Below are 57671 nucleotides of genomic sequence, written 5' to 3'. Positions count from 1 at the left end.
GCGGTAAACGTTCAGACTCAGGCACAATAAATTTAATTCCTAATTCAGCTAAACCTGCGGCAAGTACTTTATGTTGCTCTGCGTGACGTTTCCATGCATTTTCAAGACCTTCATTATAAAGGTTTAATAAAGACTCATGCAAAGCATACAAGGAGTTAACAGGCGCTGTATGGTGATAACTACGTTTACCGCCAGCATTGTCGGCCCAGTAATCCATCACTAATGTTTGGTCTAAAAACCAACTTTGCACTTTGGTTTTTCTCGACTTTATTTTTGCTACTGCAGCAGGACTAAAACTCACCGGAGAAAGTCCAGGAACGCAAGACAAACACTTTTGGCTGCCAGAATAAATTGCATCAATTTGCCAGTCGTCCACGCGTAATTCAACACCACCTAAAGAGGTAACTGCATCAACAATGGTTAAACAATCGTGTTGCTTGGCGATAGCACATAATGTTTTTGCATCTGACAATGCACCCGTTGACGTTTCTGCATGAACAAAGGCAACAAATTTGGCTTCAGGATGTGCTTTTAAACAAGTTTCAAGTTGAACTGGGTCAACTGCTCGTCCCCATTCACCATCAACCACAACTGCAGTCGCGCCTAAACGCTCAACATTTTCTTTCATGCGCATACCAAATACACCATTAATACAAACGATAACGGTCTCACCTGGTTCAACCAAATTAACAAAACAAGTTTCCATACCAGCAGAACCCGGCGCGGAAACCGCCAACGTAATTTCATTTTTGGTTTGAAATGCATACTGCATTAATGACTTTAACTCATCCATCATGCCAATAAATAAAGGATCTAAATGGCCGATAGTTGGTTTAGATAAAGCTGCTAATACTTGCGGAGAAATATCTGAAGGTCCAGGACCCATTAAGGTACGACGTGGCGGATTAAATGATGAATGAGTCATAGTTCTCTCTTTTAATTACAAGTTTTTATAAAGTGCTTTCATTAACACCCAGTGCTTGCAGCATAACAAGAAAAAACCAAGCGGAGAATAACCATACATGATGTTTATTATCACCTTAGGTTATAAAGGTAATGTTTTTATAATGCTGAATTTTACTATCGCTACTTTGTTTAAATTCACCTAATAATAAAAGATATAATAGTATCCAAATTATCAATTTAAGTGCTAAAATAGATACAGTCGTGTCTACTATGGTTTTATTATGAATAAGATGTCTCTATTTTCAGCTACGGATGTTCAAACATCACTGCAAGAATGGTTAATCGCACAAAGAAAAGCCCAGAAGTTATCTAGAGATAGATTGGCTGAAATAAGCACAGTGCCGTCATCAACAATTAAAAAATTTGAAACCACAGGTCAAATATCGTTTAGGCAATTTTTATTGTTATGGCAAAGTGTTGATGATTTACAACGGTTACAATCATTAACAGAAGTTTCATCTATTAAAACCGACAAACCAATGTCCATTGAAGAGGTACTTAAAGGATGAGTTATCTACAGGTAAAAAAATTAGACGTTGAACGTAGATTGTCAGATGGTACTTCCGTTTTTGTTGGTGAGTTAGCGCAAAATAAACAAGGCGTATATTTTCAGTACGATGATAATTACTTAACCAATTTTAATAATTTATCGCCATTTAATCTTAACTTTGACGCGTCACTTCAATTAGCACCTACTGCTCCTCATAATGGTTTACATGGTGCATTTTCTGATTCCTTGCCGGATGGTTGGGGATTGTTGTTGATGGATAGAATATTCAGACAAGCTGATATTTTACCGTCGCAAATAACTGCAATGGATAGACTTTCGTTTGTCGGTAATGGTGCAATGGGCGCGTTATCTTTTTCACCAACTTCCGAATTAAAACAGCAAAGTGACACTGATCAAATTTCAATTGCTGAGTTAGGTATCCAAGCCCAAGCTATTTTTGATGGACAAACCTCAGACGTATTACAAGCATTGGTTAATGCCGGAAGCTCTGGTGGCGCAAGACCCAAAGCTCAACTGTATTTAAATGACAGCGACGATAATTACTGCAGTACAAGTTCAAGTGAAAACAATCAAGCGTATTTAGTTAAATTCACCTCTTCTCAGCTTTCTTTAGGGCATGAAGAAGGTATTTGTGAAGCGGCATATTTACAGTTAGCCAAAACTGCGGGAATTGATGTACCACAATGGAAATTATTGGATGCGCCAGAAAAGTCAGGCGCTGAAAAATGGTTAGCGGTAAAACGTTTCGATACTATTAAAAACCGAGCCGGAACCGAAGGTCGACTGCATTTACATAGTGCATGTGGCTTGTTGGATGCAGACTTTAGAATGCCAAGTTTAGATTATGAAGATTTAATAAAGGCCAGCAGCTTATTATGTAAAAGTCCTGCAGCAGGACAAGCTATGTTTCGTCGTATGATCTTTAACTTGTTTGGGTTAAATCAAGATGATCACAGTAAGAACTGGGCGTTTTTACAAGATGATATTGGCAAATGGCAGTTAGCCCCATTTTACGACATTACCTACAGCCCAACACCATTTAATGAACATTCAACTGCGTTTTCAGGATTCGGTAAAACACCAAGTTTACAGGTTATGAAAAAACTAGCAGCGCACGCTAATTTTTCTAATTGGAAAGAAGCCCAGTTGGTTATTCAAGAAGTTGTGGATGCAATAAATAACTTTGCTAATGTTGCTCAAACGCTAAATGTAAAAACAAGTACCATTAAGCTAATTAGCAAACAATTGGATAATGTTTATAACGAAAACAAAATATTATTAACGGTTTAATAACCGTTAATCGTATTTTTTAATAGCATTTATAAACTCGACAATACTTTTTCAGTCATCTGCTTTATATAATCATTTACCTTCCAGCTTTTTGGGTTCCAACCTAACAAAAACCGATAAAAGTCAGCCCATGCTACAGGATATAAATCTTGGTACTCTTTGCTTAGTTCCGCAAAATCTATAATGGAATGAGTATCAGCTAACGCTTGTTTTAACGCGTTTAAATAAAAGGGCAGTATAAGCTCACCAAACTCTTCAAGGCCAGACTGGTCAAGTGCGCTACCTGCTAAATAGGCTAAATCAACAACGCCAACACCACGGCCTACGTATTGAAAATCCACCGCAGCAACAGAGTTGCCATCGGCATGAAAACACAAGTTTTCAAACTTTGCGTCACCATGTATTAAGGTTTGATATTTCGCTTCTTTCAAACGTTTATCTAGCAATGCAGCATGTTGTTTTAAATTGGACTCTGGCATCGCAGCCAATTCATCTTGCCGAGTGTCCAAGTGCCAATAACCACCTTGTGCCCATAAATTGTCAGCATTATTCAACATAAATTTGTTAAACATAAATTTACTATGAAAACTGGCTAACCAAGTTATGGCTATTTTAAGCTTTTGCCAATCGTTTTTATCTGCGATTAGGCTAAAACCACTTGCATGTAAGTCTTCCATCACTAACAAGTAACCGTCAGCTAATTCTATGACTTCATATAAGGTCGGGACTTTGCTGTTTTGTTTATGTTCTTGGCTGCTCTTTTGATTATTCTCTTGGCTACACTCTTTATTACAGAAAGCGGCATAGTCACGGTAAAAGTGAGTTTCTACTTGGTAAGATTTTATTTTTCGCTGGTGGCTGTTATCGCTATTCCAACCTCTAGGGTGTTCAGTGAGAGGCGTTGAAGTTTGAATATGCTTAACAATATAACTCTGATCTTTGCTTCTACTGTAACAACGTACAATACTGCCATACCCACTCCATAGCTCTTGCAACGTATGTTGAATATCAACACTATCATCTTTGAGCGAGTGCCTAATTAAAGATGTAAATTCAGAAGTGTTTTTGATTGTAGGGTTTGCAGGCATTATATTGTAATTTCTCTCTTAAACTTATTTCTAACTGGCTTTTTTAACCGCTTTCAAACAAGTTTTTTATGGATTCTGCTTTGTATACTAACTTACTGCCCATAAATAGGCTAAAATCGCAGATTATTGTTTTAGCCTTGAGCCCTTTATAAAATGACCTCTACTCCAACTGCAACCAACTTCAAAGAACTTGGTTTAATAACACCTCTGTTAGACCGCCTAACTGAATTGGGTTATCAGCAACCAACCCCAATTCAAGCACAAGCAATTCCAACGATATTAGCAGGGCGTGACTTAATTGCAGGGGCAAATACAGGGTCAGGTAAAACAGCCACGTTTGCATTACCGCTTCTGCAGAGCATTCATAAAAAAAAGCTCGGCTCCAACAAAACAAACATAAAATCCGGCAATTATGTTTCTAGTCTTATTTTGGTACCAACTCGTGAGTTAGCCAAACAAGTTGCAGACAGTATTAAATCTTATGCTCAACACTTTAACGGTGAAATTAAAACGGTTGCTGTGTTTGGTGGTGTGTCCGTTAATACGCAAATGTTAGCACTGCGTGGCGGCACCGACATTTTAGTCGCAACACCAGGACGACTTTTAGATTTAATCTCAAGCAACGCTATTAAACTAGACTTAGTTAACACCTTAATTCTAGATGAAGCCGACCGCATGTTAAGCCTTGGTTTTACTGAAGAGTTAACAAAGTTGTTGGACTTAACACCAAAGAAAAAACAAACGCTGTTGTTCTCAGCCACCTTCCCAGAACAAGTACAAAATTTAACTAAAACCTTGTTGAACCAAGCGGTTGAAATACAACTACAAAGTGAAGATGCCAGTACCTTAGTACAACGTGTATTTACCGTTAACAAAGGCGAGAAAACCGCCGTATTAGCGCATTTAATTAATCAACATCAATGGCAACAAGCCTTGATATTTGTGAATGCCAAAAAAAGCTGTACACACTTAGCAAGCAAATTACTTAAACGTGGCATAACCGCAGAAGTATTCCACGGCGACAAAGGCCAAGGCGCGCGTACTCGTGTACTTGACGCATTTAAAGCAGGCGAAATCCAAGTGTTAATCGCCACAGACATTGCAGCACGCGGATTAGACATAGACAAATTACCCGTCGTGATCAACTTTGACTTACCAAGAAGCCCGTCAGACTACATGCACCGCATCGGCAGAAGTGGCCGTGCCGGAGAAGTTGGCTTAGCGTTATCCTTGATTGATCACGAAGACTTCCATCACTTCAAAATAATAGAAAAGAAAAACAAAATTCGCCTAGAACGTGAATTAGTAGAAGGCTTCCCAGTTACCGACATTCCGGACCAAGCCGTGTTAGACGCAGAAAAAACACAAGGCGTAGGAATGGCAAAACCAGAAGGCACAGGTAAGAGAAAGCATAAAAACAAATCACCAATAAATGCAGCAGACGTTTGGGCAGGACACGCAAGCTCTGACGATTAAAGCAGAGACGATTAAAGCAGTGATGGTTAAAGCACGAATGACCAAGCTTGTATAATCTTCAAACTTTAGTTGGAAAACCATTCACTCGGTAGACTGTTACCGATTAAAAGTACTTCGTGTATTATAATCGGTAGTTTAACTCCGTTTTTATCTTGTTTTTATTAAAATTCGGTAGAAGTCTACCGTTATAGTGTTATTTTAATACCAATAACGGTAATAAACTACTGGAATGCCGTAACCCTTAATTGCCCTGAAGAAATTTTAAATTTCCCAGCAATTGGTTTTCACAATATAAAAAATAAATTAGTAGAGATGAGGGTTCATAATGCTTAGAGCTAAATCAAAAGGACATAACTTAACTACAGAGCACTTTACTAGAGAACACAGAAGAGAAGTTGTAGCTAAGTTAGAAAGTGACCTCGCTAATAACGAGATCACAATTGGTGAAGTCGTCAAAACAATAAGAACAGAACTGTACGGTATGACCCAAACTCAATACGCCAAATTCATAAAAATATCGGACAAAACATTACGAGATATTGAAAAAGGCAATACAGACCCACGCTTATCTGTTATCAGTAAAGTACTTGCCCCTGGTGGTTTTCAAATAAGCGCGAAATTTGTTCCCAGAGTCGTAGAGTAAAATGAAAGGTAAACAGCCCCTAATAAAAAAGAGTGATGCATGAAAAAGTTAATAAGCCGTAAAAGGAAGTATTCTTTTAAAAAGAAAATGCAGAGCTTTAAACAAGCCTTAGCACAGGAAAAACAAGAAACCATTGAGATGCTGAGCATCTATAAAAAGTTTACCAAACGTACAGCCAACAAAGCTGAAATGAAAATTGCCCATACGCAGTTTTTCGACCTGCTAAAAGGCTGTGGATTAGGTGTTTTTGCTTTATTGCCGTTAGCGCCAATCACCATTCCTATTCTTTTAAAAGTTGGAAAAATGATAGGTGTGGATTTAATGCCAACCTCTTTCAATGAGAAAACACCAGTTAAAAACCCAGCACAGGATAAATAGCGGCAAAGCTAATTTTTAAAGCTAAGCCGCAAAGCCAATCCAGAAAGCTAGTTATAAAAGCTAAGTTATAAAAAGCCTTAAACCGCTAATCTTAAGCGGCAAAGATCAAGCCTAATAAAACCATTTGAGTGATTAACCCAATTAAATAAAAGTAACTACGTGGGCTAGGATTTTCATTAGTAGCAATTTTATAAAACAGCGCCATATGAACAATACGCGCCGTCGCAAATACAGTTGTCACAACATAAAGTGTATTAGCATCAACTCCGGCAAACATCGCCAACAAAGCCGTAACCACAAACAACGGCACATTTTCCAAAGAATTCATAAATGTACGATTAGTACGAAATACAAAAGAATGATGATCCAACTCAGCAGCAACCACACCCGGAATATAATGCTCTTGCTTTCTATGGGCTCTAGCCGCAACCAAAGCTTGAATAACAACCGTTGTGATAATAATAGCGATTACAAAAATACTGTCAGCATATTGTGTCATTGTGTTTTTCCTGTGTGATTATAGTTTGCATGCAAAGTAATTTAACAAAGAGGTTTGTAACTGTCAATAACTTTGTGTGCAAAGTAAATGTTAAGTATTCAAGTTCTATTCTGATTGGTGGTTATGGATGGTTTCAATGAAACTAAGAAGCGCTAATTATTTAGAAGTTGACTGAATAGATTCCTAGTTACGGATGCGAATGTTAAAATCATGAAACAAGACGCTTTTAATGTTTAATCTATTTTTTAAAAGAAGGGCAATTTAATATGAAACTAGGGCGAAATGATCCTTGCTCATGTGGTAGCGGTAAAAAATTTAAACGCTGCTGTATGGATAACGTCTCAAAAAAACAAGCAGAAGCGCTTGATGATTTTTCTAACATCTTAGCCATGAACCCAAATCTAACGGAAGATGAGTTAAATATTGCGATAGAGCATAAAATGGATGAGCGCAATAACAAGCCCGATGCGGCTTTTTGTGGTCTTTCTCCCACACAAATGTTCAATTGGTTATATGCACCGTTCAATGAATTGACTGACATTACCATCAATACACCAGATGACTTATCAAGCTGCCCTGTGATTTGTTATTTGGAGGTTATATTAAATGAAGCGATGCAAAGTGATGGTTCATTTAAATCAACAAAAACAGGTAACTTGCCTGTAAAAATAGTCAAACAAGCAAATGCCTTATTACCCCAATTTGCCGTTGCTAAATTTAATACCCCAGAAAGTATTAGCCACTACGCCGGAATAAATGAAGATAAGTTTGATGCTTTACATTACACACGAATTTTAGCAGAAATAGCGGGATTAATTTATCGTCGAAGTGGCAGTTACCATATTAAAAAATCAGTACAAAAAACATATCAAAAAGAAGGTGTTCAAGCTTTTTTCAAACCAATGTTGGAAGCCGCAACCAGCAAATACAATTGGGGATATTTTGATGGTTGGGATCAAGATATCGACTTAAAAACCTTCTGGGTATTTATGCTTTGGCGTTTACAAAAACACGCTTGTGTTAATCAATTGCTTAAAGATGTAAGTATCGCATTTCCAGATTTATTGTCTGAGTTACCATCTTATGGTTATTTTACCGGAGAACAATTACTTAGTCTTTTGATTAAAACACGCTTTATAGACCGTTTTTTACAATTTTGGGGATTTGTACTCATGGATCCAAAACAAAGTTTTAACAGAGAAAACACACCACAAAAAGTAGAAGTACAGCCATTATTAACACAAACATTTAAGTTTAGTGTTTGAGTTTTATAGCGGGGTGTTAATCTCATTATACACGGTAATTTTAGATGTATGTGTGATGTATCCCGCTCCACTTCGTAGTTAGCCATGGCTAATACATGTTAACGGCCAAAGTTATTAACGGAATATAAAAAGACAAGGTTGGTATTACTAACAACAACCAACTTTTGATTGACATAAGCAAAGGCTTTAGGCACTTTATCTATATGAAATAAAAAGTAAAAGCACTCAATGGATTTGAAGCTTTTGAAGACTCCGCAGTTTTACAACGACAACGCTAATAAGTTAGCCGAACAATACCTTTCAAAAACGTTTGAACAGGTGCATCAAAGTTGGTCGCAGCTTTTACCATCAATAATAAATAACCCCAACGCTCGTATTTTAGACTTAGGTGCAGGCTCAGGCCGCGACGTTAAATACCTTGCAGAATTAGCCGTTAACACTCACCAAACAAATAATAAAATTTAAATATTTGCCGTTGAGCCAGCACAAGAATTGACTGCTATCGGACAAAATACCACGGACGCTTTAAACGTAAAATGGATCAATGATTCATTACCTGCTTTATCAAAAGTCAGCAAACAAGAAGTCAGTTTTGATTTAATCCTACTCAGTGCGGTTTGGATGCATATGAATGCAGAAGAGCAAAGTGACGCTCTGAATACGTTAAGTAAACTAGTTTCACATGGTGGCTTAATAGTTATCACGCTTAGAATTGGTGAGTTTTCAGATGGCCGTATAGCGCATGAAATTAATGAAACTGATCTCATAGCGCAAGCAAATAGCCTTAATCTTGATGTTATCCTAAATGAAAGCTCGGCTGACGCACTGGATCGCTCAGTCGTTACTTGGAAAACATTAGTCTTTAAATGGAAGTCCTAATATGACAGTTCAGTTTTATATCAATAAGTTTCAAGCTCTAAAACCGGATAAATCCAGTGGGCATGCAAAGCCACATAAAGTATGTTTATTGTTAGCTGTCATCGAACCGATTGAGCAAGGCTTTATTACAACGAATAAAGTAATTTATAACGATAGCTTAAAAAGTAGATTCACTTATTACTTTGAACAATTACAGCAAGGTAATGATAAAGACACACCATATCTGCCGTTTTATCATTTACAAACTAGTGGGTTTTGGCATTTAGATGTTAAACCTGAATATCAAGAGGAGTTCAGTGCTTTAAAGGCGGCGAGTAACTCAAATATCAGTCGTTACGTGAATTTTGCGTATTTTGATGAGGAGCTGTTCGACTATCTAAAAAGTCCAATAATGCGACCTGCATTAAAGGATGCGTTAATTCACAATTTAGACAGTTTAGAAGTTCAATATCAGCGCTGGGCATTATCCATTGGTAAGTCTGAAAAGACGGTGAAGAACTACGTTGGTGCGCTTAAAGGTTCAATTTCAAACTGGTTGTATGATGCCGGAATATCCAAAGACAACGTTTTGTCCATAGGCTCGTATGCACAGTATAGCGTGGTAGCGAGTAAAGCTTTGCAAATCGAAGAGTTTAGAGCTAAAAACACTACAGGTAATGGTATGTACAGTGCTGCGCTTAAGTCTTACCAGTCATTTTTAGCTGATGTCACTCAAGTAAATGTCAAAGATGATATTGATAAGATTTTAAACGACGAAAATACAACAGCAACTGAATAATCAACCTTAGTTAATACCAGAATAGGGCAGGGAGCATTTAGAGATAAATTGATCCAATATTGGCAGGGCTGCGCATTAACACGGTATAACAAAATGCAGTTTTTAATTGCCTCACATATCAAGCCTTGGGCAAGCGCTGATGACAAAGAAAGGCTAGACCCGAATAACGGTTTTTTATTGTTGGCTAATATAGATAAAGCGTTCGATTTTGGTTACATAACATTTACAGAAAAAGGCAAGGTAGTCATTTCACCTTACTTAGACGACTACCAAGTTTTAGGCATAAGCAAAAACATGGGAGTAAACTTAAATCAACAACATCAAGAATATTTGGCATATCACAGAGAGGTTGCGTTTAAAAAATAGTCAAACCCACTAATACTTGTTGGTGTTAAACCTTGGTAGTGAACCAATGTTTTGGATCTTTATATAGAAAATACATACAAAAACATTAAAATTCATATGGTTAAATAAATCTTTTGGGCATTAATAATTGATATGCCACCAAATCTGTCACCATTTAAGTTTTGTGATAGTTCATTAATCAGTACTGAAAACTTGGCTTTTTGAAGCATTAACTATAAAACTAACCAAACTAATGACTCAATAGCATAAAAATTGTAAATTGAATTCTCTCATGTGTGCAGCATTTTCAAATGTAAATTCATCAAAAGTAGCTGTGAAGGCATAGTTAACACCTTCAATATATTCACCTTCGGTTTCAACATAACTTTCGTGTTGTGCACAACGAATGCCTTCTATTTGATTTAATTCTTCAATAAATCGAGACATATTACTTTCGACTTTAGATTTAATATCTTCATTGCCCGTTGTCAGTAATGCACAAAAAGAAACAGTATATAAATCGGCATCTTCAATATCATCTGGCGTGATAAAGACTCTTATACTGTCTATCTCTTCTTTTAATTCAGATAGAAAGTTTGAAAACCACTCCCCTGTGGTTCCTAAGTAATCCTTGAATGGGGCATTAAAATTATCAGGAAATGGTTCTCGTCTGTAGGTAAGCAAACGCCAATCAATTAGTCTTTTGTGGTCACTTCCATCAATGCGGTTTTTAACCGTTACTAATCCATCATTGAAAGCTTTTATAAAGAGCTTCTTAGGGATCTTCGTTATTAATGTTTCATCTGCACTAAATATATTTTGATCTACTCGTAGAAGTAGCTCATCGTAATCTTTTCCATCAAACTTATGGATTTGCTTTTCTTGTTGCAATTGATCCATAGTCTTTTGTTTTAATTGAACTAGTTCAATATTTTTAGGCTTACTACCTTTAATACTGCACGATTGGGTTAAAACAACAAAAAGATCTGTAACATTAATTTGTTTAGATTCAAAAAGCCCAAAACGACCATTCGAGATTACATTTTTTAATTCTACGACATCATGATTACCAAAAGAATCTTGACTTGCAAAACCAATAACACTTCCCTGATAAACACCATAATCAATGAGTGACATAAATTCTTTTCTTATGCCATTTTGGCAATGCCAGATGTACGAGTATTGGATTTAAACCTATCCACAGGTACGCTTTCAATTTTGATAAGATTCAGTTTACTCGCTACTTCATTAAAATAAGGAGTCACGCTATCAAACTGACCAACATTAGCCAATAAATGTTGAACTAGAGTCTTTCTTTCAACAAGTATGTTGCGCATTCCTACTTTTATATTTTCTCCGTAAAGCCTTTCTATTTCTGAGGTGAACGTAAACAACTCCTCATAAGGCTGCATATCTTTGATATTTCCGCCTTTACGATGAAGGTCTAAAGAACCTCTTGAAACGGATACTAGCTTAGCGATTTCATGAATTTTTAAACCCATAACTTCAATACACTTCTTAACACAATCTTCTACAGTGAAAGGATCATTCGCGATTTCTAATGGTTTTAAACTACTATGAATGCCAGGAAAAGTGTATTTGCTACCCTCGACAATTATAGATACAGGTAAATAGCTAGGTAAGTTATCTTCATATCTTTCAAATCTAGGCTTTGTGTAGAAATTTGGATCGAATATTTTTCCATCTTCTGAATACATTAAGTCAGCCATACCATTTTCCTTTATTTAGGTAGCCAAATATCGTTACATACTTCTTCATCGATCATATTGTCAAAAGAAGTTTTACTGTGCGCATAAAGCGTTTCAAACGCATCTCTAATTTCTTTTGGCTCTTGAACTAGAGCGCTAGAGTTTGAATAGACAATAGCATATTCGCTTATTCTTTCCTTACTTCCAAATAATCTATCCGAAAAAACAGGCATTTCCAAATTAGAGTCTGGTTCGCCTATTTGACCTGGGATTAGAGGTAGATTTTTTCTTCCTCTATTGGAAAACCATTCAACATTTACCACTAACTTAAGGTTTCCAGGTTTCAATATTCTTGTATAGCTAATAGCGCCTGCTTCGAAAAGATCCGACTCTTCATCACGATAAAATTGAGAACTTGGCAATTTAATAGAAGCAAACATGTCTTCTAGAGAGCCATTTTCAAAATAAAACAAATCAATGTAATGCAGTTCAATTTCTTTAGCAGTATTACTTGTACCTATTTGATTCTCATTACAAATTTCAACTGACTTTACAAATGTATCTAAAAGATGAGAGTGATTAGTATATTGACTTAATCTTAGCTCAATGGTTTTTTCATCAAGGAGTAAACACATACTTCTATCTGCATTAAAATAACCAACTCTATTTATGTTTGAAGGTGAAACAGAAAAGTTTTGATTCTCTGATGTTTGAAATTTATAAGCATTTACACCACTTTTCAAAAAAGATTCAAACCCCATTGGTTTTAGTGCTACCAATAGTGCTTCATACTTATCGTCACCGTGATTTCCTAATCCTTCCATATAATTTAGTTTTGCAACTGTATATATAACAGGAGGATTTTGATAGGTGGTAGACATTTCTTTTAACACTCCACTAGACATTAAATTAGACGTTTTGTTAGACGTATTATGATCCAATAAGTTCATCTAATCAATAAACTATTTGTTACTTATATTAAATTTAGTTAAGAAGTATCATATAGCCATTTCAGGTTCTCGGTTTTTTTTACTTTTATTTTCTACATATTCTATAGCTAATGACGGATAACTATCAGTAGACATTTGCTCTTTTAAGTAACTTATCCTTGATTGATTATCACCTATTTCTTTGTCATTTATAAATAAATGACAATAATTTTTATGTCTTGAGCAAGCTACATATGTGTTAGCCCTATCCATTCCACTCGTATAATACAAAAATACATCACCATCAATAGTTAATCCTTGGCTTGAGTAAACTGTCATTGCATAAGCTTGTGTCATATATAAATGACCATCATCATATACAATATTCCTGGGTACTAATTGTTACCTTATTACCGTTGTCTAATTTAACTTTAAATAGATAGCTGCCATCAATTTTTGCTTGAATATCAATAACATTCCCTAAGTCTCCATTTGATAAGTTTTTAACATAATCATTTTTTGTCAGGCGGATACGCTCACCAATGGCAAACTTATTATTAAAAGTTTTACCACTAACGGAACATTTGATTGATAACTCCTTGCTGTCAATTTTACCTTCAGTTTGCAGTATTGAACGCACCTTATCATTTAGTTGTGTCATGTCTTGCCAACGTTGCGCTAATATTAATGACTTTTTGTTAGGGTTATTAATTCGAAATTGATTCCATTTTTCAATTAACAAACTTTTAGTTTTTTCCGCATCACCTGCAAAGTTTAGCAAACCTTTTTCATCTAACACTTTTAAGGATCTTTCAGCTTTACCATCACGAAAATTAGCAACAACCTCACGTGCCCATGCTTCGCGTTGGCGCTTTATCGTTTCAACCCTTGTAGTACCTAATATTTTAGGCTGTGATAAATATTTTAATGCACCACCATGCTCAATTGCATCAAGTTGTTTGCCTTCACCTACTAAAATTAATTTACTGTTCTTTCTGTTAACAAGGTCAATAATTTTGCGTAAGTCTTTAGTGCTTACCTGTCCTGCCTCATCAACAATGAGTATTGAGTTCTCAGCCAATGCTCTATCTTTTAATAACTTAGCAATAGTAAAGGTTTCAATATCGGCTTCTTCAGCTAAATTATTCGCCGCCGATTTCGCAATGGCACAGCCTATAACTTTATATCCTGAAGATTTATAGGCATTGCCAACGCAGTCCATCGATGCTGATTTACCAGCCCCTGCACTACCTTGAATAATATCAAACGCATTATTTTGACAGGCGGAATAAACCGCTTCTTTTTGCTCTTCAGATAAGGGGAATGATTTAGCCAAAATGGCAGTATCGATAGCATGTTGCTCGATGATAAATTTGTTTTGTTTTCGAAGGTGCTTAGCTCCTGTGATCATAGCTTTTTCATTATCAATAACGGCTTGAGTAGTAAATAAAGCGTTATGCTGAATTTCACTCACGGATAGTTCTTGTTGCTTTACACCTTCTAAGGCGTTTATTACGGACGCATGCGCTTATATAAAAACACTTATATAAATGAGATCACATAAAAGAAGCGTTATAACCTCATTGGAGTAGGGGGAAGTGATAATGTCGCGGTCAACTGATGTTGACCGCTGATTTGTCTTTAATATAATTGGAATAAGCTATTTCTTTTCTCTTTCCTCTTTCCTCTTTCCTCTTTTCTTCTTCTCTTCTCTGAGCCAATTAATACGGGCTAGGATCTTCTGGGTTTTGTTGTGTTTTAAAACGCTTGTGAAGCCATAAATACTGAGCAGGATATTGACGAATAACCGACTCTAACCAAGTGTTATAATTTGCTGCATCTTCTTCTTCAGAGCCTGTGGTAGGTAACGGTTCGTAAAACTCTAATATGTATTCTTGGCTGTAGCCTTTGCGGTGATAACTATAAGGAATAACTTTTGCTTTTCCTGCTTTAGCTAAAAATGTTAAGCCGGTAATTGTGGCTGCGGTTCTTCCAAAAAATGGTGAGAACGTACTGTGTTTTCTACCGTAATCTTGGTCTGGAGCGTACCAGAGTATTTCACCACGGCGCATACAACTGATGAAACCTTTAACATTTTTTTTGTGGTATGCATTTTTAACAAAGCTATAACGGCCACGCATCATTACGGCATTCATTAATTTATTTTTAAGCGGTCGGTAAGTTACATTTAAGTCACATACTAAACTTGTTAATGCTCCGGCGAGATCGAGAGTACTAAAATGTGCACCCGCTAATAATATTCCTGTTCCATTAGCGTTTTCTCTTTCAAGAATGTCTTTGCCGCGGACTTCAATACGACTTTTAAATTTGTTGATATCACGAAACCATGACGTAGCACTGTCGAAATAACCTTGCATGTTTTCATGGAATATAGTTTTGACTAAAGCGGCTTTTTCTTCAGCACTTTGTTCACCAAAACAAATTTCTACATTAACCTCAACAACACGACGACGGCTTTTGACTAAATGAAAAACCAAAAAAGCCAAGGCTCGGCTGACTTGCCATTGCAATTTAAAAGGTAAGTAACTGCATATAAATAACAAGCTAACAAGGAACCAAGTTCCCCAATATTTGGGGTGTAGGTATTCAAATTTAAGCAGCTTTACATCTTCAACTTGCTCTAACGTGGGTTTATTAGTCATAATTTCTCTTAAGGGGAACAATGAAATAAAGTACTATTTTAACAGCCGCAGTACATAGTAACATTGTCTTGTTTATTGCTAGGAATGATTTCGCCTATAGGCTAACAATCGCAGCGAGTAAGTACAATAAAAAAATCACCGCGAATAGCCATTCAAATAAAAGCAATTTAAGCTAAGAATGGAATTTTAATACACTTTTTATTTTTGGATCAATAAAACTTTGCCGCTAAAGCAAATCGCCCATGGCAGGCAGTTGTTCAATTTCTTGCCTTAATTCTACCGCGGCTTCTTTGATTATGTTTGTACATAAATCGATATGCTGAATTTCACTGTCTGACAAATCTTGTTGCTGCGCTTGTTGTTTTGCAATTTCTAACGCGTTTATTACAGAGGTTATGGTTTGCCCCATAACTAACTGTAATCGTGGGAGTGAAATACCAAATTCATTGGCGAAGTCAGCTAACATAAATGCGGTGATTGGGTTGTTAAAATTACCAGCGCTGCCACTTTCGTAGTTGCCAATGGACATTGCATAGTATTGTGAAATACTGTTTGCTCGGCCTTGTGTTTCATCAACTTGCTGTTGCTTAATTTCTCTAATGATGGCTTCTACATTAACTAGGTCATAAAACGGTGTGAGTTCCAATCCTTGTTTTCCAACAAAGAAACTAATGTTTTTGCCATGAGCATCATAATTTTTCACTAGAATATTAAATGTCATCCATCTTATAAGTTGGCTATGATAAGCCTCGTTGTTGACTGTGTTAATTACGAACAATTTAGTGAAAGATACGCCGTCTCTTATATAGATACCGTCGCCTTCATCACCGTATTGGCGTTCATATTTGTATGATGGTGGTAAGTTAGTTGCTTGACAGCCATCTATGACATGACGGCGGAATACTTTGCTTTGATCTGGTGATAGTCGTCTATCAAAACGGTCAATCACATAGGCTCTAACTTCGCCATAACGTCTTAGCTCAACACTTGGTACAGACAAATCAGCTTGTCCAGCAAGTAGCATAGTGAATAGTTCGTTTACTGCAATGAAAGGGGCTTTACCTGTTTCAAACTTTACGATTTTATTTGAACATAAATCGCCTTCACCAAAACCCAGCTTGCCATTAATTTCCAGTAAGTTGAGTTTGTCTTGCACTCCCGCGACTGAAATACGGGTTTTACCATCCCAAAAGGTAATGGACTCACCATGGTTTTTAAAGCGTGTTAATTTATTGTGTAATTCTTGTTCTGTGACTTCACGAAAAGAGCTGACTACGGAGCCTGAATCTGTATTGGTCACTTCTGTTTTAAATGATAATGCGCCAGATGTTTCTGCACCTATTGCTTTGATCAAACCAAACGTATTGTTTTTAGAAATAGTTGTGTTGCTAGTGAGTTCTTCAAGCCCTTTACCTTCCGGTAATAAGTTTTGTAAGAAGTTGAGAGCAGCTCTATGCTCAAAGTCACCCGTTAATGGCAAGTGAGGTGAAATAGCAAAGCCCTCAGTTATCCAACTTGGCTCATAGGTAAGGGATATTTCAGTTTCCGAACCAACAGGGAGTGTAATGGTAGCCACTTTCTTTTGGCCGCCAATATATACATTTAACGTATTGGTATTTTGCTTGGTTGAACTAATACCATTCGTCATCGCTGATCTCTCCAGTATGAGTTGTTGACGGCTTGTCAGAGATAATACTGAATGACAAACCTAAGTATTCCATCACTTTAAGAATATTGCTTAACTTAACATTAGTATCGCCTTTTTCTATTTTCACCAAAGTTGGTTTAGAAATAGATAAAGCCGCGGCAACATCAACCAATGTAAGTTTCATGCCAGTGCGTTTGGCATTAATCGCTTTTGCTAATTGCGCAGGGGAAAAATCACGAGCTAAGTCCGGCATTTCAGTACTTTTTACTACACGACCTAATGTTTGCTTGGTTGATTTTGGATTCATATAAGTTAACTATAATTTACTTTTGTAGTTAATTTAGTTGTGGAATAAGCAAAAGTCAATAATAGTTTACTTTTGGTGTTTAAATCTATGCTTTGTATCTATAAGTCAATTATAGTTAACTTATGTGGCTTACTTTGTAATCTTATTTAAATGCATAAGTGTGATTGTGTATCCAGTTAAGATTACACTTTGGTATTTGTGTAATCCAAATTGGATACAGATTGTTCGAGTATAATTACTCAATATTTTGTTTTTTAATAGGGACTGCTATTGGATTTTAGGTGACTTTCAGCAACGAACATCTTCTTTATCTACCAAAGTCGCTGAGGCATGGGCTAGCGCTTTAAAGCCAACAATTAAACAAACGATTAAATATAATAAAACTAAAATTAACATTTCAAACTCCTAATTCATATGAATAATTTTCACTTCAGTGTCGTTGTTAAGTGGTCAACTGACACGTGGGAGATTATCGATTTAATTACCATTATTGTTATTTCGAATATTTCGAATATAATAGAAGGGTATTATTCACAACAGTGAAAAAGAGAGAGGGATATGAACACAGCTACAAAATTGCCAAGCGCTGAAGAAATTGCACTGGCTAAGCTTGGTAGCCAAGAGCTATCAGCGGTTATTCAAACTAATGGCGAAGCCCAGAAAATAAATGTTGTTGATAAGTCAGGTAAAACTCATGAAGTAACAATTCCTGCAAGCGCATTAAACATGATGATTGAGATGCTTACCCAGCTAGGGCAAGGAAACTCAGTGAGCATTACACCTATTCATGCGGAGCTAACAACGCAAGAGGGGGCCGACATGTTAAATATGTCTCGCCCTACATTTATTAAGCTATTAGATTCTCAAGAAATTCCATTTAGCCGTACAGGTAATAGACGGAAAGTTGCTTTTGCTGACCTCATGGAATACAAAAACAATTTGGAAGAACAACGCTTAGCTTCACTTGCTGAGTTATCTGAATTAGATCAAGAAATGGGTATGGGATATTAATGTCATCATACACGGTAATTTTAGATGCTTGCGTGATGTACCCCGCGCCACTTCGTAGTTACCTAATGTACCTGGCAAATACTGGTTTGTTTAGAGCTCGGTGGACTGATCAAATTCATGATGAATGGACTCGTAATCTTCTGAAAAATAATCCAGATGTAGATCCTACTAAGTTGCAAAGAACTAAAGCACTTATGAATGCCTATGTTCCAGATTGTCTGGTAGAAGGTTATGAATCGTTAATCGAAGGGATTAACTTACCAGATAAAGATGATAGACATGTGGTAGCTGCTGCAATAAAAGGACAAGCAGAGTCTATCATCACGTTTAACTTAAAAGACTTCCCTATACAGACGATGGAAGCGCTGGGCTGTCAGCAATACACCCAGAAGAATTCTTATGCGATATGTTTGAATTGGATAGCAGCGCTTGCGTTAAAGCAGCCCAACAGCAAAGGCGTTCATTGAAAACCCCACCAATGGAGCAAGATGAATTCTTAGCTTGTTTGCAAAGACAGAAGCTCCCAAGTTTTGTGTCAAAGTTAAAGCAATTTAAATTAATGCTGTAGTTTTTAATTGTAGCTAAGTTGATAATTTGGCTTAGTGATTCAATCACTCAGGTAGAATTTTCAGTACAAAATTTACGAGGAAATGTCGATGAATAAAAGGAAAGTTTTTGGAGTATTAGCTCTTATTTTCTTAGCTATAGGTCCACTTGCTTACTTTATTGGGCGTACGTCTAAAGATTGGGGCTGGAAATTTATATTTTTTGAGGAAGCACTACCATACACTTCAACTTTGAGTTCAATATTTATTTTATTTACCTTCAGCTTTTCATGTGCTTTTCTAATTTATCATTATAGAAATGAAATTGATAAAGTATCTAACTTAGAAAAAGTGGGGTTGTTAGGCGCTTTTATGGCCGGTGGGGCAATGGTTATAGCACCTTTTTATCCTTCAATTACATGGTTGCTATTTCCGAGTGTTGGACTTTGTTTTTACAGTTATAGCAAAGGGGCGTTCGATTCGATTTATAATAATATTTTTGGAACGAGCTGGACAAATATAATATTTAGCACTTTCATCATATCTATTCTGCTTTACATAGCCAACGTTCTTATAAATGGCAAGATTAATCAAGTGTTTATAGGAGTGAATCCTAATTTATTGCCAATGACAAGATGGTTAGTGTTAATTACACTAATTTCAGGAGTTATATTCTTTTTGAGTACAATCCTGATTATTATTTCACTGAAAAAACTAATGGCTGATAACGCCAAAATTAATGATTTCAATATTTTTATGATAGCTATTGTTTTGTTTATTGGTAGTTCTGTTTTATCCGCTAGTGATAGTTTCCTTATACGTAAACTCTCTTATTATGTTGACTTTAACTCTGTTAGTATATGTAAAAAAATTCCATCAGATTACTCTGTGATAAATATTGGTCCGAATAATATAATTATCAATAAAGGGCCAAACCATAAATTTGAACTCCAAATTGCTAAATGTACATTGAATTCGACTCCTTTATGACCAAGGTGATTCCAATCTAGTAGATTAATATTCATCGAATTTTTGCCATCTGAGTAGATGTTATTAATTTAAAAGTCTACAAAGTCACTTCCATTTAAAAATAACTTAGGAACGCAAGTGCTTTTAGAACTTAATACCAAAAAAGAAACTCACTGGTTTCTTTAATTAACAACTTCCCATTAACTTAAGATGTTAAGTGTGGGGAGTTGTCTCGTTGGTTAACTTTGTCTTGTATCCATTCGTTGATTTCAGTTTCAACCCAAGCTGACAAGTTTGATGTAATCTTTACTTGTTTAGGGAAGCTTTGGTCTTTCATGTAGTTATAAATGCTTGAGCGTCCTAATCCTGTCATTTGCATAACGTGTCTTAACCTAATTAATTTCATAATGCTCACCTTGATTAACGGTTCCGTTAAATTTCCAATTCAACAAAGTCTTTATCTACATCTTCCTGAGTGATCCCTATATATCTAAGCGTTACCGCTTCAGAGCCATGCCTGAGCATTTTCATTACTCGGGCAAGGTCTTTGGTGCTTTGATATAAATGATAACCACGTGTTTTACGCATGGAGTGCGTACCCAGCCTAATACCAACTTCAACACCAACTTCTGAAAATGCGTGTGACACGGCACGTCTAGTAATGGGCCTGCTAATTGATGACTTAGCTTGTTGGTTTCTGTAAGACTGGAAAACGTAAATATGGTGGGGAAACTCTTGTTTGATTTGAATGAGTAAATCTAACGCCTTTACGTTTAATTTAATGCTGGCGGTTTTGCCTGTTTTAGATTCTGTAATGAACAACCGGTCTTCTTTAATATCCGTAAACTTAATGGATAATAAGTCAGATATCCTTAATGCCAGGTTAAGGCCGATATTCCAAACATCGGCCATTTGTTTACTAAAGCGTTTCTCAAGTAAGTGAGATATTAACTTTACGGTATCTAAGTTTTTCACTGCATGAACTTCTTGCATGTCAGCTTCCTCTTTTGTGATTAAACAGTGTTATGGGAACTTCAAACCTAATAACTACCCCAAGTCCTTATAAACAAAGGGATGGCAACTTCCCATAATGACATTGTGGGAAGCTGGGTTATTTACGCATTTAAAGCTGAGCTTGGTGAAGTGAATTGCTCACTCAAAAGTGACTTGAACGTCAAACACGCCAGATTTGTAATACTCAATAAAGTTATTAATAAATAGCTGAATCAAGTTACCTGCATGCTGTCTGACTGAGCCACCAGCAAATAAACTAAATACTTGTTTAGTGATGAAACAAATATCAATCTCTTTTACTAGTTCAGGGAACGTTCTTCCTTGATATGAAAAGTCAGTGACATAAACAATATTCCATTGATCATTCTCTTTCTTCAGCCTTACTTCTACAGGGTGATAACCTCCAGTTTCAGCCGAGTAGTTTGGATCACTGAAATTAAATGTTATTGCAGTGATAGCTTTGCCAGGAAGAGGTGCATTGATATATTCGTTATTTAATACGTTGTAAAAAGTATTAGGCAAGGCAAAAGCCTGAGCCTTATTAAATTGAAGGTTCATGATGGTATCTCTGCTAGTTATATGAGTTATGTTAGTTATATGAATGATGTAAGTTGGACTTGTTTAGCTACGTTGATCCGCAATTAGATTGCGAGTGTTGCTGGTGGAGTGGGTTAAATAAGACCTTGTTCAGCAAAAGACGTGACATCTTTACCAACAATAAAATGGTCTAATACTCTTACATCTATTAGCTTTAAAGCCTCCACTAACTTGGTGGTTATAGCCTTATCTGACTGGGACGGTAGAGTAATACCAGAAGGGTGATTGTGAGCAAAGATAATAGCGGCTGCATTGCTTTGTAACACCGCTTTTACAACTTCTCTAGGATATACACTAGCGGTATCTATAGTGCCGTAGAATAATTCCTGATACTCAATAAGTTGATGCTGATTATCAAGTAATAAAACAGCAAAAACCTCCCGTTCGTATTGCCCAAGCTTAACTCTTACATACTCTTTAGTTACCTCAACATTGTTAAAACAGTCTTCACGGACAAAACGTCCTGCAAGTATTTCAACAGCACGTTCAAGTATCTGTTCATCATTTAATTGAATGGATTTAGGGTAAGATTTGTTGTGCATAATTAGCCTCCTTGTAATTAATAAATGGCCTATGCACAGTAGTGATATATGTCTGAAATGTTTTTAAATGAACATTTAGTTATGTGATAATTAAAGGGCACTTTGGATCTATTTAGTGCCCTTATTGTATTTAGATATTTATGTTTAGAAGTAAACGCAATTTACTTCTAATCCCCTAAATAATCATCATTATTAGGATTGTGCCCATCAGACCAGTCATCCATATCAGCATCATTGTTGGGGTTGTTAATATCAGACCAAAGGTCTAGTTCATCGTTTGACATGTCATCAGTATTTGGCATGTTAAATTCCTCTTTAATTGGAATTGAAATTCCGGATTAATTATTCAAATAGTTGACCTATTTGTCGGTCTGATTAGACCTATCGATTCCTCGATAATTTGAATACTAGATGCAAGGGGATGTTTGTAACATGAAACTGATTGTCCCCCCTCTTTTTTAATTGTTATTGGGGGAGGGACAAGATATTTCATGGTAGAGTTAATTCCCGAAGGGAATAATTAGGGAAATTAACAAATAAGGAAACGTATGAACGCTATCCCCTCAATTGAATCAATCCTTTTACAGGTTCATCAAAGCCTGGAGTTGCCAGCTTATACAAGTAAGCAAAAGGCTTCATTTGCTCAAATGAAAAGGCCTATGGAAAAGTATTATGAACAGTTTGATGAAATTCTAGATGGTATCTATCGTGCACTTGAAATTCATAAAGATAAGTCAGCGCGTCTAGATTTGAGCACCTATATCTCAAATTTCTCACGATATCAAAAACACCTTGAACTTAATACTTGGACGTTTAATGCAGACCCAGAACAAGTTGTCTGGCAGCTAACTAGTCACTCATATATTTCTTATATTGCACGAGGAATGGCGTTCTGGAATTTACATGATATAACTGACAAGGGCATGCCTGGTGGGAAATTTTGGTATTTACCGACGGAAACAGAAGATCGTTCTAGTGTTATTATGCCTGTAGATCAAGTGTGTACTTGGTTGCTCGATTTACTTGGTATCCCATTAGACCAAATTAGAAACTCAAATTTTAATAATTCAGCTCCTGAAACACTTATTCGAAATATATACTACTGGAAGAGTGGTAAGGTTCCACGACTTGATACTATTAAAAATACTTTTCAGGACTCCAGCGACATAGAGTTCAAAGGTTGCTTATATGTTGACAGCACAGCCTCAATTGGGAGCCAACTAGAAACTGTTACTAAATTTATTCAATTTAAAAATTTATCCTCAGACGATTTATCCCATGAAATACCAATCAGAAACCCAGTTGAAATTGAAAGGATTATTTCAGGCGAAAGTGATTTAAAAAGTGTTCAAAGATTTATTGATTTAATGACTATTAGATATGCACAACCAACGTTTAAATCTATTAGGCAGAGGCTGCATATAGCTAAAGCAGTTCAAGATGGTTACAAGCGTTTACTTAAATATTTGTGCCCAGGTGTATCACTTACAAACCCTAAATTAGGACAGAATAAAATTTTACAACTTTGTCATATTTACAAATACATATATAACTTAACAATTGAAGCATATCAATTAAATCATGGAGAAAAAGCTGAAAATGAATGGTTTGATAATAACTTGCATTACATACATAAAAATAACTTATTTCTATCTGTAGCACCATCCATTGGTAAACACTCGGGCTCTCTTCTAGGAGAACTCCTTACAAAACGATTTAAGATTATGAAGCCAGATGATCCACTAATTGATCTTTTTGATGAAAGCCCTCACGTATCCGAAAAATTATATAAAGGTATAATAAAAGAACAAGAATTATGGGTTAATGAAAATAATTCTATAGTTAAATTGATAAATAAAATTCGAAATAGTTCACCCTGGAAAGCATTTCAAAAAGAAGATGATTATTCGGTTTTAATGCAAGTTACTCAAAGTTTAACAAACAATCCTAAAGCGTTTAACATTGGGCTAAAGCGGCTAAAAGAACTAGCAACTAGCACAATCGAAGACTCAGAAATTATACAACTGGAACTTAATTATTGGAGCGAAATACCTAAAAATAAACGGCCTAAAGAAACTCAAAAAAGAGTTGAATACTTACTTGAGGAAATGGAGCAACATTGTGAGTTTCAAACGTGGAAAGCCCCAACTCTTGCAGCTAAAGCAAAACACTACATAGCTTTAAATGACTTTAAAACTGCAAGTGTTTATTACAAAAAAGCATTAGATGCTTGTTATGAAAGAAGTTATGGTCGACTAAGAGGCTTTATAGCCAAAGATACTTTAGCGACCTTACTACAAATTGAAAAGCTTAACAAAAATAATCATGAACGATATTTACGTGAAATGATGGCCAACGATGTTTTTAAAATTGAAACTGTTGCAGGTGATTTGAATACACATTTTTGGACAGAGCTTTATAAACCCTATCATGGGCTTCAAAAATTAAGTATGGATAGTAACAAATTAGCGCGGTAGGGGAGAGTAACCGAAGAGACACAGCTAAGTAATTAGGTGTTGTGTGTAACACATTGGTACTAGATAAAGCCCTTGTTTTACATGGGCTTATTAATATTTGAAGTAGCCTTTCTAACAAAGGATAGCCTTTATTCATTTGGTATCATTCTCAAAATATCATCTCGTGACTCAGATGCAACACCACCAAAAAACGAACTGTTAGCAGCAGCAACAGAAAACGAAGGGCCAAGGTTAATCTCTTCTAATCTCTTTTTTACTGCATAGGTAGGTTTTACTTTATTGTAGACATCCCGCCACCAAATACTACTATGTTTTTTGATGATTTTTTCTTTTATTTGGTTAAAGCGCTCTATGCTATCTGCACCTTCAAGGTTCACCAAAACGTTTGCCCAAACCATTTTACGGTGTTTAGCCAAAAGCTTAAAATCACGAGAAACTAATTCAGCTTTGGCATCAGGATGCATTAGAAGTGATTGGTTATTAACCATTCGCTTAATCCATAGTCGCTCAGCCAATTCAAAGAGAATTTTTTTATCGGCATCTTCTACTTCTTTTGCTACTTGCCCCCATTGCTCCAAATTGTATGTGGTTGCCAATTCGTCAATAAGTTTAGGGTATTCTTGCTTGATTTTTTCAACTGATTCATAGTATCCCACAATACATTCCTTTGATTTCCCCAATACTTGGAAGTCTTTTATTATACTGATTTATTACTATTTATGAACAAAGCAGCAGTGTCAATTGTTACTGTCCATCTAAATGTTTTTTAAACGAACGCTTAATAACCTTTTAAACGTTAGTAATGTTTATTAGCGTTGTACATTCCATAATTTTCTCATATTCTAGCTATGTTCTCAGATAGAGATTAAATAATGAGTGAAGAAATACTAACGATTCAAGAGCTTGCAGAATACCTAAAGCTTAATGAAAAAACTGCTTACCGATTAGCAGGAGAAGGAAAGCTACCTGGGTTTAAAGTAGGTGGCTCATGGCGCTTTAAGCGTGAAGATTTAGAAGCATGGATAGAAGATAATAAAAAATGACAGATAAAATAACGCTCTCTCAATTAGAACAATACCTCTCAAAAGCGGCATGGATCTTAAAAGGTCCTGTTGATGCATCCGACTTCAAAGTTTATATATTTCCACTACTTTTCTTTAAACGTATTTCAGACGTTTATGACGAAGAATTCCGGGTAGCACTTGAAGAATCAGACGGTGACGAAGAGTACGCAGCATTACCAGAAATGCATCGTTTTGAAATACCTGAAGGTTGTCACTGGCAAGATGTTCGTGAAACCACCACCAATGTAGGTACTGCAATTGAAAACGCCTTACGTGGCATAGAGCAAGCTAACCAAGAATTCCTATATGGAATTTTTGGTGATGCACAGTGGAGCAACAAAAATAAACTTTCTGATGCATTACTGCTTAACCTTATCGAGCACTTTTCTCAATACACATTAGGCAATCAAAAAGTTGATCCTGACATGTTGGGTAATGCCTACGAATATCTAATCAAACACTTTGCCGATTTAACCAATAAAAAAGCCGGTGAATTCTATACTCCCCGCTCAGTTGTGCATTTACTTGGGATGATATTAGACCCACACGAAGGCGAAACAGTTTACGATCCAGCTTGTGGCACAGGCGGTATGTTGCTTGAGTGCGTTGATAACCTAAAACACAATAAAGAAGACTTCCGAACTTTAAAACTATACGGCCAAGAGAAAAACCTAACATCAAGTTCAATCGCTCGTATGAACATGTTCTTACATGGCATCGAAGACTTTGAAATTTTGCGTGGCGATACACTGCGTAACCCAGTTTTTTTTGAAGCCGACGGTCTTAAAACGTTCGATTGTGTCATTGCCAACCCACCGTTCTCATTAAAAGATTGGGGCGCTGAAAATTGGGCCAATGATCCATACGGACGTAACATTGCTGGCGTACCGCCAAAAGGTAATGGTGATATGGCATGGGTGCAACACATGGTTAAGTCCATGAACAGCACTGGCCGTATGACAGTCGTACTACCTCATGGCGCATTATTCAGAAAAGCAGCCGAGGGTAAAATACGTAAGCAACTACTAGAGCAAGATATGCTAGAAGCCGTTATCGGTTTAGGGCCCAATGTATTCTACGGTACGCAATTAGCAGCCTGTGTGATGGTATTTAAGCAAAATAAACCAGCCGATAAAAAAGGCAAAGTATTGTTTATTGATGCCTCGGATCAAATTCGAGTAGGCAGAGCTCAAAACTTCCTAGAACCAAACCACGTTCAACAAATTTACGACTGGTATCAAAACTATCAAGATGTAGAAAACTACGTAAAGGTCGCCTCTAAAGCTGATTTAGAAGAAAACGACTTTAACTTAAACATACCACTCTACGTTGAAAAAATAATTGAAGATAATCTGCCATCAGTAGAAGAAGCTATGGCAGATTTAAAACAAGCATGGCAAGCAAGCCTTGAAGCCGAAGAGAAGTTTAAACAAGTTTTAAAAGGATTTTTATAATGGCGTACTCAAAGCTATCAATTAAGCAGTTAGTAACCGATATCAGTGATAATAAATATTACCTTCCCGCCATACAGCGTAAGTTTGTTTGGGGTGAAGAAAAAATCTGTAATCTATTCGATTCGATTATGCGCGATTATCCCATAGGCACCTTTTTGTTTTGGGATTTACCTGCTGCAAAAGCAGATAAATATACTTTCTATGAATTCCTTAAAAACTATCATCAACGAGATTCAAAAAACGAACTTGTACGTAAGGATTTTACTCAAGAAGTGCGTGGAGTTTTAGACGGCCAGCAACGAATTAGCTCTATGTATATAGCACTTCAAGGGGTATTTTGTACTAAACGAAAATATGCAAAAAAAACCACAACTAATGCTTACCCTGAAAGGCAGTTATACCTAAATATATTTGGTGAAGAAAAAGAATATGAGTTCAAGTTTCTTACAAAAACAGATGCCACAAATAAAAGTGATGAAAATTACTTCTATCTTGTAAGAGATATTCTTAAAGAAGAAAAAGATGTAGATCCTCAAGATATTTTAGAAAAACTGCATGCACAAACCCCTCAAAATAAAGAGTTGTTAAGTAAACATGGCCGGATCGCTAGGAAGAAGTTATTTCTTTTAGCTAAAAAGTTAAACCAAGATGAAATCATTAACTATTTTAAAATTATTGATAAAGACTTAGATGATATTCTCGATATCTTCGTTCGTGTTAATAGCGGAGGAACCATTCTATCAAAATCGGATTTATTATTTTCTACGTTAGTTGCGCACTGGGAAGATGGTCGAGAGCATATTGAAAAGCTTATTGAAGATATGAATGGCGAAGATGGACTATTTAATTTTAATACAGACTTCTTAATGCGTACCTGTTTGTTTTTAATTGATGCTCCAATGAGCTTTAAAGTACAGACCTTTGACCGAGCTAATATCACTAAAATTCGTGATAATTGGGCTGATATATCGAAAGCACTTATCCAAGCATCACAAACGCTTAGAGAGTTTGGTTTTAATAAAGTCAGGCTGTCATCTAATTATGCGGCAACTCCTATGGCGTACTATCTCTATAAAAAAGGTGAAGTAAATAATAAATCGAAAGTAGAGTTACGAAAACTGATCATTCACAGTCTACTAAAGCAGGTTTACAGTGGCCAAGCGGATTCTGCTTTGAGCGGCTTAAGAGAGGGGTTGAGGAATAAAAGCTTGGAAAACTTTCCACTGAAAAATAGTAGCTTTAACTTTGAACAATTCAAAAACACTAAACTATCAGGTGGTAAAAAACTTACAATCGACAGTGATGATATTGAAGACTTTTTAGACCTTAAAAAAGGGGCGTTCTGCTTCCTATTGCTTTCCGTTTTATATCCCGATTTAAAATTAGACCAAATTAGTTTTCATCAAGATCATATGCATCCCCATAGCCGTTTTAATACAGAACGCCTAACTGACTTAGGTTTAGATCAAGACAGCATTAATCAATGGCAAAGTATGAGAGACCAGCTACCAAACTTACAACTGCTAGAGGGAACAGAGAATACCGTTAAGCAAGCCACTCCTTTGATAAAATGGGTAGCTAAAAATCCTACTGATGAAGCGTACTTCCGTCAACGAAACTATGTAGCAGACCAGCAATCATTAGAGTTATCTGATTTCGAACAATTTTTTCAATCTAGACGGCTCTTATTAAAGAAAAAGTTAAGTGAAGAGTTTAATGTAGCTCCTCAACACGCAGATATAAAAGTAACTGAGGCAACCTCAGCATGATGACCCAACCTTTTTTTGATCAAAAAGCTCTAGAAAAATACTTATGGGAAGCTGCTGTAATCCTCCGAGGCACCATAGATGCTGGTGATTACAAACAGTACATATTCCCATTAATGTTCTTTAAGCGTATATCTGATGTTTACGATGAAGAGTTTGAAAATGCCTTAGCGGAAAGTGATGGTGATTTAGATTATGCAGCCTTTGCTGAAAACCATAACTTCATAATCCCTAAAGGTGCACACTGGAATGATGTACGTGAAACTACCACTAATATTGGTCAAGCATTGCAAAGTGCGATGCGTGAAATAGAAAAGGCTAATCCTGATACTTTAGAAGGTATTTTTGGTGATGCTAGTTGGACTAATAAAGAACGCCTTTCTGACGGTATGCTTATCGACCTGATTGAGCATTATTCACAACAAAAGCTTAATTTAAAAAATGTACCTGACGACAAGCTAGGTAACGCTTACGAATATCTTATTAAAGAATTTGCTGATGACAGCGGCCATACCGCAGCAGAGTTTTATACCAACCGTACCGTAGTAAAACTCATGACCATGATCATGGACCCGCAACCGGGTGAGTCAGTGTACGACCCTACCTGTGGCTCAGGAGGGCTATTACTTAACTGTGCCTTGCACCTTAAAGATGAAGGCAAAGAATACCGCACTCTTAAATTATATGGCCAAGAAATTAACCTATTAACCTCAGCCATTGCCCGTATGAACATGTTTATGCATGGCATTGAAGAGTTCGATATTGTCCGTGGTAATACCTTAAGTAATCCAGGCTTGCTTGAAAATGACGAACTGAAAAAATTCAACGTGATCCTTGCTAACCCGCCATATTCAATAAAATCATGGGATCGTAAAGCCTTTGAAAGTGATCCTCATGGCCGTAACCTGTGGGGCACGCCACCGCAAGGTTGTGCCGACTATGCCTTTCAGCAACATATTCAGAAGAGTCTTGATTTAGGTAATGGCCGTTCAATTTCATTATGGCCTCATGGCATTTTGTTCCGTGATTCTGAAGCTGCAATGCGAAGAAAAATGACCGAGCAAGACCAAGTAGAATGTGTCATTGGTCTTGGGCCTAACCTTTTCTATAACTCGCCAATGGAAGCCTGTTTGTTAATTACTAAAACAAACAAAGAAAAAAGTAAAAAAGATAAAATCTTGTTTATCAACGCCGTAAAAGAAGTAAGGCAAGATAAAAACATAGGTTATTTAGATCAAGTTCATATCGACAAAATATTTAATACTTACAGTAAGTTTGAAAGTGAAGAAAACTTTGCAGTTCTAGTTAATAAACAAGAGGTGTTAGATAAAAAAGCAAATATGGCAATTAACCTCTATATCCGCCCTGACTCTTTAGTAAGTCGCGAAGAAGTTTATTTTGCAACGGCGTATCAAGAATGGCAACAGTCATCAGATAACCTAAAACAATCAATGGAAAATTTATTTAAGGAGCTAGTGTAATGTTAGACATGGAAGCTATTAAAAACTTCTCTATTGATAAATCAGACTGGAAGAAGGTTAAATTTGGCGATGTGGTGTTTGAGCCAAAAGAGTCTGTTAAAGATCTTGTTTCTGAAGGCATCGAGCATGTTGTTGGTTTAGAGCATATTGACAGTGAAGATATGGATTTACGCCGTTCAGCAAGTATTGAAGAAAGTACAACATTCACAAAGAAGTTTAGTAAAGGTGATGTGTTATTTGGTCGACGCCGAGCTTATTTAAAAAAAGCGGCTAAAGCGATATTTGGTGGGATATGCTCAGGTGATATTACTGTTATGAGAGCAAAAGATGATGTTCTTCTGCCAGAACTTCTGCCTTTTATTGTAAGTAATGATGAGTTTTTCGACCACGCAGTGCAACATTCCGCAGGAGGGCTATCTCCAAGGGTTAAATTTAAAGATCTGGAGAATTTTGAGTTTTCATTACCATCACTTCAAGTACAAAAACAACTAGCACCGCTGCTAATAAGTATGATGGATGTTATAAAGAATGAGAACAATGTAGCTGAAAAACTTCAAAATTTTTACCTAGCTAAAATGTATGAACTTTTAAACGGACGCCATATCACCAGCAGTGGTGCAAAATTACCAAAGAATTGGAAAGAAACAAAACTACAAGATATTGCCAAATTTATAGACTATAGAGGAAAAACGCCAAATAAAACTAAAGAGGGAATTCGGCTGATAACTGCCAAAAATATACGTGATGGCTGGATAGATAAAGAGCCAGAAGAGTTTATTGCAGAAGATGATTATACTCCCTGGATGAGAAGAGGCATCCCAAATAAAGGAGATGTCCTATTCACAACGGAAGCCCCTTTAGGTAATACCGCGATTATCGATTTAGATGAAAAGTTCGCTTTGGCTCAAAGAGCAATATGCTTACAGCCTTACGAAGATATTTCAGGTGAATTTTTATTTTTCGCACTTAATAACCCAATAGTAAAGCAGAGAATATTAGCTCGTTCATCGGGAACTACTGTGTCTGGTATAAGGTCTGCACTACTAAAAGAAGTAACTATTCCAGTGCCAACTGGTAGCGAGCGAGAGAAAATAACAACAACTTTAAAAGATATTGTATCAAGCATGAAAATGGCTCAAGAAAATTACTTTCATTCAAAGAGCCTTATGAAAACAATTATAAAACAGGTGTTTTAGGTATGGGATTTACCGAATTAAATAGTGTGGAACACTACATCATCCATCAAATGACGGGCGTTAATTTAAACGTCTCTCATGATAAGAATCAAGTTTCAGAGCCACAAAAAACGTTTGGAATTCAATGGCAATTCCAGTCGCCAGAGCAATTAGGTCGAGGTGTTAACGAGGTATTAGTTGAATCTGTATTAGTTAAGGCATTAATTCGCCTTAACCCTGAGATTGAAGCTAACCCAAATTTGGCTGATGAAGTAATACATAAACTCCGTGCTATTTTAATATCGGTTAATCAAGTCGGTTTGGTTAAAGCCAATGAAGAGTTTTTCGCTTGGATGACAGGCGAAAAAACTATGCCGTTTGGCGAAAATAATCGCCATGTACCCGTAAACCTAATCGATTTTGACGACTTAACCCGTAACGATTATGTGGTCACTAACCAATTCCGTATTCATCACCGAGAAACCAAAATACCTGATGTGGTATTAATGATTAATGGTATTCCAGTAGTGGTGGGTGAAGCGAAAACACCTATTCGCCCATCAGTAACCTGGTTAGATGGTGCCCATGAAGTGCACAGCATCTACGAAAACGCCGTACCTCAATTGTTTGTACCTAATATTTTATCATTTGCCACTGAAGGCAAAGAATTGTTTTATGGTGCAATACGTTGCCCATTAGAGTTTTGGGCCCCGTGGCGTGTTGAAGATGCACAGCTAAGCCGGGCTGTTGGCCTTTCGGGTGTAGGCGCGGAGCTAACCGATTTATTAAGCCCTGAACGCCTGCTCGATATAATGCGTAACTTTTCATTGTTTACCACCAATAAAAAGAAGCAGCGCATTAAAGTAATCCCACGTTTTCAGCAATATGAAGGCGCGAATAAAATTGTTCAGCGAGTGATTGAAGGAAAAATCAAAAAAGGCTTAATTTGGCACTTTCAAGGCTCTGGTAAATCGTTATTAATGGTGTTTGCCGCACAAAAGCTTCGTCGTGCTGCTGCGCTTAAAAGCCCAACCGTTATTGTATTGGTCGATAGAACCGATTTAGATACCCAAATTAGCGGCACCTTTAATGCTGCCGATGTCGCCAATGTTGAATCAACCGATAGCATTAAAGAATTACAACAAATGCTAGAGCGCGATACCCGTAAGATAATTATCTCAACGATTTTCAAATTCCGCGATGCTAAACCGAACATGAACCTGCGCGATAACATCATTGTATTAGTCGATGAAGCGCATCGCACCCAAGAAGGGGATTTAGGCCGACAAATGCGTGCAGCCTTACCTAATGCCTTTTTGTTTGGTTTAACCGGTACGCCCGTTAACAAAGCCGATAAAAATACCTTTTGGGCATTTGGTGCAGAAGAAGATAAAGGCGGCTATATGTCGCGTTATACCTTCCATGATTCTATTCGAGACGAAGCCACGTTACCATTACACTTTGAGCCTCGTTTAGTGGATGTGCATGTAGATAAAGCAGCACTGGATAAAGCCTTTGCCGAATTCAAAGAAAGTGCTGCCTTGAGTGATGAAGAAGCCGATGCGCTAAATCAAAAGTCTGCAAAAATGGCCGCCTTTTTAAAAGCGCCTGAACGGGTTGGAAAAATTGTAGAAGACATCGCTATTCACTTTATGGATAAAGTTGAACCTCATGGTTTTAAGGCGATGATAGTAACGCCAGACAGACATGCTTGTGTGCAATACAAAGAAGAACTTGATAAACATTTTCCAGAAAGCGCCAGCAAGGTGGTTATTTCAACCACAGCAAATGATGACTTTGAGTTTAAGCAAAAGTGGGGCGTTGATAAAAGCCAACAAGAAAAGCTGGTGGATGAATTTAACGATGCAAAATCTGACTTAAAGTTTTTAATTGTTACTGCCAAGCTGTTAACCGGGTTTGATGCACCTATATGCCAAACCATGTATTTAGATAAGTCGATTAAAGACCACACCTTATTACAGGCAATATGTCGTACAAACCGTTTATATCCAAATAAAACCTTTGGCTGTATTGTTGATTACTTTGGTGTATTTGACGATGCCGCAAAAGCACTAGAGTTTGATGAAGAAAGCGTACAACAAGTTATCTCCAACCTGAGTGAACTGCGTGAAAAACTGCCACAAGCTATGACTGATGCGTTAGCGCATTTTCTTGGTTTAGATAGAACTGTCGTTGGTTTTGAAGGGTTAGAAGCTGCTCAAAATGCGATAGCTGATAACGAAAAGAAAGATGCCTTTGCACTCGATTTTAAATACTTAGCCAAGCTTTGGGAGTCGTTATCTCCCGATAGTGTTTTAGACCAATACAACGAAGACTATAAATGGCTTGCACAGGTCTATGAGTCTGTTAAACCTGCTTCCGATAATATTGGTAAATTATTGTGGATGACGCTTGGCGCTCAGACAACTCAATTAATCCATGACAATGTGCATGTGGGCGAAGTACATAATCTAGAAGAGTTTGTACTCGATGCTGATGTAATAGAAAATATATTTAATAATCCCGATCCACGTAAAACCAAACAGTTAGAAAAAGAGCTAGCAAAACGCTTTCAAGATCGTGGTGATTTACCTGTATTTAAATCTCTCAGTGAACGATTAGAGGCGTTACGTGATAAAGCAGAGAAAGGCTTGATCGCTTCCATCGACTTCGTTAAAGAGCTTTGTAAAATAGCTAAAGAAACCGTTCAAGCTGAAAAAGACTTAGATGCAGAGCTCAAAGAAAAAACACCAAAAGCCGCATTAACAGACTTATTTTTAGAATTAAAAAATGATCAGACCCCAGCAGTAGTTGAACGCATAGTTACCGACATAGACGCGATCGTTCGCGTTGTACGCTTCCCAGGCTGGCAAGACAGCACAGGCGGCGAACGCGACGTACAAAAATCACTGCGCAAAGCCTTACTCAAATACCAACTGCATAAAGACCAAGTTCTGTTTGATCGGGCATATGGGTATATAAAGGAATATTATTAATGACAGTTGGCCATGCTAGAATAAACTCAACTTTGTGTGCTGCTTATGAAGAGCGAGATTAATTTGAAATTATTGTTTTTGACTAATGAGTTATAAACGTTACCTAGCTACATTCAAAGGCTTAGTAAAGGACTCCAACGAGCCTTTATTTGACTGTGATGGACAAAGCATCTGTATGGACCCTCAGTTTAGTGAACTGGCATTGATGCGTCCAACGAAACTTCATCAAAAGGTTCTGGTTCAAACTGTGACGGTTAGCTGTAATAAGTACATAACCGACATTCTATGCAGGCTGGGTGACGATCAATCTATAGTGGTTAAAAAAATCGCTCTCACTTCTGAGACTTTATTACCGAATGCCATATTAGTAAACATTGAAGATCAAGGGGTATTTGAATTAGCTGTTAGTGCTTTGTCTCCTAATCTAAAAGAATTATTAGATGCAAATGTAAAGGTACGATTGTTATTTAAACTAGATGACAGGAAATTCATTGTTTCATCATTTAAACCACAGATTCCGAATACCCTTGATGGAACTTTCTTTTATGATGAGAAGCGTCACAAAATGGGCGGAAAGGATGTCACGCTTGGTTCCTTTACGTCAAGTTGTGGTGTATATAAAAACCTCCCGTGTGAGATGATGCGAGCAACACTTACAAAGAGCCGTGTTTTTAGTGAATTAACAGAAGGCTTTAGTCTCAATGCAAAAGTAGATTGTAACGCCAGTGAAGGTGAAGAGTCACTGGTTGTGAAAGAGCTAACCTTACCTACCTATCCCAATACTTTTGAAGCGGATATCACAAATGCTGAATTAAGAGAGAAAGAGAAAACAACAGACAACATTCTAGTGTGTGATTTTTCATATTTCGAAGGTTTGACCTCGCGCGTCAACATAGCGAATAAAAAGTTGGATGTAGTCGCTGTAAAGGGCATTGTTTCATTTAAGGCTACCTTGTCATTTAAGGCTGTGGGTACGTTTAAGTTCACGTTTTTAGAACTAGCTATGCCTTCACCGTTCAATGCAAAAGTTTTTCCTAAAGAACTGGTACCTTATCCTAGCGAATTTGAGTTTGTGTGCTTTGGTTTGATTATTAAGGTAAATGTAAAAGAGGATAGTTGGGAAGCGTTTAAAAAGAGCAAAGAACAAATATCGTACAGTGGTGTCTCTTTGCCGGACTTCGAATTAGGTAAAGGGCTTACTCTACCTGTCACTTTCTGGCAACCTAAAAAAGCTCCAGAAGAGCATAGTGCTTGGTCACCAAAGGTGACGTTTTTCTTAAATAAGTTCAGTTTACCTGAAACGATTGAAGGTACGATTTCTTATGTAACCAGTGAAAATCGAGATGGGCATCTTTATTACTTATTCCGTTTTGGCGAAGAAGATATGCATTATCCGATTCTTGCAGCAGAGTTTTTTTTATTTGGAATTGGCGGTTTTAGTGAAAATGCATCTATTGATGTACGAATTGAAAAGTACAGACGCTATAACTCCGAAAAAAAGAAATCATATAAAGCAAAACACCTTCGAGGCAGTCATCGTAATGAATGGAGTGTTCAAGAAATCATGTCACCACTCCCAACACTTTCACCCAGTGAAAGTAACTCCTATCAAGAGGCCTATTGTGTAATGGAATGGGACGCCGATGTTGAACTTATAAAGTTAAGTAATGAGTATTGGAAAGACTTTAGTACTCAGCGCCGTAATTTTGTATATTGTGCTCTAACTGGACACGGTGATTTATATCCACTGGTTGCTGTTCCTCCTATATTGTTGAGGGAAAACGATTGTTATAAATTTGAGTCCGGCCAAGAAATTAAAATGAAGGTGGGGAACGAATCGGTATCATTGAAAAAGGATATTCTTCAATGGCGTTGGGCAAAGTCAATTGAAGTGGCGTCGTCTTCAAAAGAACCAAGCCAATCAAAAATAAAACGATTGACCTGTATAAAACAAGAAGAAATCGAACCAAAAAACAGTAAAGGCGAGAACGGTAATAAGTACCTGAGATTGACGTTTATCGACAGCGATGGTGCAGAATATATTTACAACAGTTTTAAGCTTGGGAGCTATCCCTTAGAAGAGTCTGATTTTGGAAAATACGACCACCTTACTTTATGTGTTGGAAAAAATCGTATTGTTGAAATTGTAGAGATGGTTAAAAAGAATGAAACATAGCGCTAAACTGATGTCGGCTTTACGAGAGAATAATTTATTTAAACTGGCGAATGAAGCGTTTATTGGTGATCAATCGTATCCATTAGAGGCATTTTCTGAGCACAGTCAAACCAATGTCGATTTAAAGTATGAAGAATCCTTTTCGAGAGTAACTGGCAAGTCTATCGTCGCCATGGTGAGCCTTAAAGGAAGGACCAAGTATTCTGTACGGTTGATTGCGATTCCTATGCGCTTACATTCAAATCACGCATTGGCAGGTAATTTTCTATTTGCACCCAATATACAAAGACAGCCTGAAGTTAATCACGATTTATTTAGTTCAGATGAGCATCAGCCTGAAATTTGCTTAGGCTCATCCAATGACTTCCATGAACGGTTATTAGATATTAAGCCCATTATCCCTACTGATGATTGGTCGACGTGGTTTACGTATGCCATTGATATGTTCAATACCATTAGTGACGTATCGTTAATAAATATGGCTAGCGCTTTTCAATCAGTTCTTCCTCAATCACGCCTCGTTATTACGTTACATACATTAGCTAACGGTGATGCAGGCGGTGCAATTGAACAACTTTATGAGAGTGTTCTTTCTGCTCCTGAGCAAGCGTTATCTAAAACGTGTTTTGCGCGCATTGATGATGTGTTTTTTGGTCGCTACCAGACTGACTTTAAAGTACCTAATTATATAAGCGAAGTGGGATACTGGTCACCGACTTATTTGTTAGGTCATATGGATGAGCTTAAAGATAAAAATAAAGAGGATTTAAGTAATCGAGAACTCTTTGCTCTAGATAATACACAGCGAGCTGTAATTATGGCGCTTGCTGAAACGGAGTTGAGTGATGTTTTAGCGGTGAATGGGCCGCCTGGTTCAGGTAAAACCGCCATGCTTAAAGCTGTTGTGGCCAATCAATGGGTAAAAGCGGCGATTGACGGAGAAGATTGCCCTATCGTTATCGGTGTGGGTGGCACAAATCAGTCAGTTAAAAATATTATTGGAGCATTCCCCAAGGTAATGCATCCCACCGCTACTACTGATTCCCCATCCGTTGTTCAATGTATGAAGCGCTGGATAAACGGGCCCCAAAACTATGGTTCATTTTTACCTTCCAATTATGAGTTAAAAGGAGATGAGAAAAAGAATAAACCTCCTATGTCACAGGAAGACATTAACGACAAAGCGGTTATACAAAGTAACAATGAACAATCCCCTGGTACGTTCCATTGGTTAGGTGATAATGCCATTGCATCCGATTTTAAGAGCCTACCTATTCAAAAAAACACGTATATACGCTGCGCTCAAGTTTATTTTGATAAACTATTTCAAGAAAAAGTAGCTAAAGCTCTATATGACGGAGCTGCTGAACCAAAACCTTACGAAATGAAAAATGTAAAGGAGATTGTAGATTTACTTCAGTCTGAGCTATTAGTCATGAAAGACACTATGGTGAATTCTAAAACTAGTCTTCTTAATAAAATTGAAACGCTTCAAAATAGTTATTCAACGCTTGATGACGCTATTTTAGGAGAACGAGAGAATGAATTTAATCTGCTAGATGAACTAACTAATACAAAAGAATCTATCAATTATTACTTAGAATATTTGTCTCTTTCCGTCGGAAATAGAGAGCAACGACAAAAGGTTATTGCCCGAGTGTGTCGGGAACATTTACTTGATCAATTTGATGTAAGAAATGACTTGATTGGAATGACAGATAAAGACAAGACACATTTTTTTCAAGTGATTTCTGATAATGAAGTAACGCTTTATCCGCAAGCGATTCATCTTATTATTGAGGCAATAATTGATACACAATATCGATTTCGTATGTTCCATTTAGCAGCACGCTATTGGGAAGGTCGCTATTTACTTGCCTGCGAAGAAAAAATATTAATTACACGAAATAAGACGAATGTCGAGCTTGGACTTAGGCGGTTGTGTATGCTCACACCTTGCCTAGTTTCAACCACAAAATCAGCCCCCAATCTATTTAGCTATCGTTCACCACCGGGAGTTAATATAGGCTCCTTTTGGCTGGGGTTGGCGGACCTCATGATTATTGATGAGGCAGGGCAGGCTGATATACGAGATTGTTTACCATTACTTGCGCTTGCTAAACGAGCTATCGCGGTAGGCGATATTGACCAAATACCACCTGTGGTGAGTGATGAGGATATTACCGGTTTACAAGAGCATCAGCACATTCATCTTCAGCAATTTTATGATGGCCATAAACTAAAAACACCTGATGCAGCCTATGCTTACTTATTTGCTAATAAGTATTTACCCAACGCTGGAGGAAGTATTCTGCATGTGCTAAGAAACGGTTCACGTTTCTCGATCAAGCAACCTGGTTTGATGCTAAGAGGGCACTATCGTTGTCAACAAATAATCAGCCAGTTTTGTAATGAAATGGTGTATGACAATCAAATTTTCATCAATGGCAATTTGATTGACAAGAAGGGAGTTATCCCTCCGTTATCATTTGTAGAAAGTTCTGGCAAAACATATCAAGAAAATAATGCTTCTCGCGCTAATGCCGCCGAAGTCGATATGGTAGTCGATTGGATCATCAAACGATGGCCTGATGTGCAAAAGCATTACAATGCAAGCATTGATGGAAAGTGGCTCGCAGATTTAATTGCGGTTGTTTCACCGTTTAAGTTACAAGCGCGTCGAATTTTAGAAGCACTTAAAAAAGCCTTGCCAAAAGAACGAGCAGATTCCATAAGTTTGTGCGAAACCGATGCAAATAACTTTACGTGTGGCACGATTGATTCACTACAAGGCGCTGAGCGCCCTATCATTTTGTACTCTGGGGCAAAAGGGGCAAATGATGGTGGTTCAACTCACTTTGATAAAACACCACATGTTCTCAATGTGGCGGTTTCTCGTGCCAAAGAAAGCTTTGTAGCTTTTGTATGTCCCGCAACTTATGGCATTGGTACAAGCAAAGAACCGGCTCGCACTTTAGAGGGGAAAGTGACTTCCTCTATGAAGTATTTGGGATATTACATGCATAAAGTCGGCGCAAAACGACTGTTCCCAAAAAATCTGGTCATTATTGAAGCCGATGGCAAAAAAAAAGCACTATCAGAAGCTTTGGGGCCTGACTATAAAGTGGTTGCTACCAGCGGGGCATTTCTGGACAACCGTTTAGGTGCGCCTTCTAAGGAGAATCAATATCGACCGGCCTATAGATGGGCGGGAGAGGATGATGAAAAACGGCGACAAACCAAAGAGAAAATCGAATCCATTCTCGATGAGATAACTGATCCTGCCTTTGAGGATATTTTTCTTGCTACAGACGATGATTTCATGGGTGAAACAATTGCATGGCAACTGATGAAACTATATGCCAGAAAACATGCAGATAATCCTATCAATTTTAAACGAGTACGCCTACGTGGTATGGATAAGGTAACCGTTAATGAGGCATTTGACGTACCTGTAACTCTTGATTTCAATCGAGTTCATGCTGAAATAGCAAGAGATATTGCTGACAATGTAGGTTCTAGTCTGATGACTAAAGCTATGAAAGATCAAGACCCACTAACTGATAGCGAATTTATAACTGAAGGATTAAAACGAAATTTAATAAGTCCAGTAGAAGGTAATCGAAAGGTTACGTTTGGCCGTGTTCAACGGGCGTCTATAGAGCTGCTTTATCGTTATACCCAACATCAAATTGCAGCACTAGATAATAATGCTTCTTTAGGCGTGAGAGTAACCGCTAATGGTATGGATATCGAGGGCGTACTGTCTCGACCAGAGGGATTAGAAAAACCACTTCCACCATTAGCTGATGTGTCTAACATCGTATGGAAACAGTCCAGCGGGATAGTTGATGAATACATTAAATTACCTGTGCCAGAAGCCAACACGTTAGGCGTTTTAAAATACGCCTTTACTTATTATGATATACCCGTTGCAGAGGCTTATGACTCGCTGACAGCGTTATATGAGGGAGTAGTTAAAAATGACTAATAGCGCGCATGATGAGATCAGTATTCTCTCTAAAGATATTGAGGCGTTGAAACTGGATATTTTAACGAAAGAACCCAAGATAGCTAAAAAGCTTAATGCTGTATTAGACATTTTATCTCAGTGGCAAACAGCAAGAGTCGCTGGCGATGCAATAGTAACTAATCAAGTTTATAAATTTGAAGGGATAGACAATGCAGGTGAATCACTTTTTTTAACCCTTATTGCGCAAAAAGTTGAGAGTTTAGGTTGGGCAGAATATTTACAGCCGGGAAACAAGATACATGAGACGGAACACATTTCTGTGTTTGAGCGATACGCACTGACTGATAGTGAACAATCAGTAAATATGGTTCCAATGAGTCTGCCAGAACAAGAAAATATGACCTTCTTGCATTTTACTGAACAGTTAGAAGCGTTCAGTGTAGGTCGTCCATCAACGTATGCCACAATCTTTGATCGTTTAATTGGTTCGGGCTTGATGGATATGCAAGGTGGTACGATTCGAATAACGAACTTAGGTGCCAAGGCTTATGAGGAGCTGCAGTTGTGCTTTGCACTCGATGCATTATCAGTATGTAGTACTTTTGATAATACAATGAAGCAGCTAGCCCGGGGAGAGTTATCATTGCAATATGGTGTACTTCAATTACTCAATACATGGGATGAGAGTATTGAGCCAAATGAAGTATTTAGCTCGCTTGATGATATTAGCTTTGATGGGTTGGTGAATTAAATAATGGGGCACATTACTTATCCTAGAGCGGCAGGTAGTGATGGGTATCTGAATATCCAAAAAGCTAATGAAGTTCTTGACTTGCTTCGAAATCTGGATCAAGCACACCTAGTTTCCATTAATGGTTTATTGTCAGGTATTGATATTGCTTCGCTTCCTCCAGATCTTCGCTATAAGGTGTTGCAAGCGCTTGCGGCGTATCAATTGGTGATAGATAAAAAGTATCGCGAAAATCTTGAGCTGCAAAGTTGTCTATTTAAACAACGATATGAAGAGCGCGGAGAAATCAATTGGATTCAGTACTCCAATGATTTGTTTTCAGGAAGCGTAAAATCCTTTGAGCCAGTTTGGCTTAATGACTTCAACGAATTTAATGTACATCGCGCCAATCTTGTAGCTGGCATGCTCGTAAATAATAGCTCTAAAAATATCGCCATACATTTAAATGCGACTGGCCAGTATGAGTTTATTGAACATCCTACTGCATCATTAGTTTATGATCGTAAATATGGCCTTATTGCTCATGACATTCCTAGCTGGAGAGACAATATAGCGGATAACGTTACGAACCTAACAGATGGCCGACAAAAAAAGGTGGCCACAAAATCGGAAAAGAGTAGTGGTAGACACAGCATTGAAAAAGATTTTGATCAACGCCTTGTCGGTATTACTAAACCCGATCAGGAAATTATTAAGAAAGGCTGGATAGAAGGTAACGTTGTTACTGGTGGTATTGATGATAGGCTCAATTCTCCTGAAGGTTGTATGAATATATTAGAAGACGCTAAAGCTATCACTGGTGGATTCAAAGAACTAGAAGGCGTGTACTCAGGGCTGTTGAAAGCTGGGTATCAACGTGATCATATTATCCCTATCTCTAATATGCTCATGCCTGGGGAAAAGCGCGAATCAGTGAACGCTAAGCTTATAGAAGGGTTAGGAAGCTATAATGTTGATAATGCATACACTCTGTTTTTGAATGATTCGCAGACTAAAGGTGAAGAACATCGAATGGCCTCTGAAGGGCAAAGAGCTTTTGCGGAAGAATGCTTAGCAAAAGGTGAGCAGGCAACTTTAATAGAATGGATTAATAAGTCTGTGGAATGGAATACAAAAATTTTTGAATCTCGGTTTATGTATCAAGATGGCATGAAAGACAGCAGCAGTCTTACTAAAGATAGAAAACAACAAGCTTCTATGACTGCTATGGCCCTTAGAAATCTGCAAGTAGCACATTTTGAGGGGCTTAACGCAAAATTTGACACTAAAATCGGTAATGGTGTTTTAGGTAAAAAAGGTGAGTATAAACCCGAAACCAAGCTTGTGATAGGGGGCGGTAATTAGTATGCAAGAACAACCTCTATTTATCGCTACTATTGAACCTGTATCAGCAGACACTCAACTGGTGACTCTTGTCAATTCTACTGATGAAACAGCGTTACCTCACACACATTTATATACCTTACAAGAAGGTAAAGCACCCTTATTACTAGTCACTGGAAATGCATTATTCACTGGCGTTGCTGTGTCTGTTGGACGATATGTATATTTTGCTGGGTACAATGGTCATGTCATCACTAACTGCCCAGATTTTCACTTTACTAACCCTAGTCAAGAAGATATATTTTTCTACGAACCAAATGAGAAAGTGGAATTCAGAATGGGGAGAGTTACCGATTCTGATATTGTGTTATCAATTGGTTTAAACAAGGGCAACCGCATCATTTTTTTTGCAAAAGACGGTAGTGTGTTGATTTATTCAAATGCAGGTTATGAGTGTAAAACACATATATCAGCTGACCCTGTTTGTTGTTGCCAAAACGATAAAGGGCATGTTTACGTAGGAACTGAAGAGGGACGAATATGGTTGCTAGATGGTAAAAAAACGAATGAACTTTCTATGCCAGAGACTGGATTACCCAGAGCGGTAATTAGTGGAATAACCGTAGCTCCGACAGGCGATATATATGTGGTCTCACGCAATGGTTTTATTGCAAAAAAAACAATTGATAATGACTTTCTCATCATAAAAGCCCCCATTAATCATTACAATGGCGTGGCGTTTATTGCTGGTATTATGTATGTATCAGCGCGAGAGGGATTGTTTTCAATAAAAGAATTGGACGGCGAGATTACATTGATTCCTCTTCGGAATACGTTTAATCCACTATCAATGCTTTCATACCGTAACGAGCTATTTCTCACTAGTGCTAATCCTAGAGCCACTCCGTACTTTGTGAAAGCAATACCAGGTAATAATATTGATAAATTGGAAGCGTGTTACACCGTGAATTTATCCTACGAGGCAAAATAATGGATCCACGTTCCTTTATACCGACACTTTATAATGTCAGAGCTTATAAACCAGACAAGCAGTTAATTATATTCGAGACGTTACGCCTAGAGCTTAATGAAAATGAAGTGAAAGGAGACCTTCGTTTGGCTTATCTACAAGCTTTTGGAAGAGGTTTTCCAGTGGATACAGCGCCTCAAGAAAGCGAAATTGCTTTCTATGCTACTTATGCATTGCGTGCGTTATTCTCATCGTCAAATTTTACTCCTGACGACAAAGCTATTGCAGAGAAACTCTATCGTTATATTTGTTACCAGCCTGTAGAAGATATTATTGATTTACATGTGCTTTGGGGAAAGTTATTCGGGCTTCCTGCATCAGTTCGAGAGCATATGTATGAAGCTGAAAAGGTGAAACTAGTTATTGATAGTCACCATCAGAAAGAACGTTTAGACTTTCTCAAAAGGATTGTTGATGGAGAGCCTATTGAGGGTAAATGTTTACAAGTTGTTGTATCAGAAGAAAAAACTAAATGGGATCTACTTCCTTGGTTGGATTGGCAATACAAAAATCTTAAAAGTTACATTTGCTTTGTTTAGTGAAAGCTGGGAAGCCCAACCATCGTTATCGAAGATTTGTATCTTCGTATCTCTAATGGAGGTTTAATCCTGAACAATTGGCTTTTATTAAAGGTAAAGTAAGATATCACTTTCAATGTTAACGGTTAGGAGCGTCATAAATAATTTGAGCCAAAGTAGAGGCTATTTTCAGTAACGCTTCTCTCCGCTCCTCAAAATAATCATGCCTATCGTAAATACCCTCAACACCTTTTAACTTATGATTAAGGCAACGTTCGGCTACATGGCCTGGTGTGCCTTGTTTAGCTAGTTGGGTACGGCAAGTTCTTCTTAAGTCATGCACAGTAAAATGAGGCATATCACCCATTAAGTTGGGTGGTTGCTTTTTTTTGCCGGCTTCATGTCCGAAGAGTTTTGTAATCGCTCTGTTAAGCGTGTCTGAGCCCATGAATGGGCTTTTACTTGCTCTTCTATTCGGGAATAGATACATAGAGCCACAGGCCAGTACATTAAGTTCTGCAAGCCATTCTATAACGGCTGATGGGAGTGGTATGTCTATTCCAACACCGGACTTACTTCTATTGCTAGGTAAGCTCCAAATCTTTTTATCTAAATCAAATTCGTCCCAGGTTGCTTCTGTTAATTCTGACTTTCTCACACCTAAAGTAACAAGTAGGGCACAAGCTAGGTAGTTGGGCCTTGAAAAGCTGTCGCTATGGGTTCTAGCTGTATTAAAGAACTGTTTAAGCTCTTCTTCACTCAATGCTCTATCTTTACTCTTTTCAACGCCACCAGCGTCCGTTACAGAAAATGCACTCGCAGGGTTTGCGCCTATCACATCAAGCTTAATGCCGTGATTAAACATTTGTTTGCAATACATAAGTACATCATTGGCTATTGCTGGTCGGCCTGAATCTGCAACTAATTTAAGAAGTTGTCTTATATCTCTAGCGTTAACAGAATCTACTTTAGCGTCACCTATGCTCGGTGCTATGTCTTTGCGGTATATTCGTTCAGGGATGCTGTGGTGTTTAAGGCGTTTGATATTACCTTGGTGCCAGTCTGCAAAAAGATCATCAACGGTTTGTATGCCAGCTTCTTTTGCACGTTGCTTTGCAATAAGAGGATCTATGCCTGATCTTAATTCTTTCATTTTGATTGCAGCGTCTAAACGCGCATCAGCAAGTGAGAGGTCTTTGTATTTTGCTAGCGTCATTTCTTTACGCTTTTTATTGGACGTATAACGTAACATCCAATATGCATCGCCAGACTTAGGGACAATGAAATATAAACCATCGCCATCTGAGTATTTCCCCGCTGGCCCTTTAGATTTAGCTGATATTTCTTTTGCTGTTAATTTTCCCATAACTCGCTACATCCTTTTAATAACGGGGGTTATGTAATACCCACCACCAACTATTGTCAGGATTGTAACATACTCACCACATTTAACTGGAAAGTGGTGGGTAAGTCTGGATTGATATGGATGCTGTATTTAGTAAACCCCTTTATATATAATGTCTAAAGGTTGGTTTTACATTCATTTGTATACTATTCAATATTCTGGATCTGCTCACGCATCTGCTCTATAAGCACCTTTAACTCAACCGCTGCATTGGTTACGTCTGCGTTGATTGATTTTGAGGCTAGGGTGTTTGATTCTCTGTTAAATTCTTGCATCATGAAGTCTAGTCTTCTGCCGCATGCGCCGCCTTTTTTCATGATTTTTTGGGTTTCTGTTACGTGGCTTTGTAGGCGGTCTAGTTCTTCGGCTACGTCGGTTTTTTGTGCCATGTAAATGAGTTCTTGTTCTAGGCGTTGTTCGTCAATTTCTACACCGGCTTCTTCAAGGCGTGAGCTTATGCGTTCTTTTTGCCATTTCATGATCTCTGGTAAGTGAGCAGAGACAATTTTTGATTGCTCTAATACACCTTCTAAACGTGTGTCGATCATGGTTTTAAGGTTTGCACCTTCGCTTGCTCTGGCGTCTTTAAAGTCTTTTATTAATGGGTCGAACGCGCTTAAAATTTCTTGTTGTACTGCGTTCATGTCGGTTTCTTCGGCTTGCATTACGCCGGGCCATTGTAGAATGTCTACTGGGTTTAGTTGGCTAGAGCCAGCTTCGCTAGTTACCCAGGCAGCGCTGTCGATTATTTGTTTTGCTAAGGTTTTATTAATCGTTAACTGAGTAACGGCTGACGGATTTGCTGTGTATTTTAAGAATACTTCTACTTTACCGCGCTGAATTTGTTTGCGTAGGCGTTCGCGTAATATGGCTTCTAATGATCGAAACTGCTCTGGTAGGCGGATATAGGTTTCTAAATAACGTTGATTTACTGAGCGGATTTCCCAAACAGCGGTTCCCCAATCACCTTTGGTTTCTATGCGGGCGTAAGCAGTCATACTTTGGATCATGATTGGGTCCTTTTTTATTTAGATGTTTTAATTTTATTTAGTTTATTTATTTAGTTTAGAAGTATAACTATAATATTGCGGCAGTATAACCGCGTGATGGCTGACTGGCTAATTTATGAGATATTAGGTAAGAATAACCTAGTTATTTACGTAATTACTTTAATATGTCGATTTAATAGTCAAAAGTCCTCGCTTTTTTTATTTAAAAAGCGTAGAATGCGCGCCCTTTTGATTCCCCCATAGACAGGCTAAGCTCGGATAGTTACGTAAGGTAACGCGCATGTGAGTGATAACGGATTTACGCGTGAAGTTGGGGTAGATGTGAGTAAAAATAATGACAGATAAAGTAATAGAACCCCAACCTGAAGCAGCCGAAGTTGCTCAACTTAAATTTGCCGACTTAGGATTAAGTCCTGAAGTATTAAACGCAGTTACAAGCGTAGGTTATGAAACACCGTCACCTATTCAAGCAGAATGTATTCCACATATTTTAAACGGCGATGACGTTTTAGGTATTGCACAAACGGGTACTGGTAAAACAGCTGCGTTTGCATTACCTGCTTTATGTAAGTTGGATGCAAAAATAAATTCTCCACAAATTTTGGTGTTAACACCAACTCGTGAATTAGCGATTCAGGTTGCTGAAGCATTCACAACTTACGCTGAGAAACTTAAAGGTTTCCACGTATTACCAATTTATGGTGGTCAAGACTTCCGTACACAATTACGTTCTTTAAAACGTGGTGTACATGTTGTTGTTGGTACGCCTGGTCGTGTTATGGATCACATGCGTCGTGAAACTTTAGACCTTTCTAACCTGAAAATGGTTATTTTGGATGAAGCTGATGAAATGTTACGTATGGGTTTCATCGACGATGTTGAATGGATCATGGAAAGTGTTGCTAAAAATACGCAAATCGCGTTGTTCTCTGCAACTATGCCGGCTCAAATTTTAAAAGTAACTAAAAACTACTTAAAAAATCCTAAAGAAGTACGCATTAAGCCTAAAACGGCTAGCCACTCAAACATCACTCAACAGTATTGGATTGTTAATAACAACCAAAAACTAGATGTATTGACGCGTATATTAGAGCTTATCCAATTTGACGGTATGATCATCTTTGTTAAAACTCGTCAAAGTACAAGTGAATTAGCTGATAAATTATCTGCTCGCGGATATGCAGCTGCTGCACTTAACGGTGATATGAACCAATCACACCGTGAACAGTGTATTGAATCTTTAAAATCTGGCCGTTTAGATATTGTTATTGCAACAGACGTTGCGGCTCGTGGTATCGACGTTGAACGTGTAAGCCACGTAATTAACTACGATTTACCATACGACGTTGAGTCTTATGTTCACCGTGTTGGTCGTACTGGCCGTGCTGGACGTAAAGGTAATGCAATCTTGTTTGCATCTCCACGTGAGCGCCGTTTATTAAAAACAATTGAACGTGAAACTAAGCAAACTATTTTACCTTACGAAGCACCTTCAAATGAAGAAGTAACGCAGTTACGTGTTGCTGGCTTTAAAGAAAAAATGACAGAAGCTTTAAGTTCACAAGACTTAGAATTCTTTAACAAATTAGTTGCTGATTTCGCTGCTGAACATGAAATGGATGTTTCTGAAGTTGCTGGTGCATTAGCATTTTTAGCTCAACAAGAAACTCCTCTGCAACTTACTGGCCGTAGTATGCCTGGTAATAATAATGCAGATGACCGTAGTGGAGATCGCGGCGGACGTGATAGAGATCGTGGTGACAGAGGCGGACGCGAAAGAGGCGGTCGTGATCGTGGTGAGCGTAGTGAACGTGGTCCTCGTACAGACCGTGATCCAGGTGTTAAAATGCAAGCTTACCGTATTGAAGTTGGCCGTGAACATGGTGCAACTCCAAGAGATATCGTTGGTGCAATTGCAAATGAAGCTAACTTAAGCTCTAAGTTTATTGGTAACATTAAACTTATGCCTAACTTCTCAGTTGTTGAATTACCAGCTGATATGCCTGCTGAAGTACAAAAACAGTTAAAACAAACACGTATTCGTAACCAACCGTTAGATCTGAAAGTTGATCCTCGTGGTGGTGAAGGCGTTGGCGCTCGTGAAGAACGTGGCGGTCGTCGTGATGGCGGTGCAGGTCGTCCTCGTCGTGAAGGCGGTGCAAGCCGTGGACGTGGTGGCGAAGGTCATCGTGGACAACGTGACGGTGGAGCTCGTGGTTCTAGCCGTAGTGGAAGCCGCGATTAATCGCTAAGCTTTATTAAAAACAAAAAGGTGCATTTATTTGCGCCTTTTTTGTAATCTGTTTTTGTCGATTTTGAGTATTGTTAATGTAAACCAGTGATTTACTAAAGGTTTATGTGTCATAACAACAAATTATCAATGCAGCCATTGTTTGAATTCCTTATAATGCTGCTAATTTCATCAGTCATGAATATCCAAACTGAGTCTTAAGTAACAGACTTGGTAAAGTTTACTAGATAGAGGTCTATATGCGTCCAAGTGGCAGAACCACATCTCAAATCCGTCCGGTTACGATTACTCGTAATTTTACAGCCCATGCAGAAGGGTCTGTATTAATTGAAATTGGTGAAACTAAAGTTCTTTGTAATGCCACTGTAGAAAGCGGTGTACCGCGTTTTATGAAAGGCAAGGGCAAAGGGTGGGTTAACGCTGAATATGGCATGTTACCGCGTTCAACGCACACTCGTAACAATCGTGAAGCCACTCGTGGTAAGCAAACTGGCCGTACTATGGAAATTCAACGTTTAATCGCTCGTTCTTTACGTGCAGCGGTTGATTTGAAAATACTGGGCGAGAATACTATCACTATCGATTGTGATGTTATTCAAGCTGATGGCGGAACTCGTACTGCCTCAATTACCGGTGCATGTGTTGCTTTGGTTGATGCAATTAATTACATGTTGAAAAAGAACATGATTAAAGCTAATCCGCTTAAATATTTAGTGGCAGCTATTTCTGTTGGTGTTTATAAAGGCACTCCAATTGCTGACTTGGAATATGTTGAAGATTCAGAAGCTGAAACTGACATGAACGTGGTTATGACCGAAGATGGCCGCTTAATTGAAGTTCAAGGCACAGCAGAAGAAGAACCATTTAGTTTTGACGAAATGCAAGAAATGTTAGGCTTAGCCAAAAGTGCCATTAATGAATTAGTGGACGAACAGAAAAAAGCGTTAGCTTAAGAGTAGCCGTAAGCTGGAAACTTTTAAAGCGGGAAGGCTTGAAGGCTATAAAGCTGGAAAGTTAAAAACGTAAAAGCTGGAAACCTTTAAAGCGGGAAGCCTTATAGCCATAAAGCCTTAAAGCTAGATATTTAGGAATTGAAAATGAAAGATTATCAAATTGAATTTATTGAATTCGCGTTAGAGAAACAAGTTTTAAAGTTTGGTGAGTTTACCCTGAAATCAGGCCGTACTAGTCCATACTTTTTTAATGCTGGTTTGTTTAATACTGGTCGTGACTTAGCGCGTTTAGGTCGTTTTTATGCGGCTGCACTTGTTGACTCAAAAATAGAATTTGACGTGTTATTTGGCCCTGCTTACAAAGGTATTCCAATTGCGACAACCACTGCAGTTGCGCTTGCGGATCATCACGATGTAGATACGCCATACTGCTTTAACCGTAAAGAGAAAAAAACGCACGGCGAAGGTGGTAGTTTGGTTGGTGCTGAGCTAAAAGGCAAAATTATGTTGGTTGACGACGTGATCACTGCGGGTACGGCAATTCGTGAATCAATGGAGATCATTGCAGAGCACGGTGCTGATTTATCTGGTGTGTTAATTGCGTTAGACCGCCAAGAAAAAGGCAAAGCTGAATTATCTGCGATTCAAGAAGTTGAACGTGACTTTAATACTAAAGTGATTTCAATTGTGACGTTAACTGACCTAGTTACATATTTAAAACAAAGCTCAGATTACGCTGAGTTTTTACCGAAAGTAGAAGCGTACCGCGAGACTTACGGCGTTTAAAATAGCATAGCTAGTTTTATAAAATAAAAAAGAGCCGCTCAGCTATTTGTCTACTAAGGCATCCAGCTCAGTGGCTTTTTTGTAAATGAAACTTTTTAACAATTAGTACTTCACAGTTTATGTTTGTCCCCCTACTATAACCAATCTTTCGTCTTTATTAGGATTGTTTATGCGCCCTTTATTTCCTGAAATTAAAACCAATCAAACTTATATGATTGAAGTGTCTGACGGCCACGTTATTTACGTTGAAGAAAGTGGCAATCCTGATGGTATTCCTGTGGTGTATTGCCATGGTGGGCCCGGTGGCGGCTCCGATCCTGTTTACCGACGTTTTTATAATCCAGAGCATTACCGCATTATCTTATTTGATCAACGCGGTTGTGGTTTGTCAACGCCACATTGTGCGTCAGATATTAATGCAATTTGGAACAATACTACTGCAGATTTAACCCAAGATATGGAAGCCATTCGTCAACATTTAAATATTAAGCGTTGGGTTGTAGCTGGAGGTAGCTGGGGAACCACAGTTGCGCTTTTGTACGCAATTGAGTTTCCAAGTGTAGTGTTGGGGTTGCTTCTACGTGGGGTGTTTTTAGGCCGACAACAAGACTTAGATTGGCTGTACGCTGAAAAAGTGGGTGCAAGCCAAATATTTCCAGAGTATCACGCTGATTTTATTCGTGGACAAAATACGGATTCTGTCGCAGATTTATTAGCCGGTTTTTATGAGCAATTAACCGGCGACAACGACTTAGTTCAAATGTCTGCGGCCAAGCAGTTTTCTAATTGGGAAAGCCGTATTTGCAAATTAAAATTACAAACTAATGCGGTGGTCGAAACAAATAAAGAATTAGTGGCGAGTGCATTATTAGCCACGCATTATTTCACTAATAATTGTTTTATTTACGAGCATGAGATCATTAGTGAAATTGCCAACATTAGTGAAATTCCAGGTTATATAATTCATGGGCGTTACGACATTGTTTGTAAGCCAGAAGGTGCGTATGAGTTAAGCCGAGCTTGGAAAAATAGTGTATTGGAAATAGTGCCAGCGGCGGGACATAGTTGTACAGAAGTTGGTATTGTTGATGGGCTTATAAAAGCCAGCGATGAAATGGCTCGTTATATTCAGCAGGAGAAATTAGTTTAATGATAGCTTTGATCCAAAGAGTAAAGTCGGCACAAGTGGATGTTGATGGTGAAACAATAGGGAAAATAAGTCAGGGACTTTTAGTCTTGCTCGGCGTGGCTAAAGACGATGACAAAGCTAAGGCTGACAAGTTAGTTCAGCGTATTAGTAATTATCGGATTTTCTCGGATGAAGATGGTCGTATGAATTTAAGCTTAAAGCAGATTGAAGGTGAGTTATTGGTTGTGTCGCAATTTACTTTAGTTGCTGATACTAAAAAAGGAACTCGTCCGGGATTTTCTCGTGGTGCGCCAGCGGCATTAGGTGAGCAGTTGTATGATTATTTTGTTGAACAATGTAAAGACACAGGCATTCCAACTCAAACTGGTCAGTTTGGTGCGGACATGCAAGTGAGTTTATTAAATGATGGTCCTGTTACCTTTAACCTTGAAGTCTAAGGTTAACAACGTAATCTAGCGGCAAAAGCAAAAGCAAAAGCAAAAGCAAAAGCAAAAGCAAAAGCAAAAGCAAAAATACAAAAAGGAAATGTAATGGGAATTTTAAAGTTAATTACGTATGCAGCGGGTGTTGCCGCGTTAGTTCTATCTGGTTATTTAGCTAAACTTTTAGATGACAGTAATTTTATGGAGCAAGTGACGGCTATCCCAAGTGAGAATATTACTTACTTTCATATTATTGCATTGGTGGTTATTGCGTGGTTATTGATCAGTCTGTTAATGACGATTATCTCACGTGCAATTATTATTGTTTTATTAATTATAGCTATAGGTGCTGAAGGTACGTTTGCAGGTATGAATTTCAACGGTATTATTGTTGAACAAACTAGCGTGCTTGAAGATGTGCAAAATGGGGCTGAAGATTTGCTGGATGATGCAGGTGATCTACTGGATGATCTTAAAGATGTAATAGACGATTAATTGGCTGATTTATAAAAAGGAAGCGTTAGCTTCCTTTTTTGTGTGAGCTTATTGAAAAGTAAACGAGTGGCGCATTAAAGCTAATCTGCAATAACCATATTTCGGCCACTGTCTTTAGCGTCATATAATAATTCATCGGCTTTGATCATAATCTCATCAAATGAGCTATCACAACCATGAGTAATACCAACACTTATTGTGCAAGTAATGGTTTTTTTAGTAGAACCAACACCAATATCCACCTGCATATTTTCTATATCTTCTCGAAAGTTATCAAGTAATATAATCGCTTGGTTTCGACTCGTATCATCTAAAAATATACAAAACTCTTCACCACCCACTCTAGCTGCTATGTAATTTTTGGAAAAATGACGCAGCATTAATTTGGCAATAGATTTTAATACAATATCTCCAGCATCATGACCATAGGTGTCGTTGACTGACTTAAAGTAATCTATGTCTATCATAGCTAAGGTGGAGCTTATGCCATCAATATATCGTTTTTTTATGATTGGATTTACATACTCAAAGAAGTAACGGCGATTAAATAATCCGGTTAAATAATCCGTATTTGCTTGTCTTTTAATGATGGCAACACTTTCAATATATTCGATATTTTGTAACACTCGACAATAAAATTCTTCAATACAAAATGGCGTGGTTAAAAAGTCATTAGCGCCATTTTTGATAAACTTAGCTGTAAGCGATTGGTTGTTGTCCTCAGACAGGCCAATAATACTTATCTCGTCTTTAGAATACTTATCTCTAATTCTATTACACAGCTCTAACCCATCCATATTAGTCATTTCTTTTTCTGTAATGACCAATTTTATCTGTGGATGCTTTTCTAATTCTTGAAGTGCTACGGCACCACAACGAGCTTGAATTACATGATAATTATGACGTTCTAATAAGTCTTTTAGATGATTTCTAGTCTCTTGGGATTCACCCACAACTAATATTTTTGTTAAATGATTTACCCGTAGCTTTTCAAGCAAATGTTGTAAGTAAGGATAAGCTTGTTTATTTTCTTTAGTGATGTAGTCAATAACGGGTAGCTGTAAAATATTATTGCGGGTTTCGTCATCGATCATACCTGTCATAACAATGCCAGGTACATTTCTAGCTAATAGGTAGGCGATTGCTTCGCCATTTGGCGCATCAGGTAGGCTGTAATCAATAATTGAACAGAAAAACTCAGGAAACCTAGGTTCTAATAATTTTACTTGTTCTAATGTTTCAGCCGTAATTGGATTAAACCCAGCTTTAGTGACCAAGTTTTTGTGAAGGGCAAGGATAGGTTTACTATCTTCTACAATTAGAACGTTAAGTTTTTTCATATGGCATTTTTATATTTAGCGTAGCTAGATTTAAGCACTATATGCTTAGTTCAGCAACTTTTTCTAATTTACTTGCTTGTTTATTATGCATTTGTGTAAATTTGTTTCTCGCCAAGCCAACGCTGAGTTATTTTTGTAATTAGTTCTGGTTGATGATTAAGGATGTTCGTAGCTAATTTCATAGCTATTGGAATTAAGTTCCCATCTCGGTTTAAATCGGCAACTTTAAAGTCGGCCATTCCGGTTTGTTTGGTTCCAATGATTTCGCCAGCGCCGCGTATTTCTAAATCTTTTTGCGCAATAACAAAACCATCGCTGGAGTCTCTGAGGACTGCCAATCTTTTTTGAGCTGTGTCTGACAGTGGAGCATGATATAACAGTACACAGTGGGATTTAGACGCCCCTCGACCTACTCGACCACGGAGCTGATGTAACTGAGCCAAGCCTAAGCGCTCAGGGTTTTCTATGATCATTAAAGTAGAGTTGGGTACATCGACTCCAACTTCAATTACAGTGGTTGCCACTAACAAGTTAATTTCACCAGATTTAAACTGTTCCATAACAAGCTGCTTTTCATCACTTTTCATCCGACCATGGACTAAGCCAATTTTAAGCTCAGGTAATAGTCTTTGTAATTCAACCGCTGAGTCTTCCGCTGCCTGGCATTGTAGTACTTCTGACTCTTCAACTAGAGTACACACCCAATAAGCTTGTTGACCTGTTTTAATGCAAACGTCTTTAACGCGTTCTATCACAGATTCACGACGAGTATCTGGAATGGCAACTGTGGTTATTGGCGTTCTTCCCGGTGGCAGCTCATCAATAATTGAGCAGTCCAAGTCGGCATACGCTGTCATAGCTAAGGTTCTAGGAATTGGTGTTGCAGTCATCACTAGTTGATGTGGATATAAACTCCCCTCAACAGAATGAATAGCACCTTTGTTGCGCAGCTCTAATCGTTGGTGTACACCAAACCTGTGCTGTTCATCTATGATGTTTAAAGCCAAATTATGGAACTGGACGCTTTCTTGGAATAAGGCGTGTGTGCCTATTACCATTTTGGCAGAGCCTGAACTGATTTTTTCAAGTGCGATGCGTCTTTCTGCTGCTTTAGTTTTACCTGCCAACCAAACAACTTCAATGCCAAGAGGTTCAAGCCATTGTTTAAAACTGTTGGCGTGTTGCTCGGCTAGTATTTCTGTTGGAGCCATCATAGCAACTTGATTTCCTGCTCCAATAACGGCTAATGCCGCCATTACAGCGACTAACGTTTTTCCCGAGCCAACGTCACCTTGCACTAATCTGAGCATAGGTCTTGGCTGTTTAATATCATTATAGATATCAGCAATCACACGTTGTTGAGCATTCGTAGGTGTAAAAGGCAGTTGCTGCAAAAATTGATTGTTTAACTCGATATTTGGCTCAAATGAGAGGGCACTTACTTCCTGGAATACATGTTTCTTTTCTAACATGCTAACTTGATGCGCAACCAATTCTTCTAGCGCTAATCTTTGTTGTGCCGGATGAATACCTAGTTCCAATAAATGATAAGGTGTGTCTACCGGTGGACGATGACAAATACTGAGCGCTTGTTTAATTGTGTAGTTATTAGGAAGTGATTGCTGGGGTAATATCTCGTCTACGTTATATTTTTCCAAACGGCTTAACGCTTGTTCGGTAATACTTCGTAGTGTGGCTTGTTTGATGCCTTCTGTCGTTGGGTAAACCGGTGTTAAAGTTTCTTCTACAGAAATTGGTTGTTCTGGGTCTACTATTTTATATTCTGGATGGATCATTTCTGGGCCGTTACGACCGCCTCTGATTTCACCAAAACAACGAACCCAAACACCACTTTCTAATTGGTTTTTTTGCGCCGCACTAAAATTAAAAAACCGTAATGTCATTAATCCTGTGGTGTCGGTAATTCGCACTAACATGGAACGACGTTTACCAAATTGGATTTGACTGGATTGCACTTGGCCTACAACGGTGACGTGAGTACCGACGACCGAATCACTTATTGGGTATATTCGGCTGCGATCTTCATACCTTAACGGTAAGTGGAATAGGGCATCTTCAACATTGTGGATATCAATCTTTGCTAACTTTTCGGCAACTTTAGCGCCAATACCTTTTAAGGTAGTGATAGGAACGGAAGCTAGCGATGACAGTGCCATGTGATTATCTTAACTAGTTATATCGGCAACTGAATTAGGTTCTAATTCAAATTGTTGATTGATATGAGTAAAGTCTACACGTCTTGATTTTGAGTCGGCGGGTAGCTTGTTGTATTTTTCTTTAATTTCTTGATACCAACTTTTATCTGCGACTATTTGACCAAATTCATCCAATGGTGGATAAGGGCTTTTGGTTCTTACACATAATTCCGCATAAATCGGATGACCGCCTTCAAATAACATTTGATGGCGTATTTCGTCACTCACTCTTGGTGTGTCATATAATCCGGCTACTAAACGTTGGCGCTGTGCTTCATACATTATTAATGCACTTGCTACACTGACATTAAGTGACTCAACCATGCCATACATAGGAACAACAATATGATGATCGGCAAGCTCCAATGCTTCATCGGAAATACCATCTCGTTCCTGTCCCACAATTAATGCTGTTGGTTTTGTGTAATCAATTTCACGAAAATCCACAGCTCGGTCAGATAAGTTTGTAGCCAAAACCTGCATACCTTGCTGTTTAAATTCAGCAATAGCTGCTTTTGTGTCCGGTTGTTCAACAACCTTTACCCAATTTTGACTACCGGAAGCTCGTCCGTTAGAGAGCCAGCGACTTTGAGTAGAATAAATAGCGTGGATATTATGGATGCCAATAGCATCAGCCGTACGAATAATGGCTGATAAATTATGCGTTTTATGAACCTGCTCCATACATACCGTTAGATCCGGTTGACGTTTGTCGAGCAGGTCAGTGATGCGTTGAAAGCGTTTTGGAGTCATTTTTTATTAAACGTCTGATAATTCTAATATACCGTCAATTTCAATTTGCACGCCTTTTGGCAATGCTGAAACCTGAACGGCAGCTCTTGCTGGATATGGTTCTGCAACGTATTTCGCCATGATCTCATTAACTGTAGCAAAGTTGCTTAAATCTGTTAAAAATATATTTAGTTTAACTGCATTGGCTAATGAACCATTTGCAGCTTCACATACCGCAGCTAGGTTTTTAAATACTTGCTCAGCTTGTTCTGCAAAATCCTCTGATATAATTTCCATAGTCTCTGGAATTAAAGGAATTTGGCCTGACAAATAAACTGTTGTGCCAGTTTTTATTGCTTGGTTATAAGTACCAATTGCTGCTGGAGCATTTTCTGTTGAAATTACAATTCTTGTCATTATTATATTCCTACTTATTTTCTACTAATACGTTGAACATCTGGTAACGTTCTCAATTTTTTGATAACGCGTGCTAAATGTATACGGTCTTTTACTGATATATCAGCGTAGATAACGTATAAATTAGATTCTTTTTCTTCTGTATTTAAATGTTCAACATTGGAGTTGGTTTTTGCAATTAAGTTTGTCACTTTAGCTAATGCGCCTTGGTGATTAATTAATTCAATTTTTAGTGATGCGATGTATTCACGATCTGCC

General features: G+C 37.8%; 57 protein-coding genes (2 of these 57 running past the window's edge). 33 read left to right on the top strand and 24 right to left on the bottom strand.

Annotation, left to right across the window (positions count from 1 at the left end; all coding sequences use genetic code 11):
* Positions 1-925, bottom strand: partial view of an alanine--glyoxylate aminotransferase family protein gene (locus Q0940_RS05545; RefSeq protein WP_299265264.1) — the 5' portion only. The gene continues 203 nt to the left of window position 1, outside the view; 925 of the gene's 1128 nt are visible here — the first part of the coding sequence; its start codon is at positions 923-925; its stop codon lies beyond the left edge, outside the window.
* A 271-nt stretch (positions 926-1196) separates the two neighbouring features.
* Here Q0940_RS05545 and Q0940_RS05540 point away from each other — a divergent pair, with 271 nt between their 5' ends.
* Together Q0940_RS05540 and Q0940_RS05535 are read left to right on the top strand one after the other, a co-directional pair.
* Positions 1197-1475 carry a transcriptional regulator gene (locus Q0940_RS05540; protein WP_299265472.1) on the top strand — a complete coding sequence of 93 codons (279 nt, stop codon included), beginning with the start codon at positions 1197-1199 and terminating at the stop codon, positions 1473-1475.
* Positions 1472-2767 (top strand): type II toxin-antitoxin system HipA family toxin, encoded by a 1296-nt coding sequence (locus Q0940_RS05535; RefSeq protein WP_299265261.1) that lies wholly within the window; start codon positions 1472-1474, stop codon positions 2765-2767. Before Q0940_RS05540 ends, Q0940_RS05535 begins: the two co-directional genes overlap by 4 nt.
* Before the next feature lie 29 nt (positions 2768-2796).
* Here Q0940_RS05535 and Q0940_RS05530 read toward each other — a convergent pair whose 3' ends face one another.
* Positions 2797-3855, bottom strand: coding sequence for a phosphotransferase (locus Q0940_RS05530; RefSeq protein ID WP_299265256.1), 1059 nt, complete (start codon positions 3853-3855; stop codon positions 2797-2799).
* Between the two features lie 153 nt (positions 3856-4008).
* Between Q0940_RS05530 and Q0940_RS05525 the strand changes: the two genes are divergently transcribed.
* From Q0940_RS05525 to Q0940_RS05515, 3 genes are all read left to right on the top strand, one after another.
* Complete coding sequence (locus tag Q0940_RS05525) at positions 4009-5331, top strand: DEAD/DEAH box helicase (protein WP_299265253.1); 1323 nt, start codon at positions 4009-4011, stop codon at positions 5329-5331.
* Between the two features lie 325 nt (positions 5332-5656).
* The gene (locus tag Q0940_RS05520; protein WP_299265250.1) at positions 5657-5974 is read left to right on the top strand and encodes a helix-turn-helix transcriptional regulator; all 318 of its coding nucleotides are present in this window, start codon (positions 5657-5659) and stop codon (positions 5972-5974) included.
* Between the two features lie 39 nt (positions 5975-6013).
* Positions 6014-6352 (top strand): hypothetical protein, encoded by a 339-nt coding sequence (locus Q0940_RS05515; protein ID WP_299265247.1) that lies wholly within the window; start codon positions 6014-6016, stop codon positions 6350-6352.
* A gap of 91 nt (positions 6353-6443) precedes the next feature.
* On the opposite strand, the gene Q0940_RS05510 is transcribed toward Q0940_RS05515, so the two are convergent.
* The gene (locus Q0940_RS05510; RefSeq protein WP_299265244.1) at positions 6444-6851 is read right to left on the bottom strand and encodes an MAPEG family protein; all 408 of its coding nucleotides are present in this window, start codon (positions 6849-6851) and stop codon (positions 6444-6446) included.
* Positions 6852-7117: 266 nt separating this feature from the next.
* Here Q0940_RS05510 and Q0940_RS05505 point away from each other — a divergent pair, with 266 nt between their 5' ends.
* The 5 genes from Q0940_RS05505 to Q0940_RS05485 all read left to right on the top strand — a co-directional run bounded on the left by Q0940_RS05505 (position 7118) and on the right by Q0940_RS05485 (position 10139).
* Entirely contained in the window at positions 7118-8116 is a 999-nt protein-coding gene (locus Q0940_RS05505) for an SEC-C metal-binding domain-containing protein (protein ID WP_299265242.1), read from the top strand.
* A 228-nt stretch (positions 8117-8344) separates the two neighbouring features.
* Positions 8345-8581, top strand: coding sequence for a hypothetical protein (locus Q0940_RS05500; protein ID WP_299265239.1), 237 nt, complete (start codon positions 8345-8347; stop codon positions 8579-8581).
* Between the two features lie 27 nt (positions 8582-8608).
* Positions 8609-8995, top strand: a complete 387-nt coding sequence (locus Q0940_RS05495; RefSeq protein WP_299265236.1) for a hypothetical protein — start codon at positions 8609-8611, stop codon at positions 8993-8995.
* Position 8996: 1 nt separating this feature from the next.
* Positions 8997-9773: a hypothetical protein gene (locus Q0940_RS05490; protein ID WP_299265234.1), complete on the top strand. Its 777-nt coding sequence runs from the start codon at positions 8997-8999 to the stop codon at positions 9771-9773.
* A 48-nt stretch (positions 9774-9821) separates the two neighbouring features.
* Positions 9822-10139: an HNH endonuclease signature motif containing protein gene (locus tag Q0940_RS05485; protein WP_299265231.1), complete on the top strand. Its 318-nt coding sequence runs from the start codon at positions 9822-9824 to the stop codon at positions 10137-10139.
* Between the two features lie 237 nt (positions 10140-10376).
* Here Q0940_RS05485 and Q0940_RS05480 read toward each other — a convergent pair whose 3' ends face one another.
* The 8 genes from Q0940_RS05480 to Q0940_RS05445 all read right to left on the bottom strand — a co-directional run bounded on the left by Q0940_RS05480 (position 10377) and on the right by Q0940_RS05445 (position 17374).
* Entirely contained in the window at positions 10377-11255 is an 879-nt protein-coding gene (locus Q0940_RS05480; RefSeq protein WP_299265228.1) for a hypothetical protein, read from the bottom strand.
* Between the two features lie 11 nt (positions 11256-11266).
* Positions 11267-11848, bottom strand: a complete 582-nt coding sequence (locus Q0940_RS05475; protein ID WP_299265225.1) for a hypothetical protein — start codon at positions 11846-11848, stop codon at positions 11267-11269.
* Between the two features lie 11 nt (positions 11849-11859).
* Positions 11860-12708 (bottom strand): hypothetical protein, encoded by an 849-nt coding sequence (locus Q0940_RS05470; RefSeq protein WP_299265222.1) that lies wholly within the window; start codon positions 12706-12708, stop codon positions 11860-11862.
* Positions 12709-12825: 117 nt separating this feature from the next.
* Positions 12826-13113, bottom strand: coding sequence for a hypothetical protein (locus tag Q0940_RS05465; protein ID WP_299265219.1), 288 nt, complete (start codon positions 13111-13113; stop codon positions 12826-12828).
* Positions 13114-13129: 16 nt separating this feature from the next.
* Positions 13130-14167, bottom strand: coding sequence for an AAA family ATPase (locus tag Q0940_RS05460; RefSeq protein ID WP_299265216.1), 1038 nt, complete (start codon positions 14165-14167; stop codon positions 13130-13132).
* Positions 14168-14477: 310 nt separating this feature from the next.
* A complete protein-coding gene (locus Q0940_RS05455; protein WP_299265213.1) occupies positions 14478-15419 on the bottom strand; it encodes a hypothetical protein in 942 nt (313 codons plus the stop codon).
* Between the two features lie 226 nt (positions 15420-15645).
* Positions 15646-17067 (bottom strand): HipA domain-containing protein, encoded by a 1422-nt coding sequence (locus tag Q0940_RS05450; protein ID WP_299265210.1) that lies wholly within the window; start codon positions 17065-17067, stop codon positions 15646-15648.
* Entirely contained in the window at positions 17051-17374 is a 324-nt protein-coding gene (locus tag Q0940_RS05445; protein ID WP_299265207.1) for a helix-turn-helix transcriptional regulator, read from the bottom strand. The genes Q0940_RS05450 and Q0940_RS05445 overlap by 17 nt, the downstream gene beginning before the upstream one ends.
* Before the next feature lie 247 nt (positions 17375-17621).
* Between Q0940_RS05445 and Q0940_RS17090 the strand changes: the two genes are divergently transcribed.
* The 4 genes from Q0940_RS17090 (at position 17622) to Q0940_RS05430 (ending at position 19920) form a co-directional block, all read left to right on the top strand.
* Positions 17622-17783, top strand: a complete 162-nt coding sequence (locus Q0940_RS17090; protein WP_363323567.1) for an inovirus-type Gp2 protein — start codon at positions 17622-17624, stop codon at positions 17781-17783.
* A gap of 149 nt (positions 17784-17932) precedes the next feature.
* Entirely contained in the window at positions 17933-18385 is a 453-nt protein-coding gene (locus tag Q0940_RS05440; RefSeq protein ID WP_299265204.1) for a helix-turn-helix domain-containing protein, read from the top strand.
* Complete coding sequence (locus tag Q0940_RS05435) at positions 18385-18852, top strand: PIN domain-containing protein (protein WP_299265201.1); 468 nt, start codon at positions 18385-18387, stop codon at positions 18850-18852. Before Q0940_RS05440 ends, Q0940_RS05435 begins: the two co-directional genes overlap by 1 nt.
* A 189-nt stretch (positions 18853-19041) precedes the next feature.
* The gene (locus Q0940_RS05430) at positions 19042-19920 is read left to right on the top strand and encodes a hypothetical protein (protein ID WP_299265198.1); all 879 of its coding nucleotides are present in this window, start codon (positions 19042-19044) and stop codon (positions 19918-19920) included.
* A gap of 184 nt (positions 19921-20104) precedes the next feature.
* Here Q0940_RS05430 and Q0940_RS05425 read toward each other — a convergent pair whose 3' ends face one another.
* The 5 genes from Q0940_RS05425 to Q0940_RS05405 form a co-directional block, all read right to left on the bottom strand.
* Positions 20105-20305 carry an AlpA family transcriptional regulator gene (locus Q0940_RS05425; protein WP_299265195.1) on the bottom strand — a complete coding sequence of 67 codons (201 nt, stop codon included), beginning with the start codon at positions 20303-20305 and terminating at the stop codon, positions 20105-20107.
* A gap of 26 nt (positions 20306-20331) precedes the next feature.
* On the bottom strand, positions 20332-20892 hold the full coding sequence (locus Q0940_RS05420; protein WP_299265192.1) for a tyrosine-type recombinase/integrase: 561 nt from the start codon (positions 20890-20892) through the stop codon (positions 20332-20334).
* A 159-nt stretch (positions 20893-21051) separates the two neighbouring features.
* Positions 21052-21471: a DUF2787 domain-containing protein gene (locus Q0940_RS05415; protein WP_299265189.1), complete on the bottom strand. Its 420-nt coding sequence runs from the start codon at positions 21469-21471 to the stop codon at positions 21052-21054.
* Between the two features lie 113 nt (positions 21472-21584).
* Positions 21585-22052 carry a DNA repair protein RadC gene (gene radC, locus Q0940_RS05410; RefSeq protein WP_299265186.1) on the bottom strand — a complete coding sequence of 156 codons (468 nt, stop codon included), beginning with the start codon at positions 22050-22052 and terminating at the stop codon, positions 21585-21587.
* 167 nt (positions 22053-22219) lie between these two features.
* A complete protein-coding gene (locus tag Q0940_RS05405) occupies positions 22220-22354 on the bottom strand; it encodes a hypothetical protein (protein ID WP_299265183.1) in 135 nt (44 codons plus the stop codon).
* A gap of 246 nt (positions 22355-22600) precedes the next feature.
* Between Q0940_RS05405 and Q0940_RS05400 the strand changes: the two genes are divergently transcribed.
* Positions 22601-24529, top strand: a complete 1929-nt coding sequence (locus Q0940_RS05400) for a hypothetical protein (protein WP_299265180.1) — start codon at positions 22601-22603, stop codon at positions 24527-24529.
* 128 nt (positions 24530-24657) lie between these two features.
* Here the strand turns inward: Q0940_RS05400 and Q0940_RS05395 are convergent, their stop codons facing one another.
* Positions 24658-25185: a hypothetical protein gene (locus Q0940_RS05395; protein ID WP_299265177.1), complete on the bottom strand. Its 528-nt coding sequence runs from the start codon at positions 25183-25185 to the stop codon at positions 24658-24660.
* A 216-nt stretch (positions 25186-25401) separates the two neighbouring features.
* Here Q0940_RS05395 and Q0940_RS05390 point away from each other — a divergent pair, with 216 nt between their 5' ends.
* The 12 genes from Q0940_RS05390 to Q0940_RS05335 all read left to right on the top strand — a co-directional run bounded on the left by Q0940_RS05390 (position 25402) and on the right by Q0940_RS05335 (position 44257).
* Entirely contained in the window at positions 25402-25572 is a 171-nt protein-coding gene (locus tag Q0940_RS05390; RefSeq protein WP_299265174.1) for a helix-turn-helix domain-containing protein, read from the top strand.
* Positions 25569-27047 carry a class I SAM-dependent DNA methyltransferase gene (locus Q0940_RS05385; protein WP_299265171.1) on the top strand — a complete coding sequence of 493 codons (1479 nt, stop codon included), beginning with the start codon at positions 25569-25571 and terminating at the stop codon, positions 27045-27047. Before Q0940_RS05390 ends, Q0940_RS05385 begins: the two co-directional genes overlap by 4 nt.
* Entirely contained in the window at positions 27047-28816 is a 1770-nt protein-coding gene (locus Q0940_RS05380) for a DUF262 domain-containing protein (protein ID WP_299265168.1), read from the top strand. The genes Q0940_RS05385 and Q0940_RS05380 overlap by 1 nt, the downstream gene beginning before the upstream one ends.
* Complete coding sequence (locus tag Q0940_RS05375; protein ID WP_299265166.1) at positions 28813-30294, top strand: class I SAM-dependent DNA methyltransferase; 1482 nt, start codon at positions 28813-28815, stop codon at positions 30292-30294. The genes Q0940_RS05380 and Q0940_RS05375 overlap by 4 nt, the downstream gene beginning before the upstream one ends.
* Entirely contained in the window at positions 30294-31490 is a 1197-nt protein-coding gene (locus Q0940_RS05370; RefSeq protein ID WP_299265164.1) for a restriction endonuclease subunit S, read from the top strand. The genes Q0940_RS05375 and Q0940_RS05370 overlap by 1 nt, the downstream gene beginning before the upstream one ends.
* A gap of 2 nt (positions 31491-31492) precedes the next feature.
* Positions 31493-34465, top strand: coding sequence for an HsdR family type I site-specific deoxyribonuclease (locus tag Q0940_RS05365; RefSeq protein WP_299265163.1), 2973 nt, complete (start codon positions 31493-31495; stop codon positions 34463-34465).
* A 175-nt stretch (positions 34466-34640) separates the two neighbouring features.
* Complete coding sequence (locus tag Q0940_RS05360; protein WP_299265159.1) at positions 34641-36641, top strand: hypothetical protein; 2001 nt, start codon at positions 34641-34643, stop codon at positions 36639-36641.
* Positions 36631-40632: an AAA domain-containing protein gene (locus Q0940_RS05355; protein WP_299265156.1), complete on the top strand. Its 4002-nt coding sequence runs from the start codon at positions 36631-36633 to the stop codon at positions 40630-40632. The genes Q0940_RS05360 and Q0940_RS05355 overlap by 11 nt, the downstream gene beginning before the upstream one ends.
* The gene (locus tag Q0940_RS05350; protein WP_299265153.1) at positions 40625-41365 is read left to right on the top strand and encodes a hypothetical protein; all 741 of its coding nucleotides are present in this window, start codon (positions 40625-40627) and stop codon (positions 41363-41365) included. The genes Q0940_RS05355 and Q0940_RS05350 overlap by 8 nt, the downstream gene beginning before the upstream one ends.
* A gap of 3 nt (positions 41366-41368) precedes the next feature.
* Entirely contained in the window at positions 41369-42709 is a 1341-nt protein-coding gene (locus tag Q0940_RS05345; protein WP_299265151.1) for a hypothetical protein, read from the top strand.
* A gap of 1 nt (position 42710) precedes the next feature.
* On the top strand, positions 42711-43679 hold the full coding sequence (locus tag Q0940_RS05340) for a hypothetical protein (protein WP_299265148.1): 969 nt from the start codon (positions 42711-42713) through the stop codon (positions 43677-43679).
* A complete protein-coding gene (locus Q0940_RS05335; RefSeq protein ID WP_299265145.1) occupies positions 43679-44257 on the top strand; it encodes a hypothetical protein in 579 nt (192 codons plus the stop codon). The genes Q0940_RS05340 and Q0940_RS05335 overlap by 1 nt, the downstream gene beginning before the upstream one ends.
* Before the next feature lie 118 nt (positions 44258-44375).
* Here the strand turns inward: Q0940_RS05335 and Q0940_RS05330 are convergent, their stop codons facing one another.
* Complete coding sequence (locus Q0940_RS05330; protein ID WP_299265143.1) at positions 44376-45602, bottom strand: site-specific integrase; 1227 nt, start codon at positions 45600-45602, stop codon at positions 44376-44378.
* Positions 45603-45787: 185 nt separating this feature from the next.
* Positions 45788-46651: a YicC/YloC family endoribonuclease gene (locus Q0940_RS05325; protein ID WP_299265140.1), complete on the bottom strand. Its 864-nt coding sequence runs from the start codon at positions 46649-46651 to the stop codon at positions 45788-45790.
* A gap of 334 nt (positions 46652-46985) precedes the next feature.
* Here Q0940_RS05325 and Q0940_RS05320 point away from each other — a divergent pair, with 334 nt between their 5' ends.
* The 6 genes from Q0940_RS05320 (at position 46986) to Q0940_RS05295 (ending at position 52708) form a co-directional block, all read left to right on the top strand.
* Positions 46986-48896 (top strand): DEAD/DEAH box helicase, encoded by a 1911-nt coding sequence (locus tag Q0940_RS05320; RefSeq protein ID WP_299265137.1) that lies wholly within the window; start codon positions 46986-46988, stop codon positions 48894-48896.
* Between the two features lie 245 nt (positions 48897-49141).
* Entirely contained in the window at positions 49142-49855 is a 714-nt protein-coding gene (gene rph, locus Q0940_RS05315; RefSeq protein ID WP_105051630.1) for a ribonuclease PH, read from the top strand.
* 144 nt (positions 49856-49999) lie between these two features.
* The gene (pyrE, locus tag Q0940_RS05310) at positions 50000-50641 is read left to right on the top strand and encodes an orotate phosphoribosyltransferase (protein ID WP_299265132.1); all 642 of its coding nucleotides are present in this window, start codon (positions 50000-50002) and stop codon (positions 50639-50641) included.
* A 169-nt stretch (positions 50642-50810) separates the two neighbouring features.
* Complete coding sequence (pip, locus tag Q0940_RS05305; protein WP_299265129.1) at positions 50811-51791, top strand: prolyl aminopeptidase; 981 nt, start codon at positions 50811-50813, stop codon at positions 51789-51791.
* Positions 51791-52228 (top strand): D-aminoacyl-tRNA deacylase, encoded by a 438-nt coding sequence (dtd, locus tag Q0940_RS05300; protein ID WP_299265128.1) that lies wholly within the window; start codon positions 51791-51793, stop codon positions 52226-52228. Before pip ends, dtd begins: the two co-directional genes overlap by 1 nt.
* 93 nt (positions 52229-52321) lie before the next feature.
* The gene (locus Q0940_RS05295) at positions 52322-52708 is read left to right on the top strand and encodes a hypothetical protein (protein ID WP_299265125.1); all 387 of its coding nucleotides are present in this window, start codon (positions 52322-52324) and stop codon (positions 52706-52708) included.
* A gap of 80 nt (positions 52709-52788) precedes the next feature.
* Here the strand turns inward: Q0940_RS05295 and Q0940_RS05290 are convergent, their stop codons facing one another.
* The 5 genes from Q0940_RS05290 to spoT all read right to left on the bottom strand — a co-directional run.
* Entirely contained in the window at positions 52789-54048 is a 1260-nt protein-coding gene (locus Q0940_RS05290; protein WP_299265123.1) for a diguanylate cyclase, read from the bottom strand.
* A gap of 83 nt (positions 54049-54131) precedes the next feature.
* On the bottom strand, positions 54132-56225 hold the full coding sequence (gene recG / locus Q0940_RS05285; RefSeq protein WP_299265121.1) for an ATP-dependent DNA helicase RecG: 2094 nt from the start codon (positions 56223-56225) through the stop codon (positions 54132-54134).
* A gap of 9 nt (positions 56226-56234) precedes the next feature.
* The gene (gene trmH, locus Q0940_RS05280; protein ID WP_299265119.1) at positions 56235-57017 is read right to left on the bottom strand and encodes a tRNA (guanosine(18)-2'-O)-methyltransferase TrmH; all 783 of its coding nucleotides are present in this window, start codon (positions 57015-57017) and stop codon (positions 56235-56237) included.
* Between the two features lie 6 nt (positions 57018-57023).
* Complete coding sequence (locus Q0940_RS05275) at positions 57024-57413, bottom strand: RidA family protein (protein ID WP_299265117.1); 390 nt, start codon at positions 57411-57413, stop codon at positions 57024-57026.
* Positions 57414-57427: 14 nt separating this feature from the next.
* Positions 57428-57671, bottom strand: the end of a protein-coding gene (spoT, locus tag Q0940_RS05270; protein WP_299265116.1) for a bifunctional GTP diphosphokinase/guanosine-3',5'-bis pyrophosphate 3'-pyrophosphohydrolase. Its footprint extends 1847 nt past the window's final position; only the last 244 of its 2091 coding nucleotides appear in the window; the start codon falls outside the window, past its right edge; it ends in the stop codon at positions 57428-57430.

It is taken from the genome of uncultured Psychrosphaera sp. (genome assembly GCF_947500655.1).
GTDB lineage: Bacteria > Pseudomonadota > Gammaproteobacteria > Enterobacterales > Alteromonadaceae > Psychrosphaera.
The sequence above is the reverse complement of the archived record's forward strand: the minus strand, read 5'-3'. Positions and strand labels throughout refer to the sequence as shown.

What these genes read in the sequence shown, in the direction of transcription:
- Q0940_RS05435 (WP_299265201.1), top strand. Translation starts at nt 18,385, where the DNA reads ATGTCATCATACACGGTAATTTTAGATGCTTGCGTGATGTACCCCGCG.
- Q0940_RS05415 (WP_299265189.1), bottom strand. Translation starts at nt 21,471, where the DNA reads ATGAACCTTCAATTTAATAAGGCTCAGGCTTTTGCCTTGCCTAATACT.
- Q0940_RS05465 (WP_299265219.1), bottom strand. Translation starts at nt 13,113, where the DNA reads ATGACACAAGCTTATGCAATGACAGTTTACTCAAGCCAAGGATTAACT.
- Q0940_RS05445 (WP_299265207.1), bottom strand. Translation starts at nt 17,374, where the DNA reads ATGAATCCAAAATCAACCAAGCAAACATTAGGTCGTGTAGTAAAAAGT.
- Q0940_RS05520 (WP_299265250.1), top strand. Translation starts at nt 5,657, where the DNA reads ATGCTTAGAGCTAAATCAAAAGGACATAACTTAACTACAGAGCACTTT.
- Q0940_RS05275 (WP_299265117.1), bottom strand. Translation starts at nt 57,413, where the DNA reads ATGACAAGAATTGTAATTTCAACAGAAAATGCTCCAGCAGCAATTGGT.
- Q0940_RS05510 (WP_299265244.1), bottom strand. Translation starts at nt 6,851, where the DNA reads ATGACACAATATGCTGACAGTATTTTTGTAATCGCTATTATTATCACA.
- Q0940_RS05405 (WP_299265183.1), bottom strand. Translation starts at nt 22,354, where the DNA reads ATGCCAAATACTGATGACATGTCAAACGATGAACTAGACCTTTGGTCT.
- Q0940_RS05480 (WP_299265228.1), bottom strand. Translation starts at nt 11,255, where the DNA reads ATGTCACTCATTGATTATGGTGTTTATCAGGGAAGTGTTATTGGTTTT.
- Q0940_RS05355 (WP_299265156.1), top strand. Translation starts at nt 36,631, where the DNA reads ATGAAACATAGCGCTAAACTGATGTCGGCTTTACGAGAGAATAATTTA.
- Q0940_RS05525 (WP_299265253.1), top strand. Translation starts at nt 4,009, where the DNA reads ATGACCTCTACTCCAACTGCAACCAACTTCAAAGAACTTGGTTTAATA.
- Q0940_RS05345 (WP_299265151.1), top strand. Translation starts at nt 41,369, where the DNA reads ATGGGGCACATTACTTATCCTAGAGCGGCAGGTAGTGATGGGTATCTG.
- Q0940_RS05365 (WP_299265163.1), top strand. Translation starts at nt 31,493, where the DNA reads ATGGGATTTACCGAATTAAATAGTGTGGAACACTACATCATCCATCAA.
- Q0940_RS05500 (WP_299265239.1), top strand. Translation starts at nt 8,345, where the DNA reads ATGGATTTGAAGCTTTTGAAGACTCCGCAGTTTTACAACGACAACGCT.
- Q0940_RS05290 (WP_299265123.1), bottom strand. Translation starts at nt 54,048, where the DNA reads ATGAAAAAACTTAACGTTCTAATTGTAGAAGATAGTAAACCTATCCTT.
- pip (WP_299265129.1), top strand. Translation starts at nt 50,811, where the DNA reads ATGCGCCCTTTATTTCCTGAAATTAAAACCAATCAAACTTATATGATT.
- Q0940_RS05380 (WP_299265168.1), top strand. Translation starts at nt 27,047, where the DNA reads ATGGCGTACTCAAAGCTATCAATTAAGCAGTTAGTAACCGATATCAGT.
- Q0940_RS05515 (WP_299265247.1), top strand. Translation starts at nt 6,014, where the DNA reads ATGAAAAAGTTAATAAGCCGTAAAAGGAAGTATTCTTTTAAAAAGAAA.
- Q0940_RS05460 (WP_299265216.1), bottom strand. Translation starts at nt 14,167, where the DNA reads ATGATCACAGGAGCTAAGCACCTTCGAAAACAAAACAAATTTATCATC.
- Q0940_RS05475 (WP_299265225.1), bottom strand. Translation starts at nt 11,848, where the DNA reads ATGGCTGACTTAATGTATTCAGAAGATGGAAAAATATTCGATCCAAAT.
- Q0940_RS05470 (WP_299265222.1), bottom strand. Translation starts at nt 12,708, where the DNA reads ATGTCTACCACCTATCAAAATCCTCCTGTTATATATACAGTTGCAAAA.
- Q0940_RS05335 (WP_299265145.1), top strand. Translation starts at nt 43,679, where the DNA reads ATGGATCCACGTTCCTTTATACCGACACTTTATAATGTCAGAGCTTAT.
- Q0940_RS05400 (WP_299265180.1), top strand. Translation starts at nt 22,601, where the DNA reads ATGAACGCTATCCCCTCAATTGAATCAATCCTTTTACAGGTTCATCAA.
- Q0940_RS05330 (WP_299265143.1), bottom strand. Translation starts at nt 45,602, where the DNA reads ATGGGAAAATTAACAGCAAAAGAAATATCAGCTAAATCTAAAGGGCCA.
- Q0940_RS05375 (WP_299265166.1), top strand. Translation starts at nt 28,813, where the DNA reads ATGATGACCCAACCTTTTTTTGATCAAAAAGCTCTAGAAAAATACTTA.
- trmH (WP_299265119.1), bottom strand. Translation starts at nt 57,017, where the DNA reads ATGACTCCAAAACGCTTTCAACGCATCACTGACCTGCTCGACAAACGT.
- Q0940_RS05295 (WP_299265125.1), top strand. Translation starts at nt 52,322, where the DNA reads ATGGGAATTTTAAAGTTAATTACGTATGCAGCGGGTGTTGCCGCGTTA.
- Q0940_RS05385 (WP_299265171.1), top strand. Translation starts at nt 25,569, where the DNA reads ATGACAGATAAAATAACGCTCTCTCAATTAGAACAATACCTCTCAAAA.
- Q0940_RS05350 (WP_299265153.1), top strand. Translation starts at nt 40,625, where the DNA reads ATGACTAATAGCGCGCATGATGAGATCAGTATTCTCTCTAAAGATATT.
- Q0940_RS05370 (WP_299265164.1), top strand. Translation starts at nt 30,294, where the DNA reads ATGTTAGACATGGAAGCTATTAAAAACTTCTCTATTGATAAATCAGAC.
- Q0940_RS05440 (WP_299265204.1), top strand. Translation starts at nt 17,933, where the DNA reads ATGAACACAGCTACAAAATTGCCAAGCGCTGAAGAAATTGCACTGGCT.
- Q0940_RS05420 (WP_299265192.1), bottom strand. Translation starts at nt 20,892, where the DNA reads ATGCAAGAAGTTCATGCAGTGAAAAACTTAGATACCGTAAAGTTAATA.
- Q0940_RS05530 (WP_299265256.1), bottom strand. Translation starts at nt 3,855, where the DNA reads ATGCCTGCAAACCCTACAATCAAAAACACTTCTGAATTTACATCTTTA.
- Q0940_RS05430 (WP_299265198.1), top strand. Translation starts at nt 19,042, where the DNA reads ATGAATAAAAGGAAAGTTTTTGGAGTATTAGCTCTTATTTTCTTAGCT.
- dtd (WP_299265128.1), top strand. Translation starts at nt 51,791, where the DNA reads ATGATAGCTTTGATCCAAAGAGTAAAGTCGGCACAAGTGGATGTTGAT.
- Q0940_RS05360 (WP_299265159.1), top strand. Translation starts at nt 34,641, where the DNA reads ATGGACCCTCAGTTTAGTGAACTGGCATTGATGCGTCCAACGAAACTT.
- Q0940_RS05450 (WP_299265210.1), bottom strand. Translation starts at nt 17,067, where the DNA reads ATGACGAATGGTATTAGTTCAACCAAGCAAAATACCAATACGTTAAAT.
- Q0940_RS05325 (WP_299265140.1), bottom strand. Translation starts at nt 46,651, where the DNA reads ATGATCCAAAGTATGACTGCTTACGCCCGCATAGAAACCAAAGGTGAT.
- rph (WP_105051630.1), top strand. Translation starts at nt 49,142, where the DNA reads ATGCGTCCAAGTGGCAGAACCACATCTCAAATCCGTCCGGTTACGATT.
- Q0940_RS05535 (WP_299265261.1), top strand. Translation starts at nt 1,472, where the DNA reads ATGAGTTATCTACAGGTAAAAAAATTAGACGTTGAACGTAGATTGTCA.
- pyrE (WP_299265132.1), top strand. Translation starts at nt 50,000, where the DNA reads ATGAAAGATTATCAAATTGAATTTATTGAATTCGCGTTAGAGAAACAA.
- Q0940_RS05505 (WP_299265242.1), top strand. Translation starts at nt 7,118, where the DNA reads ATGAAACTAGGGCGAAATGATCCTTGCTCATGTGGTAGCGGTAAAAAA.
- Q0940_RS05340 (WP_299265148.1), top strand. Translation starts at nt 42,711, where the DNA reads ATGCAAGAACAACCTCTATTTATCGCTACTATTGAACCTGTATCAGCA.
- recG (WP_299265121.1), bottom strand. Translation starts at nt 56,225, where the DNA reads ATGGCACTGTCATCGCTAGCTTCCGTTCCTATCACTACCTTAAAAGGT.
- radC (WP_299265186.1), bottom strand. Translation starts at nt 22,052, where the DNA reads ATGCACAACAAATCTTACCCTAAATCCATTCAATTAAATGATGAACAG.
- Q0940_RS05425 (WP_299265195.1), bottom strand. Translation starts at nt 20,305, where the DNA reads ATGAAATTAATTAGGTTAAGACACGTTATGCAAATGACAGGATTAGGA.
- Q0940_RS05320 (WP_299265137.1), top strand. Translation starts at nt 46,986, where the DNA reads ATGACAGATAAAGTAATAGAACCCCAACCTGAAGCAGCCGAAGTTGCT.
- Q0940_RS05540 (WP_299265472.1), top strand. Translation starts at nt 1,197, where the DNA reads ATGTCTCTATTTTCAGCTACGGATGTTCAAACATCACTGCAAGAATGG.
- Q0940_RS05455 (WP_299265213.1), bottom strand. Translation starts at nt 15,419, where the DNA reads ATGACTAATAAACCCACGTTAGAGCAAGTTGAAGATGTAAAGCTGCTT.
- Q0940_RS05490 (WP_299265234.1), top strand. Translation starts at nt 8,997, where the DNA reads ATGACAGTTCAGTTTTATATCAATAAGTTTCAAGCTCTAAAACCGGAT.
- Q0940_RS05390 (WP_299265174.1), top strand. Translation starts at nt 25,402, where the DNA reads ATGAGTGAAGAAATACTAACGATTCAAGAGCTTGCAGAATACCTAAAG.